The sequence below is a fragment of the Lysinibacillus sp. CTST325 genome (genome assembly GCF_054665055.1).
Genome location: NZ_BAAFHO010000001.1, coordinates 921403 through 979073, shown reverse-complemented (window position 1 = coordinate 979073; position 57671 = coordinate 921403). Strand labels below are relative to the sequence as shown.

Here is a 57671-nt window from a genome sequence, read left to right as displayed (position 1 = left end):
AACATATAATTTATCGTTAGAGTATATTAGTAAAGTTATAGAATACAGTGTATTACATGACATTGGAAAATCGAGTATACCAGAATCAATCCTGTATAAAACGGGTCCACTAACGGTCTATGAAAAAAAATTTATAAAGATGCATCCTCTTATGGGCGTAGATGTATTGAATAAACTATCTAATGAAATGAACAATAAAGTTTTTGATGATATAAAAATAGCTAAAAATATTATTAAATATCATCATGAGAATTGGGACGGAACAGGATATCCAATGGGTTTAAAAGGAGAAGAAATTCCTTTTGAAGCGAGAGTCATATCAATAGTAGATGTATACGACGCTTTAGTTAGTGACAGGGCTTATAAAAAAGCTTGGACAGAAGAAGAAGCTCTTTCATATTTGAAAGAACAGAAGGGTATTAAGTTTGACCCTAATTTAGTAGAAGTGTTTATCGAAAATGTTATTCATAAAAATAGTATTTTTCTATAAGTCCAAAACTTTACGGTATAGGGGAAAATCCAACTTACAACTTCCATAATTAATCTGTATTGTAAAAAAAGATGTCATCACCATAACGTGTGGTTGATTTCCATTTCGACCGGGCACTTTGTTGTTGTTGCTGACGCTACGCTTTCGCACAGAGCAAAGCTTCCCAGAGGCGTCTGATGAGCCGCTTGGGGCAGCAGATGTTTTTTGTGCGAAAGCGAAGTGCAACGTAGCGACAGCAACAGATGTTTTTTGTGCGAAAGCGAAGTGCAACGTAGCGACAGCAACAGATGTTTTTTGTGCGAAAGCGCGTTTTAACAAATATCATCCACAACTTTTGGTGATGAGCCAAAATAATAAATATAACGGAGAGGATCAAATGAAGTTTTTTAAAAATATATCGTTGGTTGGAAAATTTGGAATATTAAATACTTTTATGTTGATAGCAATTGTCATGATAGGCCTTACTGGGATATATGGCGTTAAAGAAATGAATGATAATGCAAAGCATATTTACGAAGATAATTTAACATCTGTCAATTTATTAAGCAATATTTCAATTAACCAGCAAAAAATAACTAATTTAAAGTTCAAAATTTTTTATAACTCACAAAATAATGATGAGAAAATCGAATATTACGAAAAAATAGCAGCTTTAGAAGAAGAAAATAGTCGTTCTTTTCAAGATTTAAAGAATACAAAAATGAGTAGCGAGGAAGAAAAGTTAAGTAAGAATTTAGAAGAAGTACTTGAAAGTTATAAAAGTACATTAGAATCCATTTTTCAACAAGTTATCTCTGATGCAGATGTAGTAGATGCAGATGCATTACTAAAACCACTATTAGAAATAGAGAAGCAAAGAGATAATCTTATGGAACAAATAGAAAAAATAAATATTAAAAGTGCTGAAATGAAAAGCGAAGAAAATAATATAGCATATACTAAAACTCTATATAGAAACATCGGTATTGTGGCAATAGTTTATATAATTAGTGTATTTGTTTTAATTTATTTAAGCAGATATGTCAAAAAGGCAGTCTCCAATATTAAAGATGTCATATCTGCACTTGAAAATGGCGATCTAACACGACACGCCCCGGTAATATACTCGGATGACCTTGGAAAAATCACTGAAGGATTGAACAATTCTGTTTCACATATTCAGGAACTTGTCTCTAGTGTTAGTAGCACATCAGCACAGATGAGTATTTTAAGTGAAGATTTAACTGCCACTATTGAGGAAATAACTGCTTCAATGGATGAAATTGGAATAACTACAAAGGATGTTGCTATGGGTAGTACTACACTAGGTGCAACAACTGAGCAATTAAATGCCACTGCAATTGAGGTATTAGATAGTACGGAAAAATTAAATGAGAAAACAGAATATAGTCTTGAGTTCTCCCGAAAAGTAAAAGATAGAGCTATTGATATTAAAGAAACAGCTGTTCAAGCATATAGCACAGCTCGTAATCTATACAATGATAAACAAAAGCTAGTTTTAGAAGCGATTCAAGCCGGAAAAATCGTATCCGAAGTAAAAGTAATGTCTGACACAATAGCAGATATTGCAGATCAAACAAATTTATTAGCCTTAAATGCAGCTATTGAAGCTGCGAGAGCAGGAGAGCTGGGTAAAGGTTTTGCTGTTGTAGCTGATGAAGTACGGAAATTAGCTGAACAATCATCTGAGACTGTTCACAAAATACAAACTGTTACTAGTGAAGTAGAAGAAGCATTTACGAATGTGTCTATAAATGCGCAAGAGCTTTTACACTTTATAGATAATAAAGTAACACCTGATTATGAGCTTTTCCAAAACAGTGGAATTCAATATGAAGAAGATGCTATGTACTTTAATAAATTAATAACTGAAGTGACAACATTTGTTGGAACGATGAAATATTCTATGTTAGAAATACAAAAAGCAATTGAAAATGTATCAAATGTCGCTATAGAGTCATCTGATCAGTCGAATGATATAGCAAAGAGTATTTCAGAAACTTTACAAGCAATACAGCATGTAGCGGAGTCATCCGTTGAAACCGCAAATATCGCTGAAAAGATTTCTAAACAATTGAATAAGTTCAAACTATAGGATAACAGTACCCGCGGGTAAAAGACGAAAAAACGTAAGTAATAGCAAGTCTTCCGCGGGTTAAAGGTGTTAAAGCATGTGAACTAGTCATTGAATCAAGGGCAATCACAATTTCTCCGCGATTAACTCCGTTCAAAACATAGATGAACAAAAATTTTATTCCTTCATATCCTATGTGAGAATGGATTTTACGTTATTGAGGAGGAAAAGAATGCATTGGATAGCCATCATTCTTATTGGGATAGCTGCCAACTTAGATAATTTAGGAATTGGTCTCGCTTATGGTATTAAGCGAGTAAAAATACCCATATTATCCAATGCGGTAATTGCTCTAATTTCAATGATCGTCACATACGCTGCAGTAACAGCTGGAAGCGTAGTTATTAATTTTATCTCTCCGGATTTCGCAAATTTAATAGGGAGTCTTTTACTTTGTGCTATTGGGATATGGACTTTATTATCTAGTCGCTTTTCTAAACAAGGAATATTGGGAAATCCTGAAGTATTTGATGAGGATAAAAATTATATAATTTCAATTCGAGAAGCAATGACGCTCGGCTTTGTCTTATCAGCCAACTGTTTAGCTGGAGGAATAGCACTTGGAGCCAATGGTATTTCTGCAATCTGGACAGTTATTTCTATCGGTATTTTTTCGTTCATAACAGTAGGCGCGGGCGTTCATTTTGGAGTCTTACTTACCAAAACTTTTATTGGAAAACACTCAACCGCTATTTCAGGGTGGTTACTTATTCTTATAGCGATCATTGAAATAGTTTCTTAAATATACTAGATGTCTAGTTTAGATGAAGACAAAATATAGGAAATATCACATGTTATTTACGTGATATTTCTTTTTTTTAATGGTGATTTTGACATATTGAGGACGAATTGGTTTTGCTATTGACATACACTGGTATTAACGATTATTCTTGGTAATAGAAGTATAGTTGAGAATGATTTTCGTTTTCAATAAAATGCTTTCAATTATTTTTTCAGAGGAGGCGTACAACACATGAAGAAAATAATGATGTTCGTCATGCTTGTAACTTTATTTGTATTTAATTTTGCGTTACCACAAGCATCTGCTCAACTAGCTGACGGCACACATTCGATAAAATATCAGGTCAATAAACCTGAGAACAACTCTGCATCCATTGCCAACGATTATTTTATAAAACCAGCAAAGGTCACATTAAAAAATGGGATAGCTACTGTTCAAATTACATTAAAAAAAAGTGCATGGATCACAAAGTTCCAACCACCAGGTGGAGCAACTGTAGTAAGTGAAGATAAAGCAGCTGATACTCGTACTGTACAATTTACAGTTAAAGATTTAACGAAACCAGTTGTGACATCTATGAAAATTGATATTGACGATATTAATTATCATCACGAATACAGCGTCTCACTAGTATTTGATACAGCATCTGTAGGAAGCACAGCAATAACAAAAGTATCTGATTCGAAAACTACTAATGTTCCAACAAATTCTTCTGAAAGTCATTCTTCTGAAAGTCATGTGCCGAATCCACAAACAAGTGATGCAACACCATATTTATTAATCGGGGCATTAGTTGGATCAGCATTTTTACTTTATAGAAAAAAACTACAAACAAAAACGGAGGGTCAATAATGACTAAAAAACGACAATCACGCGCAACAAAAATAGTACTAGCTTCATTGCTAGCAGCATCACTTTCAGTGCCATCATTTGCATCTGCAAAGGAAGCTGAAGTAACGACTACAAAAACGGAAGTAAAAGCAGAGGCCATTAAATCAGAGAATACTGGCACTATTGTTGATTTCCAAATCTTTAAGCCTGGTACAACAGAACCACAACCGGCAATTAGCTCTCATCTTATAACACAAGGCACAATCGTTGAGAAGGATGGAAAATTTGAGGCGAAATTAACGGTAGCAGCAAAATCTGCCCCAATGATTACAGGCTTACAAACAAAGCAAGGTGAAAAGTTTGTAGATGCTACTGAAGTGAAAAATGCAGATGGAACAATTACATACAATTTCCCAGTGGTAGCTGGTGAAGTATTACAAGCGAAAATTCACGTTGTTGTAGCTTCAGCTAATATGGACAAGTGGTATGATTTTGATTTAAAAGCAGTAGAAAATAAGGAAGTAACTACTACGGGGGAAAATGGAAAATCTGAAGAAGTTAAAGTAAATGAAGTGGCTGTCACTGTATACAAAAACGGTACTTCTGAAGAATCTATTATGAAGCAATATATTAAACCAAAAGTAGACGTATCGGTAGTAGATGGTAAAAACATAGTTACTATGACATTCCCTCAAGGTCAATATGTTAAAGGATTCACAGTGGAGGGAAAAAAAGCAACTTTAGTAAGTAAAGACGAGACAACAAATACTAGTAAGTACTCATTTGAAGTGGCAGATTTTAAAAAACTTGTGAATGCCCAGCTGCATATTGTTGTGAATGAGCCAGACAAAGGGGTGAACTATGACTCGAATCACCAAGTGCAATTTAGCTTTGCTGTGGAAGGCGCAGTGAAACCAGTGATGAATCCATTTAAAGATATTAGCAATGATGCTAATAAAGAAGCAATCTTAGCATTATACAGTAAGGGAATTGTTAAGGGGCAAGATAATTTTAAACCAAATGACAATATTACACGCTCTCAATTTGCGTTAATGATTGCTCGTTCATTAAATTTATCTTCTACAAAAGATGCTGGATTTAAAGATACAGCGAAACTTGACACAGAAAGTGTACAATCAATCAATGCTTTAGCTGATGCTGGAATTGTCATGAAAGCAGAGAACTTTAATCCAAATGGAACACTTACTCGACAACAAGCTGCAGTGATGATTTACCGTACAGTAGCGCATGTTGCAGGAAAAGAAATGAACTATGGTGATCCAAGTTTATCTTATTATGCCGATGGTGCAACTGTTACAAGTGAAGAAGCGAGAAAAGCTTTTGCGTTTCTATATGCAGGTAAAATCATGACTGGATCTGTAAATGCTGAAGGTAAAACTGTTATTAATGCAAGCAGCCCATTGAAACGCACACAAATGGCAAAAATTTTAAATGGTTCATTACAATACATGAATAAATAGTACGGTTACAGAAACTTCCTTTCTCGCTTATTAGAGGAAGGAAGTTACTGTGCTTTTAACTTCTTTCAGCAAATGTTTAAGTAACGAAAGTGAATCGGCAGTTACAAGTGTTTTAAGTAACGAAAGTGAAACGGCAGTTACAAGTGTTTTGGTAGTGAAAGTGAATCGTCAGCTAGAGATGTCTTTTGTACCGAAAGCGAAGCGAAAGGTACAGTAGTCTCCCACCTCTATGATGGAGAGATGAACTCAGTCTAAGAACGCCACGTCCTGTGACAACGACTGAGTGATCAACATCACGTTGGCCTAAAGCCTCCGGCGGATGTCACGGATTCGGAAAGGAAAATCACCCATCCATACGATAACGGCTAACTGACCTGCATCGGTGCTGCTGCCGCTACGCTTTCGCGCAAAAAACATCTGCAGGCCTAAGCACAAAGCTGATTCCGGACGCAATTATGTTGAGGCATAATTTGTATAAATTGGAGGGATTTACACAGTGAATAGAAAAACATTTCGAGTATTCATTTTTAGTACTATCTTACTGATGTCTTTTTCTCCATTTGCTTCGTTTAAGGCAAAAGCTGAAGAGTCTGTATTAGAAAATGGGAGCTATCAAGTTGAACTAAGTCTTTCATCTCTAAATGGAGTAAAAGACAATATTTTTAGCGAATTGGCGACAATTGATGTAAAGAACGGTCAGTATAGATTAAATTTAGCTATAAATAAACCATTGAGTATAAGAGATATACATATCGAACAGTTGGAAAATGAGCTTTTGTTAAGCGATCAGACTGAAAATTCAGTTCAATTTGATGTCAAGGATTTACATCAGCCTATTATCATAAAAGGCGAGATGGCACTTTCATCCTCCGAGGAATATTTCTTTTTTTCACAGGAGCTTCAATTACAGTTAACAACCCTTTCAACAATTGTGCCGAAGGATGAGGAAGCTATTCCAGAAAACGAAATCAAAGAATCTACTTCAGAAGAAATCTATGATAAGGAATGGTCCATGAATTACATATTGTTAGTAGATGGAAAAAACGAACAATCTATTATGAATACATATGTAAATCCTGTTGCAAAAATAAAAGAAAAAAACGGTAAATATTATGCACACATGACAATTTTAAAAACTATGTGGATAACAGGCTTAACCGTAGATCAACAAGGAAAACAGGTAGAACCAAAGCTTATTTCGCTTGTAGACAATGTCCGAATTGTCGAATTTGAAATTAAAAATTTTGAACAGCCAATACGAATGTGGGTGAAGGTAGATATTCCTGAGATTTCTTATCATCACCAATATTTCGTAAATCTAACATTTGATCAACAGCAGGTAGCAAAGTTTTTAAATAAGCCTTCTGTAACAGCACCCGCTAAGCAAGTACCGAGTGACAAGCCACCTGTTATTGTTAAAGAAGAAGTGAAAAAGGGACCAGTGGAAACACAACATGAGACGGTGGTAAAACCCAATCAGCTGTCAAGGCCAACTCCATCATTTCAACCTACATTAACTGTGCCAAAGGAGGAGCAGTTAGCATTTGATCGTACACTTGACGCGTCTATTGAGGATGCTGTTAAAGATGAAGCCAAGAAATCAGATGTTAATGAGAAATCTACTGAAAAAGTAGTGAAGAATTCTAAAGTCGATCAGCAGCTTGATCAGCTGAATATCATAAAGATAGTTTTGCTTGTAGTAATCTGTCTTTTGTCGGGCTGGTTGCTCGTCCGTCGCAACAGAAATTCAAAAAAAGATGTGACTGAACAGAAATAAGTAGGAGATGACTTTATGCAAAAGAACTGGAAAAGTTGGTTGCTGATGATGGCGCTTATGTCATTACTTTTAGTAGTTGCTGGCTGTACCAATGGAGATAAACAAGAAGAAACAGAGACATCTACTGAGAAGCAATCAGTTAAAACAGCTGAAGAGAATGAACATCGTATTATTGCAGGTACGGTTGTTATTGCAGAAATTCTAGATAAACTTGATTTAGATGCTATAGCAGTACCTGAAACAGAAAAAACATTAGCAAAACGCTTTGATGGCCTCCCTACTATCGGCAATGCAATGGAGCCGGATATGGAGATTGTTAAATCATTAAATCCAACAGATGTGTTATCAGTGTCAACATTAGAATATGACTTACAGGACAAATTTGAGCAGTTAAAAATTCCAGTTAATTTTTTAAACTTTCAAAGTGTAGATGCCATGCTTACCGAAATTAAAACCCTCGGTGAACGTTATGATCGTGTAGTGCAAGCTGATGAGTTAGTGAATGGCTTGCAAAAAAATATTGATGCTGTACAAACAGTTGCTGGTAACAAAAAGGGACCTCGTGTACTAATTTTACTTGGCATTCCCGGTAGTTATTTAGTTGCAACTGAAAACTCCTATGCAGGTGATCTTGTGAAACGAGCAGGCGGTATTAATGTAATGGAAGGGCAGGATGCTGAATATTTGTCTTCAAATACCGAGTATCTGCACAATAGTAACCCTGATATAATTTTACGTTTATCACACGGTATGCCAGACGAAGTTGTAAAAATGTTTGACGAGGAATTTAAAACGAATGATATTTGGAAACATTTTAACGCAGTAAAAAACGGTAAAGTTTATGATCTAGAGGAAGAATTGTTCGGTACTACAGCGTCCTTAAAAGTGCCACAGGCTTTAGGACAGTTAATGGAAATCTTCTATCGTGAATAGTAATTAAAAATGTCGCTCATATCGCAAGCATTGTCTTGCTATAGAGCGATCTTCTATTTAGTAGAGAATCACGTGGGGTATGAAATGTACAAATAACATGATGGAGAAAAGAAAAAAGGAAGTCTAATATGACAAAAAAAATTGTAAGCTTTTCTATTGTAATTGTATTATTACTAGTTTCAGCAGTTTATGCTGCAACAACAGGTAGCATTAAAATGGGATTCTTTGAATTTATTGGTGCATTATTTGATAAAGGAAATAGTCAAATGGATGCTATCCGCGATTTGAGATTTCCAAGGATCATTGTTGCGCTATTTGCTGGTGCAGCACTTTCTGTTTCAGGGGTCCTATTACAATCTGTGATGCGTAACCCGTTAGCGGATGCAGGTGTTATTGGTATATCTTCAGGAGCGGCATTTGTACAGCTCTTTATTATTTCTTTCTTTCCAACATTATTTTTTATGACACCTGTATTAGCATTTATGGGTGGGGCATTTGCTTGCGCACTCGTCTTTGCATTGTCATGGAAGTCGGGCTTAAGTCCATTGAAGCTAATTTTAGTCGGAATTGCTATTAATGCAATGTTCACTGGGTTAACAGAGGCTTTCATTAGTTTAGGTGGCTCGTTGAATACTTCAGCTACCAGCGTTGTAGGTTCAAACTTAACAATGCGTACATGGAAGGATGTATCAACAATTGTTACTTATGGTACTGTCGGATTAATAGCTGCCTTTGCGTTATATAGCTGGTGTAATCTCCTAGTATTACAAGACAAAACAGCGAAAAGTCTAGGTTTTCAAGTAGCTCGTGCTCGTCTAATAATAGCTGCTGTTGCGGTATTATTATCGGCTGTTTCTGTTGTCGTAGCAGGAGTTATCTCGTTCGTTGGTCTGCTAGTGCCACATATTTCTCGTCGTTTAGTTGGGCACGATCATAAGGTGCTCATACCTTTTACAGCTTTAGCTGGAGCATTATTAATATTAGTGGCAGATACGATTGGTCGAACAATTGCTACACCACTTGAAATACCAGCTTCAACCATTATGGCGATTATCGGTGGACCATTCTTAATATTCCTATTACGAAAAGAGTGAGGAGACATGGAAATACAAGATATTATCGTATCGCATGATAATACTCGAAATCATTTAGATGGAGTATCGACAATAATTAAAAAGGGCAAAATCACAACGATTATTGGTCCAAACGGCTGTGGAAAATCAACATTATTAAGTGTTATGTCCCGTAACAATAGGCCGATTTCGGGGAATGTATCATTAGAAGACAAGGATTTGGTGCACTACAAGCCAAAAGAGTTTGCAAAAAAACTCGCAATTGTCTACCAACAAAATGATGTACCAAAGGATTTAACAATAGAAAAATTGGTGAGCTTTGGACGTTTACCGCATCATACAATGCTAAAAAGAAATGAAGAAGAAGATGCCAAAGCTATTGAATGGGCACTTACTTGTACGAATTTACTAGAAAAACGACATACCGATTTAGAGGCTTTATCAGGTGGGGAACGTCAGCGAGTGTGGATTGCTATGGCTTTAGCCCAACAATCTGAAATTTTATGTTTGGATGAGCCGACAACGTATTTGGATATTTATTACCAAATTGAGTTATTGGAACTTGTAAAATCATTAAATGAGGAGCATGGCTTAACAATCGTTATGGTGCTTCACGATATAAATCAGGCGATTCGCTATAGCGATCAGATCATTTTGATGAAAGCAGGACAAATAATAGCTGAGGGAGCACCACGCGACGTCATTACTAGGGAAGTTATTAAAGAAGTCTATGGGGTAGAAGCCGTTTTCAATGAGGATGAGCTGCTTGGATTTTACATGGTCCCCCTTAGAATATAGATAGGTGATATGATGAAAAAATGGACATCTAAGTTTTTAACATTTATATATTTAGCTATATTCTTATACTCAGGCTTTTCATTAGCCAAGTACTTATACACGTACTATGAGACTTCAAAATCACTGGAAGAAGTACAAACGATTTATCAATCAACGTTGGTTACTCTAGGAGATGAAGCTGTGGAAACCTCATCAACGCCATTTACGATCCGTCCACAATTCAATGATTTACTAACTGTCAATAACAATATTGTCGGATGGATTTCTACAGATGGGACAAAGCTCAATAATCCAATCCTACAAGCTGAAAATAATGATTTTTATTTAAATCATAATTTTAAAGATCGAGAAAGCCGGGCAGGTAGTGTATTTATGGATTATCGTAATGATGTGCACGATATAAACCGAAATACTATTTTGTACGGTCATGCCATGAAGAATAGTACGATGTTTGGGAGTCTTAAAAATTACTTAAATCAGCAATACGCAGATGAGCATCCTATCATGTATTTAGACACTCTGTATGAAGGCTATGACGTTGAAGTCTTTGCTGCTTATGAAACTACAATTGATTTTTATTATATTGAAACAGAATTTAAGAGCAATGATGCTTTCCTAAAATTTTTGGACGAGATCCAAGCACGCTCTGCAATCGAAATGAATGTAGAGATTGGGCCAGAAGACAAAATTCTTACACTATCTACTTGTAAGGATTCTGTCATGAGTGACGACCATCGTTTTGTGGTGCAAGGTAAATTAGTGAAACGCTAATAGATAAGCGGTTTCCCATTTCAATGGGGAGCTGCTTTTTTATGTAACCAAGAGCAGTTAGTAAAATGCCTGAGTCGGAGAAATTACTTGAGTAGCCTGAAAAACTGATCAGGTAAAGCCAATAACTGCTCGGGTAACCTGAAGACTGGATCAGGTAGAACTTACGACCTTCAGAAAAGGCTTGGTATCATTGATTTAAAAAAATATTTTCAAAAATAGCTTGACGTAAGTAAATTATTTATATATAGTAGGTTACATAAAGTAATCAATTACTTTTCGTAACTGCTATCAACTAGGATGTACAAAAGAAGTAACTACAAATGTTTATCCCTTAAAATTTTGGGGAACATAATTCATGTAGTTGCTTCATATTATAAAATATATCTCGAATTCGAGATAAAAACAACCCAATTGGAGGAATTTATAATGGCAAAATGGAACATTGATTTAGGACACTCAGCAATTAACTTTCAAGTAAAACACATGATGGTATCAAAAGTAAAAGGTGTATTCGATACTTATTCAGCAGATATTGAAGCGGCAGATCTTGCAGATTTAACAACAGCAAACATTAGCTTTACAATTGATCCAGCTAGCATTAACACACGGAGTGAAGATCGTGATAATCACTTAAAGGCAGCAGATTTCTTCGATGCTGAAAAATATCCGACAATTACATTCAAGTCTACAAACATTGCAAAAAAATCAGATGATGAATATGCGGTTACGGGTGATTTAACAATTAAAGACGTAACGAAATCAGTAACATTTGATACTGAATTTAATGGTAAAGGTACAAATCCATGGGGCCAAGAAGTTTATGGCTTTGAATCTACAACATCAATCAATCGTGAAGATTTTGGTTTAACTTGGAATGCAGCGTTGGAAACTGGCGGTGTTCTAGTTGGGAAAGACATTAAAATTACAGTTGAACTTGAAGTAAACCCAGCTTAACTTCTTTCAGTTGCAATAGAGGAACTCAGTCAAAGAACGCCACGTCCTGTGGCAACGACTGAGTGACCAACATCATGTTGGCCCAAATCCTCCGGCGAATGTCACAGAATCGGCTTTGTGCTAGTACAAAGCCGATTCTGGACGCAATTATGCCGAGGCATAATTGGTTTTTGTAAAATGTGCTCGAATCATATCGGGCACATTTTTTTTATAATTAAAAAGATTGCCAAAAAATACCACTACAAATAGGTTACTTGCATAATTTTAGTAATTACTGCATATAAAACATCATATTGTTTTTGGGGGCGATGGGATGAATGTATTAGTGACAGGCGGTTATGGTTTTATTGGTAGTGCAGTGGCGAGGCGTTTTTTTAAAGAGGGTGCAAATGTTTATATTATTGATAATTTAAGTACCGGTCATTTACGCAATGTCGACTTTGACCATAAATCTTATCTTTTGAATGTGGAGGATGAAGTTTGTGAGCATCTTTTTAAAGAAACATCATTTGATGTGGTCATCCATTGCGCAGCACAAACGAGTGTGCAAAAATCGGTGCAAGAGCCAGTGAAGGATGTTTTAACGAATATTGTAGGCCTTAGTCAGATGCTCTTCTTATCGTCAAAATATAAGGTAAAGCATTTCGTTTTTGCCTCGTCAGCAGCTGTTTATGGAGATAGTCACTATCCACCATTAGAAGAAACAGATGTTAGTGAGCCGATTTCGATGTATGGATTAAACAAAAGTATAGGTGAGACATACTGTGAAAAATGGCAAAAAGATTATCGTTTACCAACATTAATTTATAGATTTGCTAATGTATTCGGTCCAAGGCAATGTATGCAGGGGGAAGCGGCGGTTATTCCTAGCATGTTAAAAAGCAGTATGGAAGGAAAGCCCTTTACGATTTATGGAGATGGAGAGCAAACACGAGATTTTATATATGTAGATGACATTGCAGATGCTATATACGCTGGTGTACAGGCAAGATTACAGGGCATTTATAACGTATCAACGAATGAGGCATGGTCGATTCATCAAGTTATTTTATTGTTACAGCATTTAAATCATCCTTTAGAAATTCAATATGCTCCTGCGAGAGAGGGAGATATTGAGCATTCGTTTTTAAATAACGCTAAGTTGGCGAAGGCGATAGGATGGAGACCAAAAACTACTTTTGCGGAAGGCATAGAGCGTACATTGCAAGCATTTCAAAATGAAAAGATAGTGGGAATTTAATTAAATTATAAAATTGTACAGGTTGTCACATTTATATTAGTTGACTTGGGTGATTAACGAAGCGGAAATCAACCCCACGTAATTGTGATGAATTCATTATACTTTGAAGATTTATCGGAACAAAATCTCGTTTTATCGGAACAATTTTAGCTTTTATCGGAACATTATCTCGTTTTATCGGAACAATTTCAGTTTTTTATCAATGAGCTCAAAATATGTAGATGATTAAGTGTAATCTTTGACGATTTACCCTGCTCTAGAGGGGAAATCGTCTTTTTATATTTACAATTACTTATTAAGAGAGAACCTATCTTTTATCAGCAAAAAATTGTGAATGGCAACCTTGGTATTGCGCGGGGTAATAGGTGTTTTTTTACGCCTATAGTATAATTAAAGGAATGTTGCGGAATTGAAAGGGGGCTTATAAATGCTGGTAGATTTCAGAGTGAAAAATTGTTTAAGTTATAAGGATGAAACACTATTTTCAATGGTGGCCGGAAGCCGTATTCGTAAATTAAAGGACACACATACGATGAAATTTGACTCATTTCACCTTGTAAAAAGTGCCTTTATTTTCGGACCAAATGGAAGTGGAAAATCAAACTTATTCACTGCTATTAAAATTTTACGTTCTTTATTGTTTAACTTTGAAAATCTTAATAATGTTAAACAACTTCGCTTGCCCTACCAGCCGTTTAAGCTAGGAGGTCAGCAAGAACAACCGACAGAATTTATGATTTCGTTATTACTAGATGGGGTACTGTACGATTATGAGGTACAGTATAATGCATCGCAGGTTCTTTACGAAGGCCTAACTAAAACGACAAAGTCTCAGAAAGCGCAGCTCTTTAATAGACAATGGGATGGCACAGAATATTTGTATGAAACTGTCCACAGTTCTGCGCTAGAATTGACAAAATATACGCGTAATAATACAGCTTTCTTATCGGTATTAAATGTCTTTAATGACCCAGATGCTACGAAAATATTTGATTGGTTTTTACATAAAATACTGTTTTTAGATGAAGCAAATCGGTTATCAAGTCATCCACTTATTCGTAAACTTGAAGAGGAGCCCTTTAAGAAAGAGGTCATAAAGTTACTAAAGATTGCAGATTTTTCTATTCAAGATGTGACGGCAAGACGCGTTGAGCGAAGAGAGAAAAATACTATTGGCTATGATTTTGACACTTCAGAGGTTATTCAAGAGGTGGATATCGATTTGCACTATTTATCGTTCGATGAAGCAGGTGCGCCAATCGGGACAGAAACGATCAATTGGACGATGGATTCAAAGGGGACAGTCCGTATGCTGCATTTAGCATGTGTCATGGTCGATGCATACAATAAAGGGAAGACAATCTTTATAGATGAATTTGACACAGCATTTCATGTGTCCATCTGCGAATTTTTAATGGCCATTATGAACAGCAAGCGTAATGTTACGAATCAATTTGTTGTCACAAGTCATGAAATTGATTTATTAGATCAGCCACTACGTTCCGATCAAATATGGTTTGTGAATAAAAGCTTTAAAAATGAATCCGAGTTATACTCCTTATTTGATTTTGCAGATTTACAGAAGAAACGTGGCGATATTTCCTATGCCAAGCGTTACTTAAAAGGAGAATTTGGAGCTACACCGATTATTAATGAATATTTATCAGATCAATATTTAACTTCTTTCAGCGGAAATCTCCCACCTCTATAGGTGATGAGATGAATGCGGCTTTTCAGCGGTTATCCAAACGTCCGCTACAATTATGACAGGGCATAATTAATAGGAAGTGGAGGTATCTGAGCAGTGAGAGTGCGTCAACAAGGGAATCGAACACTGCGTAAAACCGTTTTAATTTATTGTGAAGGTGAAACCGAACGCATTTATTTTGAGCAAATGCGTATTTTAAAGCGCTCAAAAATGGTAAGTGTCAAAATAAAAAACGTCAAGCGTTCGGCTATTAAGCTAGCCCAGCATGCCTATCGAGATTCAAGTTACCAATATTCTGATGAGGTTTGGATTGTTTTTGATAAGGATGATTTAACCGAAAGGCAATTAGAGGAAGTGAATGACTTTTGTGAGGACAATAATATTCATATTGCCTATTCAAATGAAGCATTCGAATTATGGCTATTGTTGCATTTTGAAGAAGTCGATCTATCTGAAAAGTATCCTCGTGCTGTATTAAATGACAAGATGGAGCAGCATCTTGAGGTAACACGTTATTTTCGTCATAAAGCGGATGAATCAGTCATTGCACCTATCGCACTTCGACATGAGGTTGCTATTAAAAATTGCACAGATATGATGGCACTTCGTAAGACAGAAAGCCGTGACAATCCTTATTGCAACATACATGAAATGATTCAATACATATTTTAACTTCTTTCAGCAAAAAAGTCGTTCTTAGAGGATGTTAGCCTAAAATCATCGCATCCATGCGATAACGGCTAACTGACCTGCATCGTGCAGGCCTAAGCACAAAGCCGATTCCGGACGCATTGTTTATGTGCGCGAAAGCGAAGCGTCAGCTGCAAATGTTTTCTGTAGCGAAAGCGAAGCGTCAGCTACAATTATGCCGAGACATAATTGATTGCTAATAGCAGTTTTCCGTCACTTAATGGAGAACCTGCTGTTTTTATATCTCGAAATATGGGGATAACAATTATTAAAAGTATGACATATATTAAGTTGATTGAAGTGGAACTTTTTCAATGCGACGAATACAACTAAAGTTTATTTTATCTTCCAATAAATAAATAAATAAATAAATAAATAAATAAATTTGTCGTACTTGGGAATAATATCTGAAGCCATGACAATTGAACTGTACATATGACACGTCCCTTAACCTATAAATGATTGAAAAGTGTATGGTGTAATCGTAATTTTTCTAAACGATCTACCTTGCCTTTTCTTTCTAAAAAGACTACAATGAAATTAAGTTAATATACTAGGTTTGAGCGATTGAGAGACCATTAAAAACATATGTACATTTGTACATGTGCTTTTAATGGTCTCTTTTTTTCGCTTTAAATAAGGAGGAATTTCATTATGAGTACAGCTTCAGCAATACAACGTCAACAAACGATTGAAGAATTACAAAGTAAAGAATACGATTTATTGGTGATCGGTGGTGGGATTACAGGTTGTGGTATCGCACTTGATGCAATTGCTCGTGGACTATCTGTAGCGCTAGTTGAAATGCAAGACTTCGCCGCTGGTACTTCTAGTCGTTCGACAAAATTAGTGCACGGTGGACTTCGCTATTTAAAACAATTTGAAATAAAAGAGGTTGCAGATTTAGGAAAAGAGCGTGCGATCGTTTATGAAAATGGACCGCATGTAACAACTCCTGTTTGGATGCTATTACCATTCCATAAAGGAGGCACATTCGGTAAATTTTCAACGAATATTGGTTTACGTGTCTATGATTTTTTAGCAGGGGTTAAACGTTCTGAGCGTCGATATATGTTAAATACTGCAAAAACAATGGAAAAAGAACCTTTAGTCAAAGGTGAGGACTTACGCGGCGGTGGTGTATATGTAGAATATCGTACAGATGATGCACGTCTGACAGTCGAAGTTGCCAAAGCTGCTATCGAAAAAGGCGCTACACTTATTAATTATACAAAGGCAGAAAACTTTGTATACAATGACCAAAAGAAAATTAATGGTATTGTAGCACAAGATTTAATTGCCCATAATACGTTTGATATTCGTGCAAAAAAAGTTGTGAATGCTGCTGGTCCATGGGTAGATGAGGTTCGTAATATCGAAGGAAAACAAAAAGGTAAACACTTAATTTTATCCAAAGGTGTGCACATCGTTTTTGATGAATCTAAATTCCCATTACGTCAAGCTGTCTATTTTGATACACCTGATGGTCGTATGGTGTTTGCGATTCCTCGAAATGGGAAAACGTATGTTGGAACGACAGATACATTTTACGAAGGCGATGCCCGAGAAATGAATATCCATCAAGAAGATCGTGATTATATTATGAAAGCAATTCATTACATGTTTCCAAAAGTTAACGTCACTGATGAAGATATTGAATCAAGCTGGGCAGGCGTTCGTCCATTAATTCATGAGGAAGGTAAAAATCCATCTGAAATTTCTCGTAAGGACGAAGTATGGGAATCTGCTTCGGGTCTAGTGACAATTGCTGGCGGTAAATTAACAGGCTATCGTAAAATGGCTGAAACAGTTTTAAATATGATTGCGCAAGATTTAGAACAGCGATTCGGCATTGCATCAAAACCATGTTATACAAAGCAGATTCATATTTCCGGTGGAGATGTTGGGGGCTCCCAAAACTTACAGGCCTTCGTGTCGAAACGAACAAAAATGGGTGTTGATATCGGATTATCAGAAGAGGAAGCAAAACATTTAGCACATCATTATGGTTCTAATGTGGATACTGTTTTTGAATATGCTAAAGAAAAACATCCTGTTTTACCACAAGGGCTATATGCTCAGCTACTGTACGGTATTCATCATGAAATGGTTGTTCATCCAAACGACTTTATGATTCGTCGTACAGCATATATGTTCTTTAATATCGCCCTTGTAATACAATATAAAGACGCGATATTAGATGAAATGGCAAAACAATTACATTGGTCTACTGAACAACGTACACAATATGAAAAAGATTTAAATATAGAAATAACAAGAGCTACAACTGCATTATAATAAAAAGGAAGGTCGTCGTAACGGCGACCTACTTTTTAACTTATTTCAGCGGGTGTCCAAACATCCGCTGAAAAAGAGGAACTCAGTCTAAGAACGCCACGTCCTGTGGCAACGACTGAGTGACCAACATCGTGTTGGCCTAAAGCCTCCGGCGGGTGTCATGGAAATCGGAAAGGAGTGCTTTGTTCTAGCACAAAGCCGATTCCGGACGCAATTATGCCGAGACATAATTGATATAAAGGGGAAATCAAATGAATTTCAATAATCAACAAATTATTCCCGCTGCACGAACAGTTAAGCAATTTGATGAAATATTAAATAGTCGATTCGAATACATTGTTCTATTAGAAGTGCATATTAGTTTGCTCATGTCAATAAAACGAGAAGCAGATCGTAACGGTAAAAAATTAATTATTCATGCAGATTTAATTCATGGCTTAAAAACGGATAATTTTGCGGCAGATTTTTTATGTAATGATATCCGTCCAGCAGGTATAATTTCCACACGATCTAATATGTTAATAAAAGCAAAATCTCGTGGGATTATTGCCATTCAGCGCGTCTTTTTAATTGATACGATTGCACTAGAAAAAAGCTTTTCAATGATTGAATCAGCGAAGCCGGATTATATTGAATTATTACCAGGCATCATTCCTTCAATGATTTCAGAAGTACACCAGCGAACAAAAATTCCTGTTATTACAGGTGGACTAGTTCGCACTGTTGAAAGCATAGAGGAAGCGTTATCAGCTGGAGCAGTAGCTATTACAACATCGAATAAGAACTTGTGGGAAAATTTCCAAAAATATTGTTGACTATGTATATTATTTTCTCTACAATGTACATAAGTTAAAAAGCGCGTGGTTAGGAAAAGGAACCCACATTTATACAACTGCATTACAACGTGCAGGTTGTTTAAGTGTGGGTTTGTTTTTTTTACTAAGTGCACTATTACAAAGGGGGGCTTCTTGTATGTCAACATTTACAGCTGAACTTGTCGGCACGATGATTCTTATTTTATTCGGTGGTGGCGTTGTTGCAGGTGTATCACTGCACAAATCAAAAGGTTTTGGCGGTGGATGGGTTGTGATTACATTCGCTTGGGGTCTAGCTGTGGCTATGGCTGCATATGCTGTTGGTGGTATTAGTGGGGCTCATTTAAATCCTGCTTTAACGATCGCGCTTGCTACAATCGGTAATTTCCCGTGGGAAGACGTACCTACTTACATTGCTGCACAACTGATTGGTGCATTTTTAGGTGGGGTACTCGTTTATTTTATGTATTTACCACATTGGAAAGGTACGAAAGATCCGGAAGCGAAACTGGCTGTATTTTCTACAATGCCTGCTATTAGACATCCATTATCAAATTTAATCTCAGAAATGATTGGTACATTTATACTTGTTTTAGGTATTCTAGCATTAGGAACAAATACAATTACGGATGGTTTAAATCCATTTCTAGTTGGTATGCTAATTGTAGTCATCGGGATGGCATTAGGGGGTCCTACTGGTTATGCAATTAACCCTGCACGTGACTTAGGTCCACGTATAGCTCACTTTTTCTTACCAATCCCAGGTAAACGTGACTCAGGGTGGTCATATGCATGGATTCCAGTTGTAGGTCCAATTATCGGTGGTACATTTGGTGCTCTATTCTTCCAACAAATTTTTGAGGGGAAAAATAGTATCACATTTTGGGTGTTTGCTATTATCGTAGTCATTATTTTTATCAGTGCTCAAATGACAGTGAAAAATGTTAAAAGTGAAGAGTAAATCAATTATGCCTCGGTATAATTGTTGCTGTCGCTTCGCTTTCGCTACAAAAAATAATTGCTGAAAGAAATTAAAAAAATATTTGGAGGTATGACCGATGTCAGAAAAAAAATATATTTTAGCTTTGGACCAAGGTACAACAAGCTCACGTGCTATTTTGTTTGATGAAAAAGGGAGCATTCTCCACGTTGCACAACAAGAATTCCCGCAATATTTCCCTCAATCAGGATGGGTTGAACATCACGCAGAAGAAATTTGGTCTTCTATTCTTTCTTGTATCGCTACAGTGCTTTCTGCAAAAAATATTGAATCAAATCAAATTGCTGGGATCGGTATTACAAACCAACGCGAAACAACTGTTGTTTGGGATAAACATTCAGGGAAACCAATTTATAATGCGATTGTCTGGCAATCACGCCAAACGAACGCTATTTGTGAGGAACTGAAAGAAAACGGTTACAATGATTTATTCCGTGATAAAACAGGTTTATTAATCGATGCATACTTCTCAGGTACGAAAGTAAAATGGATTTTAGACAATGTTGAAGGTGCGCGTGAAAAAGCAGAAGCAGGCGATTTATTATTCGGTACAATTGATACATGGTTAATATGGAAATTAACAGGTGGTAAAGTCCATGTTACAGATTATTCAAATGCTTCTCGTACGTTAATGTACAATATTTATGATTTAAAATGGGATGAAGAAATATTAGACATTCTAGGCGTTCCAGCTTCTATGCTTCCTGAAGTTCGACCTTCTTCAGAAGTGTATGGATATACGGAGGAAGCTCTGTTCTTTGGTTCTGCTGTTCCAATTGCAGGGGCTGCGGGTGACCAACAAGCTGCTCTATTCGGTCAGGCTTGCTTTGAAGAAGGTATGGTTAAAAACACTTACGGTACGGGCTGCTTTATGTTGATGAATACTGGTGAAAAGGCAGTAAAATCAGAGAATGGCTTATTAACTACGCTTGCATGGGGCTTAAATGGTAAGGTTACTTACGCTTTAGAAGGAAGTATTTTCGTAGCTGGTTCTGCTATTCAATGGTTACGCGACGGCTTACGAATGTTCCGTTCTGCTTCTGAATCTGAGCAATATGCTGCACGTGTAGAGTCGGCTGATGGCGTTTATGTAGTTCCTGCATTCGTTGGTCTAGGTACACCTTATTGGGATTCAGATGTACGAGGTGCAGTCTTCGGTTTGACGCGCGGTACTTCTAAAGAACATTTTGTACGTGCAACATTAGAATCGTTAGCGTATCAAACAAAAGACGTACTTGGTGCAATGGAAGCGGATGCCAATATTCCACTAACGAAATTACGTGTAGATGGTGGTGCAGTTGCAAACAATTTCTTAATGCAATTCCAATCAGATTTATTAAACGTTCCTGTTGATCGTCCGGTCATTAACGAAACAACAGCTTTAGGTGCTGCGTATCTAGCAGGTTTAGCAGTTGGCTTCTGGAAATCACCAGACGAAATTAGTGAGTATTGGAATTTAGATCGTCAATTCACACCTAATATGGATGACTCACATCGTGAAGAAATCTATGCAGGCTGGAAAAAAGCTGTAGCAGCTGCTCAAGCGTTTAAATAATAGTAGTAACTAGTAAAGATAGCTAAATAGTGATGAAAAAAACCTTGATAGGCAAATTTGAAGCGGATCCGGTTGTTAGACAAAAATCTAACTGGGATCACTTCGCTTGCCGATCAAGGTTTTGTTTTGAGTAAAAGAATTATTCATTTGCTTTACAATCCTGAATTCACGCTACTTTTTGTTGTCTATTGAGAAAAAATTGATATTGGATTACGTCCTATATCAAAGCCTTGAAGCATGTTTATTCCTGATAAACATATAGTGTATATTGAGAATTATGAGTATTGGAATGAAAGGGGATTGCGTGGATAAATCTAAGTCGAATCAGCGCAAAGATTTGGAGGAGAATGCAAAGGATCAGCAGTTAGAGCCGTTTCGTGTCGATAATGAAGGAAAAAAGATGACGACGAATCAGGGGCTAAAAGTTTCGAATGATGAGAATTCGTTGAAGGCTGGAGTTCGTGGGCCAACTATTATGGAGGATTTTCACTTTCGAGAGAAAATTACGCATTTTGATCATGAACGTATTCCAGAGCGTGTTGTGCATGCGCGGGGCTTTGCAGCACATGGAGAATTTGAGCTGTATGAATCGATGGGGGAATATACGAAAGCAAGATTTTTACAGGACCCTCATAAGAAAACACCTGTATTTGTCAGATTTTCAACTGTAGTTGGAAGCTTAGGTTCGATGGATACTGCACGTGATGTTCGTGGCTTTGCGACGAAATTTTACACGGATGAGGGCAATTATGATTTAGTTGGTAATAATATACCGGTCTTTTTTATTCAGGATGCCATTAAGTTTCCTGATTTAATTCATGCGGTAAAGCCTGAACCTCATAATGAAATGCCACAAGCAGCCTCAGCTCACGATACGTTTTGGGATTTTGTAGCGAACAATCAGGAAATTGCGCATATGATTATGTGGCATATGTCTGATCGAGCAATACCTAGAAGTTTTCGAATGATGGAAGGCTTCGGTGTTCATGCTTTTCGTTTCGTCAATGATAAAGGAAAATCGAGGTTTGTAAAATTTCATTGGAAGCCTGTGTTAGGTGTTCATTCACTCATTTGGGATGAAGCGCAAATCATTGCTGGAAAGGATCCAGATTTTCAGCGACGTGATTTATGGGAATCAATTGAGATAGGTGATTATCCAGAATATGAGCTCGGTGTACAAATGCTTGAGCCAGAGGACGAATTTAAATTTGATTTTGATATTTTGGATGCAACAAAGCTATGGCCTGAGGAGATAGTGCCAGTTAAAAAGATCGGGAAAATGACCTTGAATCGTAATGTGGATAATGTTTTCGCCGAGACAGAGCAAGTCGCCTTCCACCCTGGGAATGTTGTACCAGGCATAGATTTTACAAATGATCCACTTTTACAGGGGCGGCTATTTTCTTATTTAGATACACAGCTAATACGTCTAGGGGGACCAAACTTTTCAGAAATACCGATTAACCGACCCGTTTGTCCATTTCATAACAATCAGCGCAATGGCTTTAGTCGTCAAACTATTAATATAGGAAAAGTGAGCTACCATAAAAATTCCTTGGCCAATAATACACCATCAACTTCAACGGCAAAGGAAGGAGGCTTTGTCCATTATGAAGAAAAGGTTGAAGGACGTATCACACGAGCACGTAGTAAATCGTTTGATGATCATTTCTCACAGGCAAGGCTGTTTTGGAATAGTATGTCCCCTCCTGAAAAACAACATATTATTGATGCCTTTAGTTTTGAGGTAGGGAAGGTGAAAAGTAAATCCGTTCGCCAACAGGTTGTCGACATGTTTGTCCGTGTTGATAAAGCAATGGCAACAACTGTGGCCGATAATGTTGGTGTTAATCGTCCAAAAGGTGAGCAAATAAATGTCACGTTATCATCACCTGCGCTTAGTCAAGCTAATACAATAAAAATGCCACAAACCCTTAAAGTAGGCGTGCTAATAGGCGATGGATTTGATGCAAATGAAGTTGGAGAAATACTAAAATATTTAACAAGACAAGGTGTTCGATACAGTATTATTTCCGACAGATTAGGAGTTGTTACTAGTAGTGACGGTGTACAGCTAACAGCAACTGACACATTTATTACTACCGATGCGGTACTATTTGACTCGTTATATGTTGTAGGCGTAAGAGCAAAAAATCAGGCAAAGTTTAATTCATATATTGTAAATTATATCAATGAAGCGTATAGACATTACAAACCGATTGGTATAGCTACATCCGGAACGACATTTTTTAATATGTCTAATGCCAATGTAGGGCCAGGAATTGTGTTGGCAACTGGCGACAAAGATTTCGCTAAAAAATTTGTCAAAGCAATTGCTCAACAACGCTTTTGGGAACGGAATATTTATTAACTTATGTTGTTTCCGCAGGGCGTGACGAATATCCGAGGGCCGAGTGAATCCTCGCGGGCATGACGTATCCGTAGGGCCGAGTGAATCTTCGCGGGCATGACGTATCCTAGGGGAAGAGTGAATCCTCGCGGGGCATGACGTATCCGAGGGGCAGAGTGGATCCTCGCGGGGCATGACGTATCCGAGGGGCAGAGTGGATCCTCGCGGGGCATGACGTATCCGGGGGAAAGGGGAAATACCCGCGGAAGCAGAGCAAATACCCGCGGAAGCAGAGAGAATACCCGCGGAAGCAGGGCAAATACCCGCGGAAGCAGAGCAAATACCCGCGGAAGCAGAGAGAATACCCGCGGAAGCAGAGCAAATACCCGCGGAAGCAGAGCAAATACCCGCGGAAGCGGAGCAAATACCCGCGGAAGCAGAGAGAATACCCGCGGAAGCAGAGAGAATACCCGCGGAAGCAGAGCAAATACCCGCGGAAGCAGGGCAAATACCCGCGGAAGCAGGGGAAATACCCGCGGAAGCAGGGCAAATACCCGCGGGCGGAGTGAATACCCGCGGAAGCAGGGGAAATACCCGCGGAAGCAGGGGAAATACCCGCGGAAGCAGGGGAAATACCCGCGGAAGCAGAGCAAATACCCGCGGAAGCAGAGAGAATACCCGCGGAAGCAGAGCAAATACCCGCGGAAGCAGAGAGAATACCCGCGGAAGCAGAGAGAATACCCGCGGAAGCAAAGAGAATACCCACGGAAGCAGAGCAAATACCCGCGGGCGGAGTGAATACCCGCGGAAGCAGGGGAAATACCCGCGGAAGCAGAGCAAATATCCGCGGAAGCAGGGGAAATACCCGCGGAAGCAGAGCAAATATCCGCGGGCGGAGTGAATACCCGCGGAAGCAAAGAGAATACCCGCGGAAGCAGAGCAAATACCCGCGGAAGCAGGGCAAATACCCGCGGGCGGAGTGAATACCCGCGGAAGCAGGGGAAATACCCGCGGAAGCAGGGGAAATACCCGCGGAAGCAGGACAAATACTCGCGGAAGCGGAGAGAATACCCACGGGCAGAGTGGATCCTCGCTGGGCATGACGTATCCGGGGGGAAGGGGAAATACCCGCGGAAGCAAAGAGAATACCCGCGGAAGCAGGGCAAATCCCCGCGAAAGAGAAACGGACCCTTTCGAGACACTTTACATTTTATTTGAAATACCGCATCTATATGGTAAAAATGTTTATCTCAAGTATCTAACATAAAAAATAAAGTCTCTCATTGTTCAAAATGAATAGTGAGGGACATTTTCGCTTATTGCACCTTAAATTCTATGGATGTTGATGGTTTGTAGTTCGTGAGGGTCTTCTGTATAAAAATCACCATTCCCTTTTTTTAGTAGTTGACGTTGGAGTAGACAAAGGATTTCTGAATTCACTGTATTCCCATTACGTTGCATTCAAATTTTGTAAATGCTATGGTGGTAAATGAGGTGAATGTTGTGGAAAAATTTGATATTGCAATTATTGGCGCAGGTCCTGGGGGCTATGTAGCAGCCATTCATGCAGCAAAAAGTGGCAAGAAGGTCGCTTTAGTAGAGCGCGATAAAGTAGGAGGAGCCTGCTATAATGTCGGCTGTATTCCTTCGAAAATATTATTGGAGCATAGTAAGCTCATTCAAGAAATACAACGTGGTAATGACTGGGGTATTGAAACTCCTACAGTAAATGTGAATTTTCCACGATTGATGCAACGTAAGGATGCTATTATTGACGAACTTTTAACGAATATTGAGGGCTATATTTTGAGCAATCAAATTACCTTTTATCGAGGAGAAGCGGCAGTATCTAATGATTTAACTGTAACAGTTAGTAGTAAGACCTTTATAGCAACGGATATCATTTTAGCAACCGGTAGTAAACCATTTGTACCACCTTTTAAAGGGATAGAGACTTCTTCCTATTATACAACGGATACTTTTTTTGATATGAAAGAGCTACCAAAGCAGTTAACAATTATTGGCGGAGGCGTTATTGCAGTTGAGATGGCATTTAGTTTAGCACCGCTTGGAACAAAGGTGACGGTGTTGAATCATAGTGAAGATATTTTACAGACAGAAGAGCCAGATGCACGACCACTAATTCGTGAAAAAATGAAAAAGCTTGGTATTGAGCTTGTGACAGATTTCGAATTTAATCATTTTAATGGAAATGAAATTCATACATCTAAAGGCATTTATACATATGAAAATCTTTTGTTTGCAACGGGGCGACGCCCGAATACAGAAATAGCCCAGCAGCTTGGTCTAGCCTTCGATGGTCGATTGATTGCTGTCAATGAGCATCTTGAAACAAGTCATTCACACATTTATGCTATAGGTGACCTAGTTGGTGGTTTCCAGTTAGCTCATTCAGCGAGTGCAGAGGGAATTCATGTTGTGGACCATATTCTGGGGAATAAGCCTGCACTAATTGATCAAACTTTGATTCCTCGTTGTGTTTATACACATCCTGAAATTGCAACTTTTGGTTTACTAGAAGAGCAGGTTAACGAGCCTTATACGGTGACTCAAATGCCTTTACATACAAACCCTAAGGCATTAATGGAAGGAAATACAGTGGGCTTTATAAAGCTCATTGCGACGGAAAAGGAAGGACACATTTTAGGAGCTTGTGTTGTTGCTGATGGGGCAACAGAAATGTTAAATGCTATTTTAGCTACTAAAAATGCTGGTGGCACTGCCCACACTCTTGCAAATATGATTTTCCCACATCCTACAGTGTCAGAGCATATTGGGGATGCTGCAAAAGCTATTTTTGACAAAGCCATTCACCATTAATGGTCTCAAAAACTACATTCTTCAGCGGAAGGCTATCCTTCTCGTTAATGGAATGTAGTTTTTTTGTTTGAATTTAGCTTTATTAAGAGAAAAGTCCCCAAAACATTACTGTTAAGCCTCATATTATTAGTGCAAATAAAACGGAGAGAGTTTTAAAAATAACAATATGATACTTTTGGGAAGCGAATTTTTCGGAAATTAATAATACAATCAATTAAAAAGAATGTTTCAAGCTCTCCAGAAAAATCGTCATCTTCTTCGTATTTTTTAAAAGCAACAAAAAAAGCGTTACCAGCAAAAAATAATAAAACTAATGAGCATACAAACAGCATTAATTTACTCATGCAATAACATCTCTCCTTATTGAAAGAACCTTACAATGAGGAGAAGCGAGTTTCTCTCATTTCATTGATTCAGCGACCCACTAACAGAGGATGAAGGTTCAACATGGCGTTTAACCCATAAATGTATGCGGTAATTTGCCATATTCACTTTGACACCCTCTCGAATACTCAACTGGTATAATAAGTATTCACATGGGCTTCAAATACCAATATATATCTCTGACGCCGATTAAACAAAAAACTATTGACTTTGTATGTCATTATGTTAAATTAAGTTTATAAGAATACTAGGTATTTAAAAATTGAGTTGACTAGACATCTAGAGGCTTCTATTTTACGTAACGGATATACTCCGAACGTAAATATAGAAGCCTTTTTTATCTTTATGTTGTGAATTTCTACTGAGCTTGAGGAGGATGAAATATGAAATTAGGATTTTGGCTACCGATTTTTGGCGGATGGTTACGCAATGTAGAAAATGAAAAGATGCCTGCAACATTTGATTACGTAAAACAGGTTATTCAAACAGGAGAACAACTTGGTTTTGATGCGACGCTGATCGCCGAGCTGTATTTAAATGATATTAAAGGCATTGATGCTGACGCACTTGAGGCGTGGTCAACCGCGGCAGCTTTAGCAGCAGTTACTGAAAAGATTGAAATATTGGCTGCAGTTCGGCCAGGCTATCATAATCCAGCGGTAATGGCAAAAGTAGCTGCCAATATTGATCATATCGCTAATGGTCGTTTTACATTAAATGTAGTTTCTGCTTGGTGGGAAGAAGAAGCAAAGCAATATGGTGGTTATTTTACGGAGCATGGAGAACGTTATGACCGCACGGAGGAATTCATTGATATTTTAAAAGGTTTATGGACAGAAGAAACGTTTAGCTATCATGGGAAATATTACGAAATAGAAAATGCATATTTATCTCCTAAGCCAGTCCGAAAACCATATCCAACACTATACGCAGGTGGAGAAAGTGAGCGCGGTAAAGAGGCTATTGCAAAGTCATGTGACGCTTACGTGATGCATGGAGGAACAGTAGAGGAAGTTGGGACAAAAATAAAGGAAATGCTTGCACGTCGAGAAGCAATTGGAAAAGGTCCGTTCGAAACTTTTGGGATGGCTGCATATGTCATTGTGCGTGATTCAGAAGAAGAAGCACTTGCTGAACTTGCCCGAATTACCAATGTACAGGATACAGCAGGGTATGTAGGCTTTAATGACTTCACAAGTAAATCAAAGCTAGAACAACAAATTACACTACAGGATTATTCAGTTTCAAACAGAGGGCTACGACCAAATTTAGTCGGTACACCTCAACAAGTGGCAGAGCGCATTTTAGCTTATGAAGCGGTTGGCGTAAATCTCTTACTTCTTCAATTCTCCCCACATCTTGAGGAAATGGAACGTTTTGCAAGAGAGGTTATGCCTTTAGTGAAAATAAAATCGGCCATTATAAAGTAAGGAGTGACTACATGCCTGCAAAAATTTATATTCTTCATGAAAATGATGAATGGACAATTCATTTAACAAAGCGTTTAGAGGAACAAAACCTACCATATGAGGTTTGGCACTTGGCAGAGGGATTGATTGACCTATCAAAAGAGCCGCCACACGGAATTTTTTATAGTCGTATGAGTGCATCATCACATACGCGGGGGCATGTATTTGCACCTGAATTAACAGAGGCAGTGCTCGCATGGTTAGAGTATCATAGCCGTCCTGTTATTAATGGAAGCCGTGCCTTACGATTAGAAGTAAGTAAGGTCAATCAATATTTTGCACTTGAAGCTGTAGGCATTCAAACACCTAAAACGATAGCGACAGTTGGTAAATCGCAGCTAATAGAGGCAGCAAGAACAATTGGTACAACACCTTTTATAACGAAGCATAATCGAGCAGGGAAAGGGCTTGGTGTACAACTATTTCATTCAGTTGAAGCACTAGAAGCATATGTGAATAGTGATACTTTTCAGTCACCTATAGATGGTATTACGCTTGTTCAGCAATATATAAAATCACCTGATTCTTATATAACGCGATGTGAATTTGTGGGTGGCAAATTTTTATATGCAGTGCGAGTTGATACATCTGAGGGCTTTGAACTCTGCCCTGCTGATAGTTGTCAAATAGAGGATAAATTTTGCCCAGTAGGTGAAACAACAACTAATAAATCAAAATTTCAAATTATAGACAGTTTTTCAGAGGAGTTTATAGAGCGTTATGAAACATTTTTAGCGCAAAATAAGGTTCTTGTCGCAGGGATTGAGTCGATTATCGATCAAGAAGGTACTATTTTTACATATGACGTGAATACCAACACAAATTATAATGCAGAAGCCGAAAAAGCAGTAGGGAAATATGGCATGTTAGCTGTTGCTAAGTACTTAGGCGCTACATTACGTCAATATGAAAAGACATTGCATTTGGTGTAAGGATATTAATCTTTATTAATAAGGAGTGGCTAATATGACAAAAGCAGTTATTATTAATGGCACTAATTCGAGAAATTCACGCGTGACGGCGATTCATGAAAAGGTGGAAAATTACTTAAAAGCACAGGGAATAGAGGTACACACAAATTATGTACATGAACTGCCAGCTGAGGACTTAATTAAGGCTAATTTTGCAAGTGAGGCCATCGTTTCAGAAAATAAACAAGTTGAAGAAGCAGATATTATCGTACTTTTGACGCCAATTTATAAAGCTTCATATACAGGAATATTGAAAACTTATTTGGATTTGCTGCCGCAAAAAGCATTGTTTGGAAAGATCATTTTACCAATTGCTGTAGGTGGCTCTATTGGACATTTACTCGCATTAGAATATGCATTAAAACCGGTTTTAGCTGTATTAGGAGCTACAACTATTGCACATTCTGTATATATTGTTGATAAACAAATTATTCGATTAGAAGATGGAAGCTTTGCTATCGAGGAAGAAGCTATTAACCGTCTTGAGGTAGAGTTAAAACAATTTCAGCAAATTGTATCCATTTAAGCATGAAGGTAAGCTCAGTAACATAACGTGTGGTTGATTTCCGTTCTGACTATGCGTTTTCCTGGGGGCAAAACGTACGAAAGCGAAGCGACAGCAACAAATGTTTTTGTGATTTTAAGTATATCTTTGCCGTATTGGCAGGGATATACTTAATTTTATTTTAGGCAAGGATTCATATGAAAAAAACTCACGTACATAACGCGAGTTTTCACTAAGCATAAGACACTCTGCCACTTTTAAAGAGCTAATGTCATGTTTTAATCTAATTAAGATAGTAATTAGCGTAAAATTTGATACAGCTCATTAAGACTTTGTATTTCATAAGTCGGAACAATTCCAGTAGGGTTCGGTTTCTTTGCAGGATTAAACCAACATGTATCTAATCCTGCTAACTGTCCTCCTTTAATATCTGCACTTAAGGAATCACCGATAATTAATCCTTTCTCCACAGAAAAATTAGAAATTCGTGCAAAAACATAATCGAAGTATTCCTTCATTGGCTTTTGATAGCCCGTGTCTTCTGAAACAAAAATACCCTTAAAGAATGAATGTAACCCCGAATTACGCAGGCGTTTATCTTGCGTTTTGGAAACACCGTTTGTAACAATATATAAATCATATCCGCTTTGGAGATCTTGTATTAGTTCAAAGGCTCCGCGAATAAGCTGATTCCCTTCTTCTAAATAACTACGATAATTCTGTTCAAACAAAGATCCATCAACTTCTTGGCCGTACTTCTTAAATAAAATTGAAAATCGAGTATTCAATACTTCATCTCGGTCTATTTTTCCTTCTTCAAAGGATTTCCACAGGCCTTGATTTATTGTTTTATAATGTGCTGTAATTTCATCAGTTAAAGGGATTTTTTGTTCTTCAAAGAGTAAATGTAACGCCGTTCTCTCAGCTGCTTTAAAATCTAATAATGTATCGTCTACATCAAATAGTAATGTTTGATATTTCTTCATGTTGTTGCTCTCCCTGTCCTCTATAAAAATATGCTTTTTCTTTTGTTCTCAAATAAATCGTATCACTTCTTCTTTTAAAAAGAATAGGAGATATCTCATACTAAATGAGAGGTGAAAAAATGAAAATCGAATAAAAACGAAATGAAATTTACAATTATGTACAGCTCTTCAACTTTCAAACGTTCTTTTCATTTGATATTTTTCCATATACAGAAGTTCATTCTTTTCAAAAAAGAACTGATTTGTAACGAAGGAGAAGAATTACCAATATCTTTATTATCTCATTTCCGGAAAAGTAAAATTTATCTGTATTGATTGACCTTACCCTTACAGGAACCTTTATATTTAAAGTATTCCACAACAGGAGGCGATTGTTATGCTTTCAATTGGTGAGTTCTCTAAAATATCACATCTCACTCTGAAAACGCTTCGCCACTATGATGAAATTGGTAGCCTGCTTGCACAGACGCTACAAGCGGATATCGTTACTATAATATTTCACAATTGGAAACAGCATTATGATTACACGCTTAAAAAACTATTTATTTACTCTCGAAGAAATATAGGTTATTTTAACTAATTGGCAGGTGGCCTATCTTTTTCAAGCAAAAATGAAGGCCAAACAATAAGATCTAACGAAACAGATAACTTGTTTTTTTGTACGGATTATTTATGTTTGAATTTATTCAATTTGTTTTTAACGACCAAGTTACGGTCGATGAAGTTTCTCGCTGCATGCATAAGCAGCTCAACTTCCTGTTTGAGCATAAATGGTGGGAGCAAGAGTCGGTAGGGAGTGAAGAAAAATGAGCATATATGTTTGGTTTAAATATATCCATATCATGGCTGCAATCATCATGGTTGGTACGACGATAACCAATGGTCTGGCCAAAATGTTATCGGATCGCACCGGAAATGTACATCGAATCGCTTCAGCCATGACGTTCACCATGTATTTTAATAAAATTCTCATGTTTCCCTCTTTAGTTGTTTTAGCGATCAGTGGCATCGGGTTAACCGCCATCCTTCATCGTTCTTTGTTGGAAGGGTGGATTTTTCAATCCGTGATCATGCTTATGGCTTTGTTCGCACTATTTGGAATCGGTTTGAGGTACGAGCGACGGTTGCACCGCATCGCCTTGCATTCGGAAGAAAACAAGTGGCGCGAGGTGCCGAGCGATTATTGGAAATGGAGCAAAATTTCAATCCCGATCGGCTTTTTGGCCATGGTGGTCATTTTGCTTACGTTATACTTGATGGTCGCGCAGAGAAGCCTTTTTTATTTTTTGTAGGGGAAGTTTCCGTTGTGGAAAGAGTATTAGAGTCTGTTTAAGACCACGCCTGTTGATTAACATGTTTCTTTGAGTTTTTCTAATTTATACCTATTTGGTGAAGTACAAAATAGCGCATTATAGGAAATGACCTCCTATAACGCGCTATTTTTAATTCACTTCAGGTTCTTCTTTTTTCTCACTCGGTGTTGTAGTGAGATATAAGAAAGCCTCATCTTGCAATAGCAATAATTTTTCTTCACAAATACCGTGTGCTAATGGTCCAGAAAAAATTGACTCCCACCAAGTTCCTGTTGTTGTTGTCATTCATCTACGCCCCCGTTTCAATTTTTCAATATGTAGTTGTAAATTTCCCAAAATCATAAAACCATCTACACATTCCATCCATTCAAGAAAGAGGAATTTTGATTGTCAATGTTGTATCGTATAGACAAAGATAGTTTGTTTCGAAATGAAAAAACTATGTATGCCATTTTAAAAAAAAGGGGTGCTTTTATTATGAATTTTACAACACAAGATGTAGAAAATATGATTACAGAACAGCGTCAATTTTATTTTTCACGAGTGACGAAGAGTACAAAATTTCGAAAAGAGCAATTAATAAATCTGAAGAAAACAATTTTAAAATATGAAAAAGAAATCTTGAATGCTCTATATTTAGATTTACGAAAGAGTGAGTTTGAGGCATATGCAACAGAAATTGGCATTGTTCTAGATAGTATTTCTTATATGGTCAAGCATGTGGAAGAATGGATGAAACCTGAAGCTGTAAAAACACCGATACAATACCAAATAGGGAAAAGCTTTATTGTAAGAGAGCCATATGGAGTAACATTAATCATTGGTCCATTCAATTATCCATTCCAGCTTGTAATGGAGCCATTAATTGGAGCAATTGTCGGTGGTAATACGGCTATTGTAAAACCATCAGAAACATCTGTGCATACAGCAGCTATCGTTAAAAAAATAATTGAAGAAACGTTTAACCCTTCCTACGTTCGGGTTGTAGAGGGAGAAAAAGAGGAAGTGACGGCACTTATTCATGCATCCTTTGACTATATATTTTTTACAGGGAGTGTGGCAGTCGGAAAAGTTGTTGCAAAGGCGGCGGCGGAACGCTTAACACCAATTGCTCTAGAACTTGGTGGGAAAAGTCCCGCAATTGTTGATCAAACAGCCAATTTAGAAGTAGCGGCGAAAAGAATCGCTTGGGGGAAATTCACAAATACCGGTCAAACCTGTGTGGCACCAGATTATGTCCTTGTCCATAAAGATGTCTATGACCGATTTATGAAAATATTGAAAGCAACGATTCGTTCCTTCTATGGTAAAAATGCATTAAAAAGCCCTGACTACGGCCGTATTGTGAATTTAAGACAATTTGATCGCTTACAGCAAATTATCGTAGAAGAACGTGATGCAATTACATTTGGTGGTAGAACAGATCGTGATGATTTGTATATTGAGCCTACAATTATTGGCTATGTGAAATGGTCAAGTCCTTCGATGCAGGATGAATTATTTGGTCCGATTTTACCTGTAATGATGTATGATGATTTACCGCTGGCCATTCACCAGATTCGTCAGTTACCAAAGCCTTTAGCAGCTTATTTTTTCTCAGAGCATGAAAAAGCTACACGGTACTTTTTAGAGGAATTACCATTTGGTGGCGGATGTATTAATGATACGATTACACATGTAGGAAATTTACATTTGCCATTTGGCGGTGTCGGGTCATCAGGAGTAAAAGCATATCACGGGAAGGCAAGCTTTGAAAACTTTACCCATCCAAAATCTATCTTAAAAAAATCATCGAAGTTAGAGACGAATGTTCTCTTTCCCCCATATAAACAAAAGGTTAAGCTTGTAAGAACTATTATGAAATAGTTAAAGTGAGGTGTCTGATCAGTGACACCTCACTTTTTTACCAGTTCTCCAAAGTATATTCTCCAACATACATGGATTTAGGCTGTCGATATATGTTGATTTTTGATAAGTCAGGTAAACTGCGGGCTCTCCTATTGTTAAAACATCTATCATTTGTATAAGCTGATTGGAGTGGAAACTAGGCAACTCCTTGGGAATCAACGACCCTGGAGCGGCTTATCGGACGCCAATAATTGGAACGGAATTCACTCCCACGATATAGTGATGAACCAAATTTTATTGAAATATTAAAGATATATTAAAGATATATTAAAATGATAGCGTTTTCATTTAAAAAACGTTCTTACAGGCATTTTATTTATGGGCGAATAAGTAGTAAAATAAGTTCAATAGAATGTGGGGGTATTCATCTTGTCATTTTTTGTCGAATAAACAACAAATGATGAAATGAATGTAGAGATTGATTGGAGGACTATGAAATGTATGCAGAGGAATTGTTGAATGCTTTACCTTTGAAAAAAATAATTGGAGTGCTACCTGACCAAGTAAGTGATATTGTAATTGATTCACGAAGTGTACAACCAAATAGTATGTTTGTTTGTATAAAAGGTTATACAGTAGATGGTCATGACTATGCACAGAAAGCTGTTGAAGGTGGCGCAACAATTGTTGTAACAGAACGAAAATTACCATTAGGTGAAAATATTGCACAAGTCATTGTGAAAGATACGGATCGTGCAGTTGGCTTGTTAGCTGCAAAGTTTTTTGACTATCCGTCGAAAGATATGGCAATGATTGGCGTAACAGGGACAAATGGAAAAACATCAGTAACGGGTATTATTCAAAATATAATGCATGGTATGGGCGAGAAATCTGCTCTATCAGGAACAATCGGCTTTAATTTAAATGGTATTTTATATGAATCTGCAAATACTACGAGCGATGCCTTATCGACTCAACAAATGATATTCCGTGCAAAAATGGAAGGCTGCAGATTAATGACTATGGAGGTATCTTCACACGGTTTAGCACTTGGACGTCTAGCTGGCGTAGAATATGATGTAGCTATTTTTACAAATCTTACACATGATCATCTTGATTTCCATGGTACGATGGAGGAATATGGTCATGCGAAGGGCTTAATGTTCTCTCAACTTGGACAAGATTTAGAAAAGAATAAATTCGTAGTGTTAAATGCTGATGATGCTTGGTCAGAGCGCTATGCAGCGATGACACCATTCCCTGTATGGACATATGGTTTGAAAAATGAAACAGCTGATTTCCGAGCTATTAACTGTGAGTATCATGATTTCATGACATCTTTTGACGTTGAAATGCCAGAGGGAATATACCATGTGAAAATGCATTTGCTCGGGGAATTTAATATATACAATGTGCTTGCCGCTATGGTTGCTTTTTATGGCCGTGGTTATTCAATGGAAACAATCATTGAGCAAATTGAGCAATTACCACCAGTGAAGGGCCGCATGGAGAAAGTTTGTTCAGATTTACCTGTGCAGATTTTTGTTGATTATGCACATACACCTGATGCCATTGAAAAGGCGATTTCTTCAGCACAACCATATAAAAAAGGGAAGCTTATTTTCCTAGTTGGTACAGGTGGCAATCGTGATAAATCGAAACGTCCAGCAATGGCAGAAAAGGCATCAGCCGCTGATTACGTTATTTTAACGACAGATGACCCACGCTATGAGGACTATGATAGTATTACAGGTGATCTTGCCAAAGGGATGCTTCATGAAAACTATGCATGTATAGGAGACCGTGCTGATGCGGTGCGTCATGCGATTGAGGTTGCTGAACCAGGGGATATGATTATTTTTGCTGGTAAAGGCCATGAAGATTATCAAATTATTGAGAATACTAAATATCCGCATAGCGATGCAGATATTGCAATAGAAGCTGGCCACTTAAAATTTGTATAATATATGATCTCCAATGAGGATGTTAGAGCGTACTTGATAGGGTGAACGCAATGCATGCAATAATGCGGCAAGTTCACCATACTTAGAGAACCCTTTTAGTTCGTACTAAAGGGTTTTCTTTTTGGGTACTTTTGATGAATGTCACGTTGTTAGCAAACGAGTATGTAGATGGAAAGAAAGGGTAGCCATCGAAATGCTTGAGGAAACTATACATTGTGCCTTACCAAGATCGAAACCTCTTTTTTGGGGAATTCATGTAAAAAGGTTGTAAGAGAGGCAAGTCTTCTTTTATTATTATTAAGTATGAAAAAAGGAGAATAACGAGATGAATTCAAATTTAGAAAAAGATATATTATCGCGTCGAACTTTTGCCATTATCAGTCACCCTGATGCTGGGAAAACGACAATTACAGAAAAGCTTTTACTTTTTGGTGGTGCGATTCGTGATGCCGGAACTGTAAAAGGAAAGAAAACAGGTAAGTTTGCAACATCTGACTGGATGGAAATTGAAAAACAACGTGGGATTTCTGTAACTTCTTCAGTTATGCAATTCGATTATAACGGCTCACGTGTCAATATTTTAGATACTCCAGGTCACCAAGATTTCTCGGAGGATACGTATCGTACATTAATGGCAGTGGATAGTGCTGTCATGGTCGTAGATGCTGCCAAAGGGATTGAAGCACAAACTTTAAAGTTGTTCAAAGTTTGTAAAATGCGTGGTATTCCGATTTTTACTTTTATCAATAAACTAGACCGTCAAGGGAAGGAGCCACTTGAGCTGATTGAAGAGCTTGAGGAGGTACTTGGCATTAACGCTTACCCAATGAACTGGCCGATTGGTATGGGTAAAGAGTTTTTAGGTATTTATGATCGTTATAATAAACGCATCGAGCAATTCCGTACTGAAGAAGAAGAACGTTTCTTACCAATTGATGATAATGGGGAACTTGCAGTCGAGAATCCGATGAAGGTGACTTCTTATTATTCACAAGCAATGGACGACATCATGTTGCTTGATGAAGCGGGGAATGAGTATTCTGAAGAAAAAATTCGTCGTGGTGAATTAACACCTGTTTTCTTTGGTTCTGCCTTAACAAATTTTGGTGTACAAACATTCCTTGAAACATATTTACAATTTGCGCCAACACCACAGCCTCGAATTACTGAGGATGAACAATTTATTGATCCAGTTGAGCATGAAGAGTTTTCGGGCTTCATTTTCAAAATCCAAGCAAACATGAATCCTGCTCACCGTGACCGTATTGCCTTTGTGCGTATCGTATCGGGTAAATTTGAACGTGGCATGAACATGACTTTATCTCGTACAGGTAAATCATTCAAAGTGACACAATCTACACAATTCTTAGCTGATGATCGTGAAACAGTAGATGAAGCAGTTGCTGGTGATATTATCGGTTTATATGACACAGGTACTTATCAGATTGGTGACACAGTTGTAGGTGGTAAAAAGACATTCCAATTTGAAAAATTGCCACAGTTCACGCCAGAGCTATTTGTTCGTGTAACTGCGAAAAATGTTATGAAATCTAAGCAATTCCATAAAGGGATTTTACAATTAGTGCAAGAAGGCGCTATTCAATACTATAAAACGTTGCATACAGAAGAAGTTATTCTTGGAGCAGTTGGTCAATTACAATTTGAAGTTTTTGAGCATCGTATGAAGAACGAATATAATGTTGAAGTGAAAATGGAGCCAATTGGTTCGAAAATTGCTAGATGGATTGAAAACGAAGAAGATGTTAAAGAATCGATGTCTTCAGGTCGTTCAATGCTTGTAAAAGACCGTTTTGATAATCTTGTTTTCCTATTTGAAAATGAGTTTGCTATGCGTTGGTTCGCTGATAAAAACGAAAACATTAAACTGTATAGCCTTTTATAATAAAAACAAAATTGTCAGGATGATTTCCGTTCCAGGCTACTCGCTTTCCTGTGGGCGAGCGTCGAGCCGCTTCCTCCGTTAAAGGAACGAAGGCTAGGTGCGTCACGTCCTGTGACAACGCCTTCGTGACCAACATCGTGTTGGCCTCAGGGTCTCGCCTGTCTCGCTTTCCCACGGGAGTCGAGTAGCCTTCCACTACAATCAGCAATTGTGTAGAACTTTTATAAAATTTATGCATTGCAAAAGTGAACGCAGTGGTTACTCATCAGAATGGACTTATAACAGATAAGCCAATTGTATTATTTGTTATTGCCACTGCTTCGTTTTGCCAAAGAGGCATACTTTTTTATATGACACCTTAATTACATGAAAAAACACGAGTCGACATGTTGCGATTCGTGTTTTTTTACAAGGAAAATTGGAGTCATATGTAGAATATATACAGTATTAGGAAATATAAGCCTCATGAAAAGTCTCCAGGGAAGAATGTATAAATTTATAAGGTCATTATTAAAAAATGGGCTGCATTTGTTAAAAAAGTAAACTATGTATATAAGTTGATTGGAGTGGAGACTGGGCGACTCCTTGGGGATTAGCAATAGAGGAACGAAGGCTAAAACCATCACATCCTGTGATAACGCCTTCGTGACCAACGTCGTGTTGGCCCGAGACCCTGCAGCGAGCACATAGGGGAACGAAGGCTAAAACCATCACGTCCTGTGATAACGCCTTCGTGACCAACATCGTGTTGGCCCAAGCGGCTCATCGGACGCCCCCAGGAAGCTTTGCTCTGTGCGAAAGCAATTGTTTTATCTGTGCGAAAGCGTAGCGACAGCAACAACAAAGCGCCCAGTCGGAACGGAAATCAACACGTTATAGTGATGCCCAATTTATAAATTTTTCTCCTTTTCGGGTATCATAGAAAGGAAGAGATAGAAAAGGAGTTTGCAAAAAATGAACATTAGTAATTTTTCTATTAAAAGGCCTGTTTTTACAATAGTTACGATGTTGTTAGTCATTATATTAGGTGGCGTTTCATTATTGAAAATACCTATTACGCTTATTCCAGAATTACGTCCACCCATAGGCATCGTTGTTACCAATTATCCTGGTGCAAGTCCAACAGAGGTTAATGAGAAAATAACGAAGCCCTTAGAAACAACACTTGCCACCTTACCAGGGATAAAAAAACTACAGTCTACCTCTCAAGAAGGATCAAATTTAATTATTCTCGAGTTTGATTGGTCAACCAATATTGATGATGCTCAGCTCGATATTTTACAACGCATCGATATGACCCCTTTACCGAATGATGCTGAGAAACCTAACTTTTTAAAATTTGATCCATCACAATTTCCTATAATACAACTTTCACTACGGGCGGAAAATGACAATATAGATGTGCGTTTACTGGCGGAAGCCTTGGAAAAAGAACTTCGTCGTACAGCGGGTGTCGCAAGTGTCAATATTTCCGGTAAGCTGGTGGAAGAAGTTCAAATAACTTTGGATGAATCGAAGCTAGTTGAAAAAGGATTAACCCAAGCAGATATTGTTCAAATTATTCAATCGAACAATGTTTCCCTTCCTGGTGAACCAGTGTTAACAGCAGATGGGAAGATGTTAACGACACGTATTTTAAGCACTATAAGTTCGCCAGAAAGCATTGCTGATTTAATCATTTCAGTAAATCCACTAGATGGTAAAGCGTTAACAGTAGGAGAAGTAGCGACTGTTGAACGTGTGGAGCAAAAATCCATAACTACAACACGAGCAAATGAGCATCCTGCAGTATTAATGTCTGTATTACAGGAGTCAGGTGCTAATACGGCAGAGGTATCAAAAGCTTTTAAAGAAGCTTTAAATGAATTATTAACAAAGAAGCAATATCAAGGAATCGCTGCAGACGTGCTAGTGGACCAAGGAAACTACGTGAATTTAGCGATTGGTAATATCGGATCTTCTTTACTTCTAGGTGGACTATTCGCAATGCTCGTATTATTTGTCTTTCTACGTAGTGTGAAAAGCCCTATTATCATTGGCATTGCGATACCATATTCAGTGATTGTTACATTTGTTTTAATGTTTTTTGCCAATTTCTCGCTCAATATTATGACATTAGGGGCGTTAGCACTTGGCATCGGTATGTTGGTTGACAATGCGATCGTTGTTATTGAAAACATTGAACGACATTTAGGACTTGGCAAGGATCCGATAACAGCCGCTAAAGAAGGAACAAAGGAAGTGGCACTTGCGATTACTGCTTCTACTCTCACAACTATTGCAGTATTCATTCCTGTAATGTTTATTGAAGGGTTAATAGGACAAATTTTCACAGAATTTGCATTAACTATTTCCTTTAGCTTAATTGCTTCTTTAATCGTTGCGTTAACAGTTGTCCCAATGCTTGCAAGTCGTCTTTTAAAAATGAAATCAACGAATATTTATGAAAAACGTAATGAGTCATTCTTTTACAAGCGCTACAAAACATCAATTATTTGGGTACTGCGTCACCGTATGCTAGTACTAATCTCAGCAATTGTCTGTTTTGGACTTGCATTGTTTGGGCTTATGAAAATAGGAACAGAGTTTTTACCCCCAACAGATGAAGGATTCGCATCCATTAGTGTAAATCTAGAAAAAGGGGTAGCAGTATCAGAAACAGAAAAAGTTGTAGCGAAAATTGAAGAACGCTTAAAACAGGAGAAAGATGTTGACGTATATGTTAGCTTAATCGGTGGTACGCAACAGGCTCAAGCACGGGGGCAAACAAATGCAAACCAAGCAGAACTATATGTAAAGCTTGTCCCTCTAGCGGATAGGGATCGTTCGATTTTTGAATTTGTAGAAGAGGTTGAGCGAGATTTGCATAAAGAGCTAGGTGAGCAAGTTGAAATCAACTTTAATGTCTCAACGACAACAGGATCGTCACCAAATACAGTAACGTTTAGGTTAACAGACTCTGATGAGCAAAGACTTCAAAGCTCTGTTGATAAAGTACAGCAGGAGCTATTAAAGGTAAAAGCGATCACAAAAGTATCTACGGATTTAGATATTACTGTCAAAGAAATTCAAGTCGAAGTAGACCGGGAAAAGGCGAAGGACTACGGATTTGTACCTGCACAAATTGCTCAAACGGTCAATCAAATGACGAAGGGTCAGCTAACTACGCAAATAATGGCAGAGGATGGTGCTGTATTGCCTGTTTATACAGGCTTTGGACAAGTGTTTAATGATAGTATCGAGTCATTAAAATCGATGCAGCTTCGTTCACCTGCAGGTTTATTTGTAAAGCTAGAGGACATTGCGACAGTTTCTATACAGGAAGGACCAGTGTCGATAAGACGTTCTGATCAAGCGGCTGCGGTTGCATTTTTTGTCGAGTATGAAACGAAGGAATCGCTCGGAGGCATCTCAGCAAAAGTGGACAAAGCATTGGAAAAAGCAGATTTACCGACAGAAACTCAAATTGTCTTTAGTGGAGATCGTGAGCTTTACGATAGTGCGATTAATGATATGCTTTTAGCCGTGGCATTAGCAATAGTCCTTGTATATATCGTAATGGCTGCTCAATTTGAATCATTCAAATATCCATTCGTTATCATGTTCACAGTACCATTAATGATTATTGGCGTTGCAGTTGCAATGTTTGCTACGAACACGTTAGTTGGTGTGACATCTGTTATAGGCATCTTAGTACTAGTTGGAATTGTCGTGAATAACGGGATTGTACTTGTCGATTACATTAATCAACAAAAAACTAGGGGAATGGCGACGTATGATGCGATTTTACTGGCTACACAAGATCGACTTCGACCAATATTAATGACTGCACTAACAACAATCTTAGGATTGTTGCCACTTGCTCTTGGCATTGGTGAAGGGACAGAGATGAATCAACCGATGGGGATTGCAGTAATCGGAGGACTTGTGACATCAACTTTGTTGACATTATATATTGTTCCTATTGTTTATAGCTTAATGGATAAAGAAACTAGGAAGAGGCGGTAAGGTCAGGGGGAATGAGAGATGGGGGTTCATTTTTTTACAGGTTTTCCGGGTTTTATTTCAAGTCAATTAATACGAGAGTTATTTCGAAAAAATCAATCACAGGAAGTCATCGCTATTGTTTTAGCTGGTGAATTAGTTAAAGCAAATTTAGAAAGAGAAAATATAGTAGCGGAGTTTCCTAACTGTTCTATTCATATTGTAGAGGGAGATATAACATTACCGAATCTCGGTTTAGAAAACCAAGTTGTACAGAACATTGTACCTCAAATTGAGGTGCTCTGGCATCTAGCTGCTATTTATGATTTAGCAGTACCCCGCGATCTAGCATGGAAGGTAAATGTACATGGTACGACGATGGTCAATGATTTTGTTCGAACACTGCCGAACTTAAGACGCTATATGTATTTTAGTACAGCATATGTAGCAGGAACACGTGAAGGTGTTTTGCGTGAAAATGAACTAATTCGCCCGCAGGCATTTAAAAACTATTATGAGGAAACAAAATATGAAGCTGAGCATCGAGTAGAGGATTTGAAATCAGAAATACCACTGACAATTATTCGGCCTGGCATAGTACGTGGACATTCGGAAACAGGAGAAACGATTAAATTTGATGGGCCTTATTTCTTTTTAAATATGGTGGATAAATTAAAATGGCTTCCTTTTATCCCGTATATTGGTCAATCAACATCAACAATAAATGTGGTACCAGTGGATTATATTATAAACGCTTCGACTTATCTCGTTGATGAAAAATGTGCTGAAGGGAAAACTTTGCATCTAACGGACCCGAATCCTCATCCTGTGCAAGAAGTGTATCGTACGATGGTAAAATTAGTAACTAACCATTATCCTAAGGGGCGATTACCGTTAATACTAGCAAGAATATCTTTACAAGTGCTACTTATCCGAAAATATCTAGGTGTTGAGCAAGAAACTTTAGACTACTTAACTTGGAATGCTAAGTTCGATACATCTGAAGCAGTTACTATTTTGAAAAAGGGTAGTATTGCATGTCCCGATTTTATACAGACTATGCCTAGGATGATTGATTTTTATTTAGTGCATAAAGAAGATAAACGCTATCAAATTCAAGTAAAGTGAAGCACGTAGATATAGAGTTGAAGCAAGCGGCGTTTACCAGATTGAAGTTATTGTTGGCCCAAAGCCTCCTACTCAATTAAGCCGAGGCATAATTGAGTAGGAGGGGGTAGATAATTTTGCCACTCATATACGATAGTGCTATAATGAGTTTTCAGAAGAAAAAAACCTTCGACGTTTTGTCAAAGGGGAGTAGCTAACAGGTACGAGCGAAGTATCTGGATTCACATTCGTCATGACGTGGTTTTTACCATCGGGTGTGATAAGCGAATAACTTTATACTAGCGGTATTCAATGACTAGTATTTATTTGCTTAGCGAGACCTTTGCCTTTTTATAGGGGCAGAGGTCTTTTCTTTTGTACTCGTATAGTAATGACTATTTTGGTATACAGAGCTTTAGAGGAGGCACATGAATGGAATCAATTTTATTACAATACGGCTGGGTCCTTATTGTACTTGTAGTATTAGAAGGATTATTAGCAGCAGATAATGCAGTTGTGATGGCTGTGATGGTGAAGCACTTACCACGAGAACAACAAAAAAAGGCATTATTTTATGGATTATTCGGCGCATTAATTTTCCGATTCTCAGCACTTTTTGTCATTACAGTATTAGTGAATTATTGGCAAATTCAAGCGTTGGGAGCAGCTTATTTACTATTCATGTCTGCCAAAAATATATATGATTTGCGTCATAAAGGGGATTCAAACGAAGAATCTAACGATAAAGCGGGGAAAAAGGGCGCTGGTTTTTGGATGACAGTGCTTAAGGTAGAGGCAGCGGATATTGCATTTGCTATTGATTCTATGCTTGCTGCAGTTGCCATTGCTGTAACTTTACCGCAGGTAGGGAACTTTGATATAGGTGGCATCAATGGTGGACAATTTATTGTCATGTTACTTGGAGGATTTATCGGAGTTATTATGATGCGATTTGCGGCACAATGGTTTGTGAAAATATTAAATGACTACCCTTCACTTGAGACCGCAGCGTTTTTAATTGTAGGTTGGGTAGGCGTGAAGCTTGTTGTGTTGACTTTGTCACATGAGAAGGTGGGCATATTACCAGCAGAGTTTCCGCATTCTACTGCGTGGGAGTTAACTTTCTGGATTGTATTAGTGGCCATCGCGCTAGTAGGTTATTTAGTAGGAGTTCGTCATAAACATCAAGATCAATAATTAACTTATTTCAACAGAGGCATAATTGATGAGAAATAGTCGTATCTATTCCTCTTTCTTTTTTGATGTATTTTTTCTATACTAATATCTATCGAGTTTGGCATCATTTAAGGAAGGGGTTGTCACAGTGCCCTGGAAAAGATCAAAGAATAGACTTGTAACACCTTTTCAGGTACTTGTCTCTTATTATTTTATAGCTATAGCTATTTCCTTCCTGTTACTACGGCTACCAGGCGTTCATCAAGAAGGTGTTAGAGTTTCATTATTAGATAGCTTGTTTACTGCAGTAAGTGCAGTTAGTGTAACAGGTTTAACAACGTTCAATATATCTGAAAGCTATACAACATTTGGGATCACGATGGTACTTGTCATTTTACAGCTTGGCGCAATTGGCATTATGTCACTTGGTACCTTTGTGTGGTTACTAGTTGGGAAAAAAATAGGTATGCGTGAGCGTCAATTGATTATGATCGATCATAATCAATACAATTTGTCAGGGGTAGTTCAATTAATTCGGGAAATATTGAAAATCTTAATTGGTATCGAATTGATGGGTGCGTTAATTTTAACTTTGCACTTTACAAACTATTTCGACACTTTTGAAGAAGCTTTGCTTCATGGTGTCTTTGCCTCCATTTCAGCTACTACAAATGGTGGCTTTGATATTACAGGCATGAGTTTGCTTCCGTTTCATAAAGATTACTTTGTTCAATTGATAACGATGGTGTTAATTGTACTTGGTGCGATAGGCTTCCCAGTATTGATTGAAGTGAAAACCTTTTTACTTAATCGCCATACAAATTTCCGCTTTAGTTTATTTACAAAAATAACAACCTCCACATATGCAATTTTATTTGTGGTAGGGGCTGTCGTTATTTTATTACTCGAATCATTCCATTCCTTTAAGGGAATGTCTTGGCATGAGGCTCTATTTTCTGCAATGTTCCACTCTGTTTCAACACGATCAGCTGGACTTACGACGTATGATGTAACAACCTTTAGTGAAGCAACAGATATTTTTATGAGCTTTCTAATGTTTATAGGTGCCTCACCAAGTTCAGTTGGTGGTGGGATACGTACAACAACGTTTGCCATGGCCATTTTATTCCTAATTACCTTTTCACGAGGAAGAGAGGATATTCAAGTATTCGGACGTGAAATACATTTAATTGATGTATTCCGCTCGTTTGTTGTTATTTTATTGGCATTCTTTATGGTATTAGTTGCGACAATTATTTTACTCATTACTGAGCCACACGCATCACTGATTCAAATAATCTTTGAAATTACATCAGCGTTCGGAACGTGTGGGATGTCTTTAGGAATCACCTCCGACCTATCGGTAGTTGGCAAAATTATCATAATGATTTTAATGTTTGTTGGTCGTGTCGGTTTAATTTCCTTCCTTTATACTTTAGGTGGTGGAGGTAGAGGCAAAAAATCTAATTATCACTATCCTAAAGAACGGGTAATTATTGGGTGAAGCTTAGAAAGTGTTGATATAACAAGGTTTTGTAGGGGCGGATTTTACATTTGCCCCTTTTTTGCCCCCTAAAGGTTAATTTTTGAGGTAATCTTCAAATTTTTTGAGGGCATTTCTTTCGTGTTCTGGTGTAATGTGCAAATATGTGTTAGCTGTGATGTCTATATTTTTATGGCCTAATCTTGTACTAACAGTTTTAATATCTACACCAGCCTCTAACATCATAACAGCATGTGTATGACGTAATAGATGGGTGGATTTTCTAGGGGTTAAATTAGCATACCTAAGTATATTTTTCATCATATCCTGTGGCTTTGTTTGATAAAACATTTTACCGTTTTCATCCACAAAAACATAATCTGATTTAATATAATTACTTTTGGTTTTTTCGTTTTCTTCTTGCCATTCCTTATAAGCTTTCAATTCACAAGTTAAATCGTCTTCTATAGTAATTGTTCGATAACTTGATTTTGATTTCGGAGGGCCTAAACCTATATTTGTACGTTGCCGATCAACTGTGAGTGTTTTATTTTCAAAATCAATATCTGACCAAAATAAACCTAGAAGTTCCCCACTACGGATTCCAGTATGAAGTAGTGTTATAACCATAACACGTTTAAAAATATCTTCATTTTCGATTGCTTTTAATAATTGTTTTACTTCTTGTTTATTTAAGAAGACCATTTTTTCTTTATTTTCTACTTTAGTGATTTGTATGCCTCTTAATAAATTCTTTTCTAATTCATCATGTTCCACGGCGCTGTTTGTAATTGCCATCATTTCACCATGAATACGATCTACAGTATTTTTCGAATAATCATATTCGAATAATAATTCATTAATGAATAATTGATAATCAGCGCGTTTAATTTTATTTAACTTATAACCTCTAAATCTTTGTATTAATTTAACTTGTCCATTTTTAGCTGTTACATTACTGGATTCTCTTCGGTGTTGATTATTCATTTTATTATGAACTTCTAACCAATCTTCAAAAAGAATCTCACCTTTTCTTAAATTTTCGATACCACCTATAACGAGTTTCTCTTCAACTAAAACAGCTGCAGCTCTAGCCTCTGCTCTAGTTTTAAAACCACCCTTTGATATTTCTTTTTGTTTACCAGCATCATTGTATTTAATTCTGTATTCCCAACAGTTACCGCGTTTTCGAAAATAAGCCATAGTATCACTCCTTATATGTAATCAATAGAAGGACTATTAATATGTTCAATTATTTCTAGAAAGTGATTGTTTAAATAATGGTCTAATCTTTTTTTTGCAAATTCATAGTCTACCTTAAATAATATACAAATTGTAATAATAGCTTCCTTTTTATTTTTAGGAAGGTTGATATTATTTAACATGAAAGTAGGTACACACGCTTGAAAGGCAAAGTTATTTGCTTTCCACTCCTGGTACTCTCTAAACAAATAGTGAGTTTTGGTTTGATTACCAGAATGAGAGATTGAATGACATAATTCATGACAAAATTCTTGCCATTGTTCCTCTTCTGATAATCGTGAATCTATATAAATTATGTTGTCATAACTTACTGAGTCACAAGGTAAATAAACTACTATAAAGCCAAGCCTAGGAGCAATTATTCGTGGATCTAAATGTTTTGGTTTTGTTACTCCTATTCCAGTGTATAGTTCTCTAATGTAGTCTTCTAAATGAGTATAAACAAAAGTCATATAGTATCCCTCTTTTACAAACGTATGTTCTTATGATATTAACAAAAAAATCCACCACTGAAAAGGCGAATTTTTAAATGTCTGGAAAGTCTACATAACAATGTAAAATTACTTCTTATTTTCTTGTTGCTTTTTCCATACCTCATAATATATTTCGAACTGCTCTAAGGCATCAATCATATTTTCTGGTTGGTTTTTAAAAAACAGATTTTCTCTAGTCAAAAAGAAATCGATAACTTCTTTTTGGTACGCATTAAGATTGTTGTAATCTTCATCTGAGATACCAGCTTGTGTATGTAAAGAATCTTTATCGTTGGTTCTGCCTAGAATGTAATCTACAGACACATTATAAAAATCAGCTAATTTACTTAAGGTATCGAAATCAGGTTGTGTTGATGATGTTTCATAACGAGCATATGTTGATCTGTTTAATGTGAGGCGGTCAGTTAATTCTTTTTGAGATAAACCTTTTTCAGTACGTAATTTTTTTAATATCTCACCATATTTCATACAATACGCTCCTTTCTATTCTATATATTATAAGTGAATTTTTTGCACATTAAATATTTTGTGAAAAAAATACACAAAATGTATTGACTGTGCAAAAAATGCACGATATACTATGTGTAAGAAATGCACAAGGAGGTACTGAAATGTTTCCAGAAATTTTGAAGAAACAACGCAAATTACTAGAATTATCTCAAGAACAAGTAGCGATTTTAGTCGGAATAGAACGTTCGTATTACACTAAAATCGAAAACGGACTACGCCCGAGTGTAAAAGTTGCACAAGCAATTAGTAGAGAATTAGGGATCGAATGGACCATTTTTTTTAATGAAAATTGTGCAAAAAATGCACAACAAAAAACTGCTTAAATACAAAGGAGAATAATTATGAATCAATTACAAATCATCGTACATGACAATCGACGAGTACTAACAACAACACAAATTGCTGAAAGTTACGAGACTGAAAACAAAGTCATTTCTAACAACTTTAATCGTAATAAGGATCGTTACAAAGAAGGTAAACATTATGTTGCATTAACTGGTGAATGCAAACGTGAATTTTTAAACCTTCATCAAATTGAGGATGGTTCTAAAAATGCTCAAGTTCTTTATCTTTGGACTGAAAAGGGTGCATGGTTACATGCTAAATCTCTTAACACAGATAAAGCATGGGATGCTTATGAAATGCTGGTGGACAATTATTACAAAATAATTGAAGAAAGTAATCAAGATCCGGTAGAACTAGCACTCCAAACATCGCTTAAAAACTACCAAGAAATAAAATCAATCAAAGGTGATGTTGATTTACTTAAAAGCTCAATGCGTATTGACGGTACACAAGAGTATGCACTCAACTCCCAGGGTAAAGCTAAAGTTTTGGAAGTACTTGGTGGTTACGAGTCTAAAGCATATAAAGAAATCGGTAAGAAAGTCTTCATTCAATTATGGCGAGATTTTAAAAATTATTTCCGATTACCACGATACAGTGAATTACCAAAATCTAAGTTTGAAGAGGGTGTTTATTTTATAAGTAAATGGCGCCCGTCAACAGCTATAGAAATCGAAATTGAAAAATGTAATAAACAAACTCATTTGAAATTAGTTCAATAAAAGAATAACCAAGTAATTTCTGGAGGTGTCATACATGATTCAAGTTCAAGTAGACGAACAACTAGTGATTGATATGGCTCGTGATGCAATTAACACCAAATTACAAACAATTGAATCTGAATTTGTATTTTGGGATTTAAAAACTCTATGTGAGAAAACGTGCATGTCACGCAGTTTTGTATTAGAAACATTCTTCTTTTTGCCAGATTTCCCAAGACATAAAGTCGGTACTAAATGGGTGATTCCAGCAAAAGAAGCAAGTGAATTTTTACTTAAATGGTTGAAACAACAACCAAAATCATAGGAGAGGCCAGGGCAAATGGCCTCAATCAAACTACCAATCTAGTAGAAATCATAAGAGGTTGGGGCAACAACCTCTTATCTCAATATTAAAGCTAACTTAATAGAGAAACAATGCAATGGATGCATAATATGCGCAAACTGCATAAAAAAAGGGTGAATATATATGAACTTAGACGTTGGAGGACTAATCAAAAAGTGTCGTAAGCAAGCGAAGCTTTCGCAGGAGGCGTTTGCAGATATGATGCACACTACACAATCAACGATTAGCCGTATAGAACAAAATATTATTACATGCGAGGCGACATTTTTAGCTAAAGCAGCAGCAATTACAAACTCGCAGGACGTTGTAATAGCAGCATTATTTAGCGCTGATGTAGCAACGCAATTTTTACAAACAGTACCAATGTTTATCGGAGGTTTATTCAATTGGATGCTTTAGAACAAGTAAATAATCAAATCGAACGTGAGCAAGTATGTATCGATGATCTATTAGAAGAAATCAAAATATATGTACAAAAAGGTCAAATCAACAGAGCGATACAACGAGACAAGGACCTACACAATTCGTTAATACAACTCGGAAAACTGCATGAGCGTAAACGGTTATGGTTGACGGCAACAGAATTAAATCTTCAAGGAAAAAAAGCGAAGGTGGTGAAGAAGGTTGTGGAAATGGCTAGATAACTATTTTTACTTGCCGGATGACGATGTACCGGAATCACACAGAAAATTTTGTATCGGTGCCGCAATAACGATGTTGGTTATCGTAGTACCAGTGATTGTCACATGCTGGCAATAAAAAAGCTGCTTAATCGGATGCAACGATTAAACAGCGGACAACATATACAAGTCTAGTATACCACAAGGAGGTCATAAAGTGGACGAAATCATAAACAATCTTAAAAACGAAGCATGAGCTTTGTATGAAATATATGCAGTAGATCGTGAAAGTAACATAGCACTAGCGATAAATAGCATCATCGATGCAGTGAATGTATTAGAACGTAAAGCATACGGTCAAGCCATGACAACGGTGTATGACCTTAAATAAGACGTTTGCGAGTTATCTCGCTCTCGTCAAGCAGTTCATAATCCTCCTCATTTCATTGGTCTGGTTAGCCAAATACATTATGAGCTGCTTGATGGGATGCCATCAGAAAGAAGGTGAAAACATGAGTATTGCTCAATTTAAGCCAAAGATGCCAGAAGTATATCTAGACACAGAGGTGTTTGAAGAACGTTTTGCTGAGTATGACATTATCAGTGAGTTTACTGGAATCATTTATACGCTAGTGGCTATTGAGAACAATGTACGTTACACAAGCTTTGTAACAGCATCTTATGCGGAAGTATTACGAAAGCAGAAGGAGGCAATTGCGTGAACTTACTTTTAGAAAATCCAATAGTACTTGGTCGAATCGAGCATCCAATGCCTCCTTATGAGCCAACTGTGAGCTTCGAAATGCACGATGATTTTGGTAGTTTCATAGCTTCTGGGGACGTGTATTTCGAAATCGGTGATGTGATCGTACACATCGACAACATTAGTGATTACTTAGCTACTGGATATAGGGATGAAACAACTTATGACATGACTGATTCTGAGGTTATTGCTTACGTGGAGGAGCATTATGGCTTTGCTCATACAAAAAAATAAACCACTTGGCAGAGTGGCTTAAAGAAAATCATTTTTACCATCATATCACGAAAGGAAGTAATTTGCATGGTTTTAGCAAAAATTTCAACTGCTGATATGAGTCGTGGCGAGTGGTTAGACGCTCGTCGCGCTGGTATCGGTGGGTCAGATGTTGGAGCAATTATGGGCTTTAATCAATATAAAAGTGCTTATCAGGTGTTCTTAGAAAAGACAGGTCAATATTACGAAGAAGTTGATAACGAATCTGTTTATTTCGGGAATGCATTAGAAGATTTTGTTGCTCAAGAGTTTGCCAAGCGTACAGGAAAAAAGGTGCGTCAATTAAATAAAATGTTGGTCCATCCTGAACATGATTTCATGCTTGCTAACCTTGACCGAGTGGTTGTAGGTGAAAGAGCTGTACTTGAATGTAAAACTGCTAGTGAATATGTAAAGGATGCTTGGGAAGGTGATGAAATACCAGCAAGTTATTTATGCCAAGTACATCATTATCTTGCTGTTACAGGCTTTGAAAAGGCATATATCGCTGTTTTAATTGGAGGCAATAAATTTGTCTGGAAAGAAATTGAGCGTGATGAGGAATTTATACAAATTCTTATCGAACGAGAAAAAGACTTTTGGGAGAATCACGTTTTAAAAGATGAAGCTCCACCAATTGATGGATCCGATGCAACAAATGACTTAATCAAAAAGATGTACCCGGAAGATGATGGTACGGCAATCATGCTCACAAAAGACGATGATGTGCTACTGGATGCTATCGATTCCATTTCAAGCGAAATTAAAGCGTTAGAGCAGCAAAAGCAAGAGTATGAGAATCAGTTAAAGCTCAAGCTTGAAAACGCTACAGAGGGGCACTCTCAACGTCATAAAGTGACATATAAAACGATTACTTCAAATCGTGTTGATAGTAAACGACTGAAAGTAGAGGCCCCTGATGTATATGACAAGTTCATTAAACCGTCATCTTCACGACGACTGACTATTAAAAAAATGGAGGCTTAATAAATGGCTACTACAAATGAATTAAAAGTAAAGTCACAAAATCAAGTACAAAAACAGGTTTCTCCCGAAGCATCATTAAATACTTTGTTAAAAAAGATGGGTCCTGAAATTAAACGTGCTTTACCAAAGCATATGGATGCTGATCGAATAGCTCGTATTGCGTTAACAGCAGTTCGAACAACACCAAAGCTTCTAGAATGTGACCAAATTAGTTTTGTAGCTGCGCTTATGCAATCGGCTCAGCTAGGTGTGGAACCAAATACAGGGCTAGGACAAGCGTATTTAATCCCTTACGGTAAACAGGTTCAATTCCAACTAGGTTATAAAGGATTAATCGATTTAGCTGTACGTAGTGGGCAATACAAGGCGATTTATGCCCATGAAGTGTACCAAGAAGATGAATTTTCATACTCTTACGGCTTACACAAGGATTTAGTACATGTTCCTTCGCAGAACCCAGAAGGCGAGCCAGTCGGCTACTACGCTGTATATCACTTGAAAAATGGTGGATACGACTTTGTTTACTGGACTAGAGAACGTATTGAAAAGCATGCACATAAGTTCTCGCAAGCTGTTCAGAAGGGTTGGACTAGCCCTTGGAAAACCAACTATGACGCAATGGCTAAAAAGACAGTACTAAAAGAAGTATTAAAGTATGCTCCTAAATCAATCGAGCTGCAAAAGGTTGTTGAGGCTGATGAAACTATTAAAACAGAGGTTTCTGAGGATATGAGCGATGTTATCGATGTAACGGATTACTCAGTTGTTGAAGAAGAAAATCAACAAGATCAAGGTGAAATAATCATTGAACAGTAACGTACCAAACAAAGTCCTTCTGCCTGCTTGGATATTCCAACAGGCGAAGGATAACGATGAACTCAGACGCTTGGTGCTGCAATACATGACTAGGTATCCAAACTATAGGGTGCTCAAGGTTAGTGGTAGTTTCGCGGTTTGTGAGCGAGTTGATGGGTTTTTATAAAAAGATTTTTTAAGGAAGGATGAATTTAAATGGATCTTAAAGAGACTAAAGAAATTATTCACGCAGGATTAGCGTGGGCGAATTGGACGGATGAACAACAAACAGCAATGCGCGAAGCATTGAAGTGTATTCATCTAGTAGAGCAAATCAGGGGTGAAGCAGAAGAATTATACGCCGAAGAAATTGATCTATCAGATTTTGGTGAACGTGTGCTGAACATTATTTAACTGAACAATTTTGGACTTTGTTAATAAGTCTATGGTTAGAAATTTGAATATTGCGACATGAGGAGAGGCGAGGGCAAATGGCTAAATACAGATACGTCTACACAACTTTTTGGAACGATCCTCGTGTAGTTGAGGAAATGACAGCAGAGGATAAATACTTCTTCTTGTATTTGCTGACAAATGAAAGTACGACTCAAATTGGGATCTATCAAATTACCAAAAAGCAAATAGCGTTTGATATGGGTTACTCAATGGAAAGTGCAGGAGCATTACTACAACGTTTTAGAGACCATCACAAGATCATTAAATACAATGATGAAACTCGTGAAATAGCTATTAAAAACTGGGGGAAATACAACTTGAATCGTGGGGGCAAACCGATTCTTGATTGTGTGAAATCAGAACTAAAAGAAGTGAAAGATACTTCACTAATTCAATGGGTAGGCGAAGGAATCTCGAATGATTCTATACGTATCGTCTACGAGTCGTACTACGATACGTCACACGATACGTATAACGTTACGTCAGGAAATGAAGAATCCAGTAATGATGCGGGTTCTTACGATACGTCAACGATACGTGGACAAAAAGAAAAACAAACAGAAAAAGAAAAACAAAAAGAAAATAAAAAAGAAAAACAAACAACTGGAAGTGAAGTTGGTCAGTCGGTTAGTAGTTCTTCTGATTTTGCTAGATTAATTGAATTTACAAATCAAAACATTACACCAGTTCTTCCAACTATTGCTGAACACCTTGGTTATATCTTAGATGACTTCAAAGACGTGGATTTAATCTTAGCAGCATTACAAAACGCGGTATTAAATAATGCTCGAAACAAAATCAAATATGCAGAAGGTACATTGATCAACTGGCGCAAGGACATGGTTACTACTTATCAGCAATTGCAATTAAAAACTAAGGAGGCTCAACAGGATGGAAGCGATCAGCGAAGTATTCCAACAGATGATGCAAAAAAATCCTCAATTAGAGCAGAGAATGAGAGACGCGCAAAACTCGCTGGGCTCTAGAGGTATCGAGTGCGCAACTACTCCTAGTGATGCATGTCCTAACAAGAAATGTGATGGTAGTGGTTTCCTTTGGTATATCGACTACCACAAGAAAATGCATCCAGAAAAAGTTGCTGAGGATATTAGAAAGTACAGAGAGTTATACGCTGTTGCACATGAAGCGAACGACCAACAGGAGATGGATCGTATTAATTCTATCTTGGTTGACTTGAAAAAAGAATCTGAGTGGTGGGAAAAGTGCGATTGCCATGAACAAAAGAAAAAAGAGCAAGAGATTGCTAGAAAGCTAGATTTGTCGGGTATGCCTGAGAAGTTTAGAAAAGCTAAAGTACATGGTTTTAAAGTGGATGTTTACACTCAACAAGTTTCAAGAACAGACGCTGCACTTGCTAAAAAAATCGCTACTAACTTTATTGAAAAATATAAAGAGATTGAACCAGGCAAAGGACTTTATTTCTACAGCACAACAAAAGGCGCTGGTAAAACCCGTCTATCCTGCAGTATCGGAAATGCATTAATGACTGTTTATGGACAAGCAGTTGTTTATATGAAAGCTTACGACCTTTTCTTGCAAATTCGTAAGACTTTCAATAAAAACAGTGAAACTACAGAAGATGAAATTTTAAAACTTTATCGCACAGCAGATGTACTAATTATTGATGATATTGCTGTTGAAAACCCTTCTGACTTCGCTGAACGAGTTTTATACAACATCTTGGATTATCGAATGGATAACTTTAAAACAACCATAATCACGTCAAATAAGACAATTGAAGAGTTAGCAGATTTATATAAATTACGAGATTCCAAAGGACAAATTGTTGAGGATGGGGATCGAGGAGAACGTATAAAAAGCCGTATCAACAAAATGTGTTATCAGGTCAACATGCCGGAGGAATCAGTAAGGGATATCGAAGCACAGCAAGAGAACAACGCTTTCGAACAGATTTTATTCAAATAGATAGAGGGGCGCACAGCCCCTTGATTGGAGGGTGAAGGGATGGATAAAAAATATCGGTACTTTGTATCGTTTTCTCATAACACGGGATTTGGAAATGCAGAGATAAGACGAACAACACCAATTCAAAACATTAGCGACATCGTTGAGGAAGGTAGAAATATAGAACGAAATAATTATTTTCCTGATGAATCAGTTGTAATCATTAATTTTCAATTATTTGAATGAATTGGAGGGTGAAGGAATGTTTCTACAACAAGTTAAAGTGAAGAATTTTGCTGAATCAAAGAAGGTTTATGGCACTCGGTATGGTGGTCGTAAATTATACACTTATGCAAACGAAAATCCTAATGACATATTCAATATCATTGGTGTCACATCGATTAAAGAGGGTGTCACAGAGCATGACGGAGAATACGGTTATCAGTTCAATCAAAGTAAAAGCCATAAAGTTTATATCGTTGCAAAGAGTATTGGAAGACGATTCAAAGTATTGCCAGAAGATATCGAGTTGGTAGGTGAGCCAAATGTCCAATCCTAATCCGTTCTTAGGTGTCGTTGATTTCTTAGCGAAGATGGGTGAAGCCTACCGTGAGTTGGAACTGAACGAACTCATGACCGAGCTTGAGGACTTCAACAAACGAAATTACAAAGATGCTGCTATCGATGTCGCTTTGGCTACTGGCGACCGTGAGGCTTTTAACAAATTGGTGGGGAGTGAATGAGTGATGCACATTTTCGAAAAGAAAATAAAAGAAACAATCAGAGTAATTCATAACAATTTAGATGAAATGCATGAAAACATTGAATCGTTAAAACATAAAGGTTTTTCAGGGAACACACGTTATAGCATGGCTGGTATTCAATTAGTGACAGAAGATATTGGCAATGTATGGGACGATGAGGAGTTTGTATCTAGACATCCGGAAGTAGAGGTGCAGTATCCGAAAGAAAATAGTTATTTCCATACACAACCATACATTTATGTCACAGAACATGAGCGTGAGATATATGAGGAGGATGAGTGATGGATCAAAAACAGTTGAATGCCATTAAAGAACGTGTGGCGAATGCTACACCGGGACCGTGGGTAAGTGAAGAAACAGCAGAAGGACATATCGATATATTAAGTCCTAATGAATATTACACCATTTGCCAAACTCAAAACGAAAATATTGATTGCTTGAATGAAGGTAATACAGAGTTTATTAAACATTCGATAACGGATGTGACAGCTCTTGTTGTAGAGGTTGAGAGGTTACGAGAAATGCTTAGAGGTACACGAAAAACTGTACGTCTAAAAGTAAAAGAAGTTAAAACATTGCAAAATGCATGCAAGAAACATAAGGCAAAGCAAGAAGCACTTGAATTTCAATTGAAAGTATCTATCAGGCATGCAGAGGAATTAGATGAGGAACTAGAATCCGAGGTTGCCGAAAATGAACAATTACGTAAAGCACTAGAAAAAATCATGGAAGTAGAAGCACCTATCATGGAAGGTTGTGAAACGTCTGCTTACAAAATTGCTCGTCAGGCATTAGGTGGTGAAGCTCATGAATGAACAATTCCTAATCGATCAAATCATATTGCATTCACAGCTGTATAAAAAATACCAGTACAAAGAAAACGAAATAGGGTTTTATCAAAATCTAGAGGCTTTACGAGTGCTGAAAGGTATTGGTACACAAGATGAAGCATTGGATTATGTAATTGCAATTACGGAAGGGGTGAAGGCAGCATGAGTGAAAAATTAAAGCGTTGTGAAGCTTGTAAAGAAACATTTGGTTGGAGAGACGACGTAGTTCTTGTGAATGATGAAGTATATCACAAAGATTGTGTAGATCTTTATCCAACTGGATATTATGCAATGTTGGACGGAGAGCCATTAGGAGAAACGGAAAATGAGGATGGAAGTATGGCTTTTGACATTCTATGTGAAGGTGAATATGAGGAGGAGTCGGCATGAGGGTAATTAAGTTTCGAGCATGGTTTAAAGATAAAAATGAGATGCGTACAGTTGCTATGAACAATGTTTATGAAGGCAACTCATCATTTTTATATCTGTCACCAATGCCAGGAAGTAACTTTGAGGTAATTGATGTAATGCAATATACAGGTTTAAAAGATAAAAACGGTGATGAGATTTATGATGGCGACATAGTGTTGCGCAAAGGCTTCAAATATGAAATTAAATTCGAAATAGGTAGCTTTATGTTGATTGGACATGATGTAGATATGTACCAGGAGTTCGTGAATTGTTGGAATGATAATGTATATCCTTTATCTCAATTGTATTGGGAGAACGGCGATGACGAAAACTGGATAAGTGACCTAGAAGTGATAGGAAATAAATACGAGGGGAAGTTGAAAGGTGATGAGTAGAGAGATTAAGTTTCGGGCTTGGGATAAAACATACAACTTTATGTCTTATAAAGTGCTTGTAGGTAATACAGATTCAAAAGATGAAAATTACACAGCCCACTGTATGTGGATAGAGCCAGAAAACGTGGATTATGACCGAGAACCGGGTTGGATGCATTTTGATGAACATTCGGATGTAATTCTCATGCAATACACAGGCCTAAAGGACAAGAATGGCAAGG

General features: G+C 37.4%; 65 protein-coding genes and 2 pseudogenes (2 of these 67 only partly in view). 60 read left to right on the top strand and 7 right to left on the bottom strand.

The annotated features are described in order from the left end of the window. The 24 genes from ACYQ73_RS05000 to lpdA all read left to right on the top strand — a co-directional run. Positions 1 to 490, top strand: the 3' end of a protein-coding gene (locus tag ACYQ73_RS05000; protein ID WP_460011430.1) for an HD domain-containing phosphohydrolase. It extends 509 nt beyond the left edge of the window; 490 of the gene's 999 nt are visible here — the last part of the coding sequence; its start codon lies off the left edge, out of view; it ends in the stop codon at positions 488 to 490. Positions 491 to 608: 118 nt separating this feature from the next. Continuing rightward, positions 609 to 2585: a methyl-accepting chemotaxis protein gene (locus ACYQ73_RS04995; protein ID WP_460011429.1), complete on the top strand. Its 1977-nt coding sequence runs from the start codon at positions 609 to 611 to the stop codon at positions 2583 to 2585. A 211-nt stretch (positions 2586 to 2796) separates the two neighbouring features. Beyond that, on the top strand, positions 2797 to 3366 hold the full coding sequence (locus ACYQ73_RS04990) for a manganese efflux pump (protein WP_460011428.1): 570 nt from the start codon (positions 2797 to 2799) through the stop codon (positions 3364 to 3366). A 231-nt stretch (positions 3367 to 3597) separates the two neighbouring features. Beyond that, positions 3598 to 4218 carry a heme uptake protein IsdC gene (isdC, locus tag ACYQ73_RS04985; RefSeq protein ID WP_460011427.1) on the top strand — a complete coding sequence of 207 codons (621 nt, stop codon included), beginning with the start codon at positions 3598 to 3600 and terminating at the stop codon, positions 4216 to 4218. Beyond that, entirely contained in the window at positions 4218 to 5678 is a 1461-nt protein-coding gene (locus ACYQ73_RS04980; RefSeq protein WP_460011426.1) for an NEAT domain-containing protein, read from the top strand. Before isdC ends, ACYQ73_RS04980 begins: the two co-directional genes overlap by 1 nt. 49 nt (positions 5679 to 5727) lie before the next feature. Further along, on the top strand, positions 5728 to 5895 hold the full coding sequence (locus ACYQ73_RS04975; protein ID WP_460011425.1) for a hypothetical protein: 168 nt from the start codon (positions 5728 to 5730) through the stop codon (positions 5893 to 5895). A gap of 279 nt (positions 5896 to 6174) precedes the next feature. Beyond that, the gene (locus tag ACYQ73_RS04970) at positions 6175 to 7455 is read left to right on the top strand and encodes an NEAT domain-containing protein (protein WP_460011424.1); all 1281 of its coding nucleotides are present in this window, start codon (positions 6175 to 6177) and stop codon (positions 7453 to 7455) included. A 15-nt stretch (positions 7456 to 7470) separates the two neighbouring features. Continuing rightward, positions 7471 to 8388 (top strand): heme ABC transporter substrate-binding protein IsdE, encoded by a 918-nt coding sequence (isdE, locus tag ACYQ73_RS04965; protein WP_460011423.1) that lies wholly within the window; start codon positions 7471 to 7473, stop codon positions 8386 to 8388. 128 nt (positions 8389 to 8516) lie between these two features. After that, complete coding sequence (locus ACYQ73_RS04960; protein WP_460011422.1) at positions 8517 to 9482, top strand: FecCD family ABC transporter permease; 966 nt, start codon at positions 8517 to 8519, stop codon at positions 9480 to 9482. 6 nt (positions 9483 to 9488) lie between these two features. Then, positions 9489 to 10259, top strand: a complete 771-nt coding sequence (locus ACYQ73_RS04955) for an ABC transporter ATP-binding protein (protein WP_460011421.1) — start codon at positions 9489 to 9491, stop codon at positions 10257 to 10259. 12 nt (positions 10260 to 10271) lie between these two features. Beyond that, the gene (gene srtB, locus ACYQ73_RS04950; RefSeq protein WP_460011420.1) at positions 10272 to 11030 is read left to right on the top strand and encodes a class B sortase; all 759 of its coding nucleotides are present in this window, start codon (positions 10272 to 10274) and stop codon (positions 11028 to 11030) included. 426 nt (positions 11031 to 11456) lie between these two features. Further along, positions 11457 to 11984 (top strand): YceI family protein, encoded by a 528-nt coding sequence (locus ACYQ73_RS04945; RefSeq protein ID WP_460011419.1) that lies wholly within the window; start codon positions 11457 to 11459, stop codon positions 11982 to 11984. 313 nt (positions 11985 to 12297) lie between these two features. After that, positions 12298 to 13224, top strand: coding sequence for an NAD-dependent epimerase/dehydratase family protein (locus ACYQ73_RS04940; RefSeq protein ID WP_460011418.1), 927 nt, complete (start codon positions 12298 to 12300; stop codon positions 13222 to 13224). Between the two features lie 427 nt (positions 13225 to 13651). Then, on the top strand, positions 13652 to 14935 hold the full coding sequence (locus ACYQ73_RS04935) for an AAA family ATPase (protein WP_460011417.1): 1284 nt from the start codon (positions 13652 to 13654) through the stop codon (positions 14933 to 14935). 93 nt (positions 14936 to 15028) lie between these two features. Then, complete coding sequence (locus tag ACYQ73_RS04930; RefSeq protein ID WP_460011416.1) at positions 15029 to 15604, top strand: RloB family protein; 576 nt, start codon at positions 15029 to 15031, stop codon at positions 15602 to 15604. Between the two features lie 672 nt (positions 15605 to 16276). Next, a complete protein-coding gene (locus tag ACYQ73_RS04925; protein ID WP_460011415.1) occupies positions 16277 to 17920 on the top strand; it encodes a glycerol-3-phosphate dehydrogenase/oxidase in 1644 nt (547 codons plus the stop codon). A gap of 251 nt (positions 17921 to 18171) precedes the next feature. After that, the gene (locus ACYQ73_RS04920) at positions 18172 to 18735 is read left to right on the top strand and encodes a glycerol-3-phosphate responsive antiterminator (protein WP_142510799.1); all 564 of its coding nucleotides are present in this window, start codon (positions 18172 to 18174) and stop codon (positions 18733 to 18735) included. 157 nt (positions 18736 to 18892) lie between these two features. Beyond that, positions 18893 to 19696 (top strand): MIP/aquaporin family protein, encoded by an 804-nt coding sequence (locus ACYQ73_RS04915; RefSeq protein ID WP_460011414.1) that lies wholly within the window; start codon positions 18893 to 18895, stop codon positions 19694 to 19696. Positions 19697 to 19793: 97 nt separating this feature from the next. Beyond that, on the top strand, positions 19794 to 21290 hold the full coding sequence (gene glpK / locus ACYQ73_RS04910; RefSeq protein ID WP_460011413.1) for a glycerol kinase GlpK: 1497 nt from the start codon (positions 19794 to 19796) through the stop codon (positions 21288 to 21290). Between the two features lie 289 nt (positions 21291 to 21579). Then, positions 21580 to 23661: a catalase gene (locus ACYQ73_RS04905; protein ID WP_460011517.1), complete on the top strand. Its 2082-nt coding sequence runs from the start codon at positions 21580 to 21582 to the stop codon at positions 23659 to 23661. A gap of 210 nt (positions 23662 to 23871) precedes the next feature. Then, positions 23872 to 24438, top strand: coding sequence for a hypothetical protein (locus ACYQ73_RS04900; RefSeq protein ID WP_460011412.1), 567 nt, complete (start codon positions 23872 to 23874; stop codon positions 24436 to 24438). Next, positions 24435 to 24623, top strand: a complete 189-nt coding sequence (locus ACYQ73_RS04895) for a hypothetical protein (protein WP_460011411.1) — start codon at positions 24435 to 24437, stop codon at positions 24621 to 24623. The genes ACYQ73_RS04900 and ACYQ73_RS04895 overlap by 4 nt, the downstream gene beginning before the upstream one ends. After that, positions 24538 to 24858 carry a hypothetical protein gene (locus ACYQ73_RS04890; protein WP_460011410.1) on the top strand — a complete coding sequence of 107 codons (321 nt, stop codon included), beginning with the start codon at positions 24538 to 24540 and terminating at the stop codon, positions 24856 to 24858. The genes ACYQ73_RS04895 and ACYQ73_RS04890 overlap by 86 nt, the downstream gene beginning before the upstream one ends. Positions 24859 to 25143: 285 nt before the next feature. Then, positions 25144 to 26481, top strand: coding sequence for a dihydrolipoyl dehydrogenase (gene lpdA, locus ACYQ73_RS04885; RefSeq protein WP_460011409.1), 1338 nt, complete (start codon positions 25144 to 25146; stop codon positions 26479 to 26481). Positions 26482 to 26633: 152 nt separating this feature from the next. Here the strand turns inward: lpdA and ACYQ73_RS04880 are convergent, their stop codons facing one another. Then, positions 26634 to 26825 (bottom strand): hypothetical protein, encoded by a 192-nt coding sequence (locus ACYQ73_RS04880; RefSeq protein WP_460011408.1) that lies wholly within the window; start codon positions 26823 to 26825, stop codon positions 26634 to 26636. A gap of 423 nt (positions 26826 to 27248) precedes the next feature. Here ACYQ73_RS04880 and ACYQ73_RS04875 point away from each other — a divergent pair, with 423 nt between their 5' ends. The 3 genes from ACYQ73_RS04875 to ssuE are packed head-to-tail and all read left to right on the top strand — an operon-like array spanning position 27249 to position 29831. Beyond that, positions 27249 to 28295, top strand: a complete 1047-nt coding sequence (locus tag ACYQ73_RS04875) for an LLM class flavin-dependent oxidoreductase (RefSeq protein ID WP_460011407.1) — start codon at positions 27249 to 27251, stop codon at positions 28293 to 28295. Between the two features lie 11 nt (positions 28296 to 28306). After that, a complete protein-coding gene (locus tag ACYQ73_RS04870; protein WP_460011406.1) occupies positions 28307 to 29266 on the top strand; it encodes an ATP-grasp domain-containing protein in 960 nt (319 codons plus the stop codon). A gap of 34 nt (positions 29267 to 29300) precedes the next feature. Then, positions 29301 to 29831, top strand: coding sequence for an NADPH-dependent FMN reductase (gene ssuE, locus ACYQ73_RS04865; RefSeq protein ID WP_460011405.1), 531 nt, complete (start codon positions 29301 to 29303; stop codon positions 29829 to 29831). 278 nt (positions 29832 to 30109) lie between these two features. Here the strand turns inward: ssuE and ACYQ73_RS04860 are convergent, their stop codons facing one another. Further along, on the bottom strand, positions 30110 to 30796 hold the full coding sequence (locus tag ACYQ73_RS04860; protein WP_460011404.1) for a YjjG family noncanonical pyrimidine nucleotidase: 687 nt from the start codon (positions 30794 to 30796) through the stop codon (positions 30110 to 30112). 146 nt (positions 30797 to 30942) lie between these two features. On the opposite strand from ACYQ73_RS04860, the pseudogene ACYQ73_RS04855 reads away from it, so the two are divergent. From ACYQ73_RS04855 to ACYQ73_RS04840, 4 genes and pseudogenes are all read left to right on the top strand, one after another. Then, positions 30943 to 31097, top strand: a pseudogene (locus ACYQ73_RS04855) (transcriptional regulator YeiL); the annotation flags it as partial. A gap of 75 nt (positions 31098 to 31172) precedes the next feature. Then, a pseudogene (locus tag ACYQ73_RS04850) lies at positions 31173 to 31422 on the top strand (MerR family transcriptional regulator); the annotation flags it as partial. A gap of 46 nt (positions 31423 to 31468) precedes the next feature. Further along, positions 31469 to 31606 carry a hypothetical protein gene (locus ACYQ73_RS04845; RefSeq protein WP_460011403.1) on the top strand — a complete coding sequence of 46 codons (138 nt, stop codon included), beginning with the start codon at positions 31469 to 31471 and terminating at the stop codon, positions 31604 to 31606. Next, the gene (locus ACYQ73_RS04840) at positions 31603 to 32088 is read left to right on the top strand and encodes a DUF2269 family protein (protein ID WP_460011402.1); all 486 of its coding nucleotides are present in this window, start codon (positions 31603 to 31605) and stop codon (positions 32086 to 32088) included. Before ACYQ73_RS04845 ends, ACYQ73_RS04840 begins: the two co-directional genes overlap by 4 nt. A gap of 150 nt (positions 32089 to 32238) precedes the next feature. On the opposite strand, the gene ACYQ73_RS04835 is transcribed toward ACYQ73_RS04840, so the two are convergent. Continuing rightward, positions 32239 to 32394 carry a hypothetical protein gene (locus ACYQ73_RS04835; protein ID WP_460011401.1) on the bottom strand — a complete coding sequence of 52 codons (156 nt, stop codon included), beginning with the start codon at positions 32392 to 32394 and terminating at the stop codon, positions 32239 to 32241. 192 nt (positions 32395 to 32586) lie between these two features. Here ACYQ73_RS04835 and ACYQ73_RS04830 point away from each other — a divergent pair, with 192 nt between their 5' ends. The 3 genes from ACYQ73_RS04830 (at position 32587) to ACYQ73_RS04820 (ending at position 37824) form a co-directional block, all read left to right on the top strand. Beyond that, positions 32587 to 33975 carry an aldehyde dehydrogenase gene (locus ACYQ73_RS04830; RefSeq protein WP_460011400.1) on the top strand — a complete coding sequence of 463 codons (1389 nt, stop codon included), beginning with the start codon at positions 32587 to 32589 and terminating at the stop codon, positions 33973 to 33975. A 479-nt stretch (positions 33976 to 34454) separates the two neighbouring features. Next, positions 34455 to 35921 carry a UDP-N-acetylmuramoyl-L-alanyl-D-glutamate--2,6-diaminopimelate ligase gene (locus ACYQ73_RS04825; RefSeq protein WP_460011399.1) on the top strand — a complete coding sequence of 489 codons (1467 nt, stop codon included), beginning with the start codon at positions 34455 to 34457 and terminating at the stop codon, positions 35919 to 35921. Positions 35922 to 36246: 325 nt separating this feature from the next. Beyond that, complete coding sequence (locus ACYQ73_RS04820; protein ID WP_460011398.1) at positions 36247 to 37824, top strand: peptide chain release factor 3; 1578 nt, start codon at positions 36247 to 36249, stop codon at positions 37822 to 37824. A gap of 622 nt (positions 37825 to 38446) precedes the next feature. Here ACYQ73_RS04820 and ACYQ73_RS04815 read toward each other — a convergent pair. Then, positions 38447 to 38590 carry a hypothetical protein gene (locus tag ACYQ73_RS04815; protein ID WP_460011397.1) on the bottom strand — a complete coding sequence of 48 codons (144 nt, stop codon included), beginning with the start codon at positions 38588 to 38590 and terminating at the stop codon, positions 38447 to 38449. Between the two features lie 188 nt (positions 38591 to 38778). Here ACYQ73_RS04815 and ACYQ73_RS04810 point away from each other — a divergent pair, with 188 nt between their 5' ends. From ACYQ73_RS04810 to ACYQ73_RS04795, 4 genes are all read left to right on the top strand, one after another. Next, positions 38779 to 41832 carry an efflux RND transporter permease subunit gene (locus ACYQ73_RS04810; RefSeq protein ID WP_460011396.1) on the top strand — a complete coding sequence of 1018 codons (3054 nt, stop codon included), beginning with the start codon at positions 38779 to 38781 and terminating at the stop codon, positions 41830 to 41832. A gap of 18 nt (positions 41833 to 41850) precedes the next feature. Further along, positions 41851 to 42936 carry an SDR family oxidoreductase gene (locus ACYQ73_RS04805; RefSeq protein ID WP_460011395.1) on the top strand — a complete coding sequence of 362 codons (1086 nt, stop codon included), beginning with the start codon at positions 41851 to 41853 and terminating at the stop codon, positions 42934 to 42936. Positions 42937 to 43347: 411 nt separating this feature from the next. Further along, positions 43348 to 44112 (top strand): TerC family protein, encoded by a 765-nt coding sequence (locus ACYQ73_RS04800; protein ID WP_460011394.1) that lies wholly within the window; start codon positions 43348 to 43350, stop codon positions 44110 to 44112. A 127-nt stretch (positions 44113 to 44239) separates the two neighbouring features. Next, the gene (locus tag ACYQ73_RS04795) at positions 44240 to 45595 is read left to right on the top strand and encodes a TrkH family potassium uptake protein (protein ID WP_460011393.1); all 1356 of its coding nucleotides are present in this window, start codon (positions 44240 to 44242) and stop codon (positions 45593 to 45595) included. 75 nt (positions 45596 to 45670) lie between these two features. Here ACYQ73_RS04795 and ACYQ73_RS04790 read toward each other — a convergent pair whose 3' ends face one another. The 3 genes from ACYQ73_RS04790 to ACYQ73_RS04780 form a co-directional block, all read right to left on the bottom strand. Next, entirely contained in the window at positions 45671 to 46777 is a 1107-nt protein-coding gene (locus tag ACYQ73_RS04790; protein WP_460011392.1) for a tyrosine-type recombinase/integrase, read from the bottom strand. A gap of 11 nt (positions 46778 to 46788) precedes the next feature. Further along, a complete protein-coding gene (locus ACYQ73_RS04785) occupies positions 46789 to 47289 on the bottom strand; it encodes an ImmA/IrrE family metallo-endopeptidase (RefSeq protein ID WP_460011391.1) in 501 nt (166 codons plus the stop codon). A 108-nt stretch (positions 47290 to 47397) separates the two neighbouring features. Beyond that, entirely contained in the window at positions 47398 to 47799 is a 402-nt protein-coding gene (locus ACYQ73_RS04780) for a helix-turn-helix domain-containing protein (protein WP_460011390.1), read from the bottom strand. Positions 47800 to 47942: 143 nt separating this feature from the next. Between ACYQ73_RS04780 and ACYQ73_RS04775 the strand changes: the two genes are divergently transcribed. From ACYQ73_RS04775 to ACYQ73_RS04670, 22 genes are all read left to right on the top strand, one after another. Further along, positions 47943 to 48164: a helix-turn-helix domain-containing protein gene (locus tag ACYQ73_RS04775; RefSeq protein ID WP_460011389.1), complete on the top strand. Its 222-nt coding sequence runs from the start codon at positions 47943 to 47945 to the stop codon at positions 48162 to 48164. A gap of 18 nt (positions 48165 to 48182) precedes the next feature. After that, complete coding sequence (locus ACYQ73_RS04770; RefSeq protein ID WP_460011388.1) at positions 48183 to 48908, top strand: ORF6C domain-containing protein; 726 nt, start codon at positions 48183 to 48185, stop codon at positions 48906 to 48908. 34 nt (positions 48909 to 48942) lie between these two features. Further along, positions 48943 to 49212: a group-specific protein gene (locus ACYQ73_RS04765; RefSeq protein ID WP_460011387.1), complete on the top strand. Its 270-nt coding sequence runs from the start codon at positions 48943 to 48945 to the stop codon at positions 49210 to 49212. A 162-nt stretch (positions 49213 to 49374) separates the two neighbouring features. Next, complete coding sequence (locus ACYQ73_RS04760; protein WP_460011386.1) at positions 49375 to 49650, top strand: helix-turn-helix domain-containing protein; 276 nt, start codon at positions 49375 to 49377, stop codon at positions 49648 to 49650. Beyond that, positions 49638 to 49895, top strand: a complete 258-nt coding sequence (locus ACYQ73_RS04755) for a hypothetical protein (protein ID WP_460011385.1) — start codon at positions 49638 to 49640, stop codon at positions 49893 to 49895. The genes ACYQ73_RS04760 and ACYQ73_RS04755 overlap by 13 nt, the downstream gene beginning before the upstream one ends. Before the next feature lie 235 nt (positions 49896 to 50130). Further along, entirely contained in the window at positions 50131 to 50262 is a 132-nt protein-coding gene (locus ACYQ73_RS04750) for a hypothetical protein (RefSeq protein ID WP_460011384.1), read from the top strand. A gap of 121 nt (positions 50263 to 50383) precedes the next feature. Then, a complete protein-coding gene (locus ACYQ73_RS04745; RefSeq protein ID WP_460011383.1) occupies positions 50384 to 50593 on the top strand; it encodes a hypothetical protein in 210 nt (69 codons plus the stop codon). Continuing rightward, positions 50590 to 50868: a hypothetical protein gene (locus ACYQ73_RS04740; protein WP_460011382.1), complete on the top strand. Its 279-nt coding sequence runs from the start codon at positions 50590 to 50592 to the stop codon at positions 50866 to 50868. Before ACYQ73_RS04745 ends, ACYQ73_RS04740 begins: the two co-directional genes overlap by 4 nt. A gap of 66 nt (positions 50869 to 50934) precedes the next feature. After that, the gene (locus tag ACYQ73_RS04735) at positions 50935 to 51873 is read left to right on the top strand and encodes a YqaJ viral recombinase family nuclease (protein ID WP_460011381.1); all 939 of its coding nucleotides are present in this window, start codon (positions 50935 to 50937) and stop codon (positions 51871 to 51873) included. A gap of 3 nt (positions 51874 to 51876) precedes the next feature. Then, positions 51877 to 52689, top strand: a complete 813-nt coding sequence (locus ACYQ73_RS04730) for a recombinase RecT (RefSeq protein WP_460011380.1) — start codon at positions 51877 to 51879, stop codon at positions 52687 to 52689. Positions 52690 to 52884: 195 nt separating this feature from the next. Beyond that, positions 52885 to 53082 carry a hypothetical protein gene (locus tag ACYQ73_RS04725; protein ID WP_460011379.1) on the top strand — a complete coding sequence of 66 codons (198 nt, stop codon included), beginning with the start codon at positions 52885 to 52887 and terminating at the stop codon, positions 53080 to 53082. Between the two features lie 77 nt (positions 53083 to 53159). Further along, positions 53160 to 54110 carry a DnaD domain-containing protein gene (locus tag ACYQ73_RS04720; RefSeq protein WP_460011378.1) on the top strand — a complete coding sequence of 317 codons (951 nt, stop codon included), beginning with the start codon at positions 53160 to 53162 and terminating at the stop codon, positions 54108 to 54110. Then, positions 54016 to 55071: an ATP-binding protein gene (locus tag ACYQ73_RS04715; RefSeq protein ID WP_460011377.1), complete on the top strand. Its 1056-nt coding sequence runs from the start codon at positions 54016 to 54018 to the stop codon at positions 55069 to 55071. The genes ACYQ73_RS04720 and ACYQ73_RS04715 overlap by 95 nt, the downstream gene beginning before the upstream one ends. Positions 55072 to 55110: 39 nt before the next feature. Next, entirely contained in the window at positions 55111 to 55296 is a 186-nt protein-coding gene (locus tag ACYQ73_RS04710; RefSeq protein ID WP_460011376.1) for a hypothetical protein, read from the top strand. Then, positions 55289 to 55609: a hypothetical protein gene (locus tag ACYQ73_RS04705; protein ID WP_460011375.1), complete on the top strand. Its 321-nt coding sequence runs from the start codon at positions 55289 to 55291 to the stop codon at positions 55607 to 55609. Before ACYQ73_RS04710 ends, ACYQ73_RS04705 begins: the two co-directional genes overlap by 8 nt. After that, entirely contained in the window at positions 55596 to 55793 is a 198-nt protein-coding gene (locus ACYQ73_RS04700; RefSeq protein WP_460011374.1) for a hypothetical protein, read from the top strand. Before ACYQ73_RS04705 ends, ACYQ73_RS04700 begins: the two co-directional genes overlap by 14 nt. 3 nt (positions 55794 to 55796) lie before the next feature. Beyond that, on the top strand, positions 55797 to 56096 hold the full coding sequence (locus ACYQ73_RS04695) for a hypothetical protein (protein ID WP_460011373.1): 300 nt from the start codon (positions 55797 to 55799) through the stop codon (positions 56094 to 56096). Continuing rightward, positions 56096 to 56629 carry a hypothetical protein gene (locus tag ACYQ73_RS04690; RefSeq protein WP_460011372.1) on the top strand — a complete coding sequence of 178 codons (534 nt, stop codon included), beginning with the start codon at positions 56096 to 56098 and terminating at the stop codon, positions 56627 to 56629. Before ACYQ73_RS04695 ends, ACYQ73_RS04690 begins: the two co-directional genes overlap by 1 nt. Beyond that, entirely contained in the window at positions 56622 to 56810 is a 189-nt protein-coding gene (locus ACYQ73_RS04685) for a hypothetical protein (protein WP_460011371.1), read from the top strand. Before ACYQ73_RS04690 ends, ACYQ73_RS04685 begins: the two co-directional genes overlap by 8 nt. After that, a complete protein-coding gene (locus ACYQ73_RS04680) occupies positions 56807 to 57034 on the top strand; it encodes a hypothetical protein (RefSeq protein ID WP_460011370.1) in 228 nt (75 codons plus the stop codon). Before ACYQ73_RS04685 ends, ACYQ73_RS04680 begins: the two co-directional genes overlap by 4 nt. Then, entirely contained in the window at positions 57031 to 57450 is a 420-nt protein-coding gene (locus ACYQ73_RS04675) for a YopX family protein (RefSeq protein WP_460011369.1), read from the top strand. Before ACYQ73_RS04680 ends, ACYQ73_RS04675 begins: the two co-directional genes overlap by 4 nt. Next, positions 57443 to 57671, top strand: the 5' portion of a protein-coding gene (locus ACYQ73_RS04670) for a YopX family protein (RefSeq protein WP_460011368.1). The gene runs 203 nt beyond the window's last position; the window shows 229 of its 432 coding nt (coding positions 1–229); its start codon is at positions 57443 to 57445; its stop codon lies beyond the right edge, outside the window. Before ACYQ73_RS04675 ends, ACYQ73_RS04670 begins: the two co-directional genes overlap by 8 nt.

What these genes read in the sequence shown, in the direction of transcription:
- glpK (WP_460011413.1), top strand. Translation starts at nt 19,794, where the DNA reads ATGTCAGAAAAAAAATATATTTTAGCTTTGGACCAAGGTACAACAAGC.
- ACYQ73_RS04685 (WP_460011371.1), top strand. Translation starts at nt 56,622, where the DNA reads ATGAATGAACAATTCCTAATCGATCAAATCATATTGCATTCACAGCTG.
- ACYQ73_RS04810 (WP_460011396.1), top strand. Translation starts at nt 38,779, where the DNA reads ATGAACATTAGTAATTTTTCTATTAAAAGGCCTGTTTTTACAATAGTT.
- ACYQ73_RS04880 (WP_460011408.1), bottom strand. Translation starts at nt 26,825, where the DNA reads ATGAGTAAATTAATGCTGTTTGTATGCTCATTAGTTTTATTATTTTTT.
- ssuE (WP_460011405.1), top strand. Translation starts at nt 29,301, where the DNA reads ATGACAAAAGCAGTTATTATTAATGGCACTAATTCGAGAAATTCACGC.
- ACYQ73_RS04765 (WP_460011387.1), top strand. Translation starts at nt 48,943, where the DNA reads ATGATTCAAGTTCAAGTAGACGAACAACTAGTGATTGATATGGCTCGT.
- ACYQ73_RS04875 (WP_460011407.1), top strand. Translation starts at nt 27,249, where the DNA reads ATGAAATTAGGATTTTGGCTACCGATTTTTGGCGGATGGTTACGCAAT.
- ACYQ73_RS04825 (WP_460011399.1), top strand. Translation starts at nt 34,455, where the DNA reads ATGTATGCAGAGGAATTGTTGAATGCTTTACCTTTGAAAAAAATAATT.
- ACYQ73_RS04835 (WP_460011401.1), bottom strand. Translation starts at nt 32,394, where the DNA reads ATGACAACAACAACAGGAACTTGGTGGGAGTCAATTTTTTCTGGACCA.
- ACYQ73_RS04960 (WP_460011422.1), top strand. Translation starts at nt 8,517, where the DNA reads ATGACAAAAAAAATTGTAAGCTTTTCTATTGTAATTGTATTATTACTA.
- ACYQ73_RS04725 (WP_460011379.1), top strand. Translation starts at nt 52,885, where the DNA reads ATGGATCTTAAAGAGACTAAAGAAATTATTCACGCAGGATTAGCGTGG.
- ACYQ73_RS04920 (WP_142510799.1), top strand. Translation starts at nt 18,172, where the DNA reads ATGAATTTCAATAATCAACAAATTATTCCCGCTGCACGAACAGTTAAG.
- ACYQ73_RS04785 (WP_460011391.1), bottom strand. Translation starts at nt 47,289, where the DNA reads ATGACTTTTGTTTATACTCATTTAGAAGACTACATTAGAGAACTATAC.
- ACYQ73_RS04815 (WP_460011397.1), bottom strand. Translation starts at nt 38,590, where the DNA reads ATGAGCCGCTTGGGCCAACACGATGTTGGTCACGAAGGCGTTATCACA.
- ACYQ73_RS04845 (WP_460011403.1), top strand. Translation starts at nt 31,469, where the DNA reads ATGTTTGAATTTATTCAATTTGTTTTTAACGACCAAGTTACGGTCGAT.
- srtB (WP_460011420.1), top strand. Translation starts at nt 10,272, where the DNA reads ATGAAAAAATGGACATCTAAGTTTTTAACATTTATATATTTAGCTATA.
- ACYQ73_RS04745 (WP_460011383.1), top strand. Translation starts at nt 50,384, where the DNA reads ATGAGTATTGCTCAATTTAAGCCAAAGATGCCAGAAGTATATCTAGAC.
- ACYQ73_RS04955 (WP_460011421.1), top strand. Translation starts at nt 9,489, where the DNA reads ATGGAAATACAAGATATTATCGTATCGCATGATAATACTCGAAATCAT.
- ACYQ73_RS04800 (WP_460011394.1), top strand. Translation starts at nt 43,348, where the DNA reads ATGGAATCAATTTTATTACAATACGGCTGGGTCCTTATTGTACTTGTA.
- ACYQ73_RS04840 (WP_460011402.1), top strand. Translation starts at nt 31,603, where the DNA reads ATGAGCATATATGTTTGGTTTAAATATATCCATATCATGGCTGCAATC.
- ACYQ73_RS04990 (WP_460011428.1), top strand. Translation starts at nt 2,797, where the DNA reads ATGCATTGGATAGCCATCATTCTTATTGGGATAGCTGCCAACTTAGAT.
- ACYQ73_RS04790 (WP_460011392.1), bottom strand. Translation starts at nt 46,777, where the DNA reads ATGGCTTATTTTCGAAAACGCGGTAACTGTTGGGAATACAGAATTAAA.
- ACYQ73_RS04780 (WP_460011390.1), bottom strand. Translation starts at nt 47,799, where the DNA reads ATGAAATATGGTGAGATATTAAAAAAATTACGTACTGAAAAAGGTTTA.
- ACYQ73_RS04700 (WP_460011374.1), top strand. Translation starts at nt 55,596, where the DNA reads ATGTCCAATCCTAATCCGTTCTTAGGTGTCGTTGATTTCTTAGCGAAG.
- ACYQ73_RS04860 (WP_460011404.1), bottom strand. Translation starts at nt 30,796, where the DNA reads ATGAAGAAATATCAAACATTACTATTTGATGTAGACGATACATTATTA.
- ACYQ73_RS04940 (WP_460011418.1), top strand. Translation starts at nt 12,298, where the DNA reads ATGAATGTATTAGTGACAGGCGGTTATGGTTTTATTGGTAGTGCAGTG.
- ACYQ73_RS04775 (WP_460011389.1), top strand. Translation starts at nt 47,943, where the DNA reads ATGTTTCCAGAAATTTTGAAGAAACAACGCAAATTACTAGAATTATCT.
- ACYQ73_RS04925 (WP_460011415.1), top strand. Translation starts at nt 16,277, where the DNA reads ATGAGTACAGCTTCAGCAATACAACGTCAACAAACGATTGAAGAATTA.
- ACYQ73_RS04900 (WP_460011412.1), top strand. Translation starts at nt 23,872, where the DNA reads ATGACGTATCCGGGGGAAAGGGGAAATACCCGCGGAAGCAGAGCAAAT.
- ACYQ73_RS04805 (WP_460011395.1), top strand. Translation starts at nt 41,851, where the DNA reads ATGGGGGTTCATTTTTTTACAGGTTTTCCGGGTTTTATTTCAAGTCAA.
- isdE (WP_460011423.1), top strand. Translation starts at nt 7,471, where the DNA reads ATGCAAAAGAACTGGAAAAGTTGGTTGCTGATGATGGCGCTTATGTCA.
- ACYQ73_RS04680 (WP_460011370.1), top strand. Translation starts at nt 56,807, where the DNA reads ATGAGTGAAAAATTAAAGCGTTGTGAAGCTTGTAAAGAAACATTTGGT.
- ACYQ73_RS04720 (WP_460011378.1), top strand. Translation starts at nt 53,160, where the DNA reads ATGGCTAAATACAGATACGTCTACACAACTTTTTGGAACGATCCTCGT.
- ACYQ73_RS04905 (WP_460011517.1), top strand. Translation starts at nt 21,580, where the DNA reads ATGAAAGGGGATTGCGTGGATAAATCTAAGTCGAATCAGCGCAAAGAT.
- ACYQ73_RS04915 (WP_460011414.1), top strand. Translation starts at nt 18,893, where the DNA reads ATGTCAACATTTACAGCTGAACTTGTCGGCACGATGATTCTTATTTTA.
- ACYQ73_RS04870 (WP_460011406.1), top strand. Translation starts at nt 28,307, where the DNA reads ATGCCTGCAAAAATTTATATTCTTCATGAAAATGATGAATGGACAATT.
- ACYQ73_RS04830 (WP_460011400.1), top strand. Translation starts at nt 32,587, where the DNA reads ATGAATTTTACAACACAAGATGTAGAAAATATGATTACAGAACAGCGT.
- ACYQ73_RS04770 (WP_460011388.1), top strand. Translation starts at nt 48,183, where the DNA reads ATGAATCAATTACAAATCATCGTACATGACAATCGACGAGTACTAACA.
- ACYQ73_RS04710 (WP_460011376.1), top strand. Translation starts at nt 55,111, where the DNA reads ATGGATAAAAAATATCGGTACTTTGTATCGTTTTCTCATAACACGGGA.
- ACYQ73_RS04945 (WP_460011419.1), top strand. Translation starts at nt 11,457, where the DNA reads ATGGCAAAATGGAACATTGATTTAGGACACTCAGCAATTAACTTTCAA.
- ACYQ73_RS04690 (WP_460011372.1), top strand. Translation starts at nt 56,096, where the DNA reads ATGGATCAAAAACAGTTGAATGCCATTAAAGAACGTGTGGCGAATGCT.
- ACYQ73_RS04730 (WP_460011380.1), top strand. Translation starts at nt 51,877, where the DNA reads ATGGCTACTACAAATGAATTAAAAGTAAAGTCACAAAATCAAGTACAA.
- ACYQ73_RS04820 (WP_460011398.1), top strand. Translation starts at nt 36,247, where the DNA reads ATGAATTCAAATTTAGAAAAAGATATATTATCGCGTCGAACTTTTGCC.
- ACYQ73_RS04675 (WP_460011369.1), top strand. Translation starts at nt 57,031, where the DNA reads ATGAGGGTAATTAAGTTTCGAGCATGGTTTAAAGATAAAAATGAGATG.
- ACYQ73_RS04980 (WP_460011426.1), top strand. Translation starts at nt 4,218, where the DNA reads ATGACTAAAAAACGACAATCACGCGCAACAAAAATAGTACTAGCTTCA.
- ACYQ73_RS04715 (WP_460011377.1), top strand. Translation starts at nt 54,016, where the DNA reads ATGGAAGCGATCAGCGAAGTATTCCAACAGATGATGCAAAAAAATCCT.
- ACYQ73_RS04760 (WP_460011386.1), top strand. Translation starts at nt 49,375, where the DNA reads ATGAACTTAGACGTTGGAGGACTAATCAAAAAGTGTCGTAAGCAAGCG.
- isdC (WP_460011427.1), top strand. Translation starts at nt 3,598, where the DNA reads ATGAAGAAAATAATGATGTTCGTCATGCTTGTAACTTTATTTGTATTT.
- ACYQ73_RS04695 (WP_460011373.1), top strand. Translation starts at nt 55,797, where the DNA reads ATGCACATTTTCGAAAAGAAAATAAAAGAAACAATCAGAGTAATTCAT.
- ACYQ73_RS04935 (WP_460011417.1), top strand. Translation starts at nt 13,652, where the DNA reads ATGCTGGTAGATTTCAGAGTGAAAAATTGTTTAAGTTATAAGGATGAA.
- ACYQ73_RS04735 (WP_460011381.1), top strand. Translation starts at nt 50,935, where the DNA reads ATGGTTTTAGCAAAAATTTCAACTGCTGATATGAGTCGTGGCGAGTGG.